This window comes from Arenimonas donghaensis DSM 18148 = HO3-R19 (assembly GCF_000743535.1).
In the GTDB taxonomy this organism is placed as follows: domain Bacteria; phylum Pseudomonadota; class Gammaproteobacteria; order Xanthomonadales; family Xanthomonadaceae; genus Arenimonas; species Arenimonas donghaensis.
In genome coordinates this window covers 1-56,565 of the sequence record NZ_AVCJ01000004.1, presented here as the reverse complement: position 1 = coordinate 56,565, position 56,565 = coordinate 1, and the positions used below count along the sequence as shown (strand labels likewise).

Sequence of the window (56,565 nt, the reverse complement as noted above, 5' to 3'; positions counted from 1 at the left end):
CTGCGCCGCCACCAGGTCCACCGACTGCATCGCCAGGCGCGCCAGCTTGCGGACCGGCAGGTAGCCGCGCAGCGAACGTTCGGACAGCCGGGCATTGACCATCATCAGCGGGATGCCGCGGCGTTCGCATTCGACGTAAAGGTTCAGCCAGATCTCGGTTTCCACGATCACCGCCAGCGACGGCCTTGCCCGGTCGAGGAAGCGCCGGACCATTTCGCGCAGGTCGTAGGGCAGGTAGACGTGATGCACGCGGTCGCCCCACAGGGCACGCACGCGCTCCGAGCCGGTCGGGGTGATGGTGGTGACCAGCAACGGTCGGTCCGGATGCCGCGCCAGCAGGCCGTCGACCAGCGGCCGGGCGGCGATCACCTCGCCGACCGACACCGCATGCACCCAGATCGCGTCGTGCAGGTCGAGCTTGCCCTCGAGCCAGCCGTAACGTTCGGTCCAGCGCCGCAGGTACTCGCGCTGCCGCATGCCGCGCCAGACCAGGTGGTAGAGCGTGACCGGGAAAGCAAGGTGCAGGACCAGCGCGTACAGGCCCAGCAGGACGCGCTGCCCGAAGGAGATTTGCATGGCGCGCAGGATACCCCGGCTACAATGTTTGCCGCATGGCCCCGCCCGACTTCCCGCGCCCGCCGCTGTCCCCCCGCACCTGGCCCACCTGGCTCGGCGTGGCCCTGGGCTGGACGGTGGCACGCTGGCCGTGGTGGCTGCAAAAGCGCGCCGGACCGCTGCTGGGTCGCTTGATGCTGTGGCTGCTGCCGTCGCGGCGACGGGTCGCGGCGACCAACCTGGCCCTGTGTTTCCCCGGGCTCGACGAGGCCGCGCGTGAGCGCCTGCTGCGCGAGAATTTTTCTTCCCTGGGCCTGGGCATCTTCGAATTCCTGCGCGCCTGGTGGGGCCGGCTGGCACCGGTGGACCGCGGCAGCGAACTGACCGGCCTCGAACACCTGCACGCCGCCCAGGCCGGCGGTCGCGGCGTCATCCTGGTGTCGGCGCACTTCACGACGCTGGAAGTCTGCCTGCGACTGCTGTGCCAGCAAGTCGAGCTGGGCGCGATGTACCGGCCGCACGAACAGGCCGCGATGGAATGGGCGGTCAAGCGCGGGCGGCTGCGGCATGCCAAGGCGATGTTCGCGCGCGACGAACTGCGGCCGGCCATCCGCCACCTCAAGCAGGGCGGCGTGCTGTGGTTCGCCCCCGACCAGGAAACCCGGCGCGGCGACAGCGTCTTCGTACCCTTCTTCGGCCAGCCGGCCTGGAGCCTGACGTCCACCCACCAGCTCGCGCGCCTGGGCGGCGCTTCGGTCCTGCCGCTGTTCCACGAGCGCCTGCCCGACGGCCGCTACCGCATTGAAATCCTGCCGCCGCTGGAAGACTTCCCGACCCGCGACGCCACCGCCGACACCGCACGCATCATGGCGACGCTCGAAGGCATCATCCGCCGCCGGCCGGAGCAATACCTATGGCTGCACCAGCGCTTCAAGCGCCAGCCCGACGGCACGCGCCGCAAGTACTAGCGATGCCCCTGTGGGAGGGACTTCAGTCCCGAAACCGTTGCCGGTGTGGGTTTCGGGACTGAAGTCCCTCCCACAGGGGCGTTCAATACACCGATGGCTCGCCGGGCGGCCGGGTCTTGAAGCGACGATGCGCCCACAGGTATTGCTCCGGGCATTCGCGCACGACGGTTTCGAGTTCGCGCATGTAGCGCGCGGCATCCTCCACCGGATCCTCGGACGGCCAACCCGGCCAGCCCGCTTCGATGCGGATCCGGTAGCGGCCCCCGGCGTCGCGGCGGTACCAGAACGGCAGCAACACCGCGCGCCCGCGCCGCACCAGTTCCGGCGTCGCGGTCAGCGTCGCCGCCGGCACGCCGAAGAACGGCACGAAGGCGTTCTGGTAGGTGAAGTTCTGGTCGGCCGAATACACCACCGGCTCGCCGGCCTGCAGCGCCCGGATCAGGCCGCGCACGTCCTTCTTGCCGATGCTCGGCCCGTACACGGCCTGGCGCGAACGCTCGAACCAGGCTTCCAGGCAGGCATTGTTGTGCCGGCGCACCACCACCCGCACCGGTTTGCCCAATGCCTCGCCCAGCAGGCGCACCGCCAGTTCGGTGTGGGTGAAGTGGCCGCACATCAGCAGCACGCCCTGGCCGCGGTCGAGCGCGGCGCGCAGGTGCTCAAGCCCTTCGATGTCCGCCAGGTCGGCCAGGCGGGACGACGGTGCGTGCCAGGCGCGCAGCAGTTCCAGCGCACCGACCACCGTGTTGACCACGCTGGCATCGGCCAGGCGACGGCGTTCGCGTGCATCCCGCGTCGGGAAACACAGGTCGACGTTGATGCGCGCGATGCGTCGCCGCGAACCCAGCGCCGGCCAAAGCAGCCAGGCCAGTCCGCGCCCCAGCACCAGCACCCAGGGTTGGGGGAGGCGGCCGGCGATCCAAGCCACGGCCTGCAGCAGCGGCGTGAACAGGCAGCGCATGGGCGTTCAGGCCTCGTCGGCGGCGTCGGCGCGCGGTCCGTCCGCCAGCAGGCTGCCGGCGTATAGCGCCGCCAGCAGAAGCGTCAGCCCGCCCCAGAACGTCGAATAAAACGCCAGATGGGTATTGATCGGGAACACCGTCACCGCCAGCGCCATGGCGGGCGCGCGGGCCCGGCGACGTGCGGCGGGCGTGGCAAAACGCCAGGCGCGCCAGGCCAGTGCCGCGCCGCCGATCCAGAAGAAGGCGCCGACCAGGCCGGTTTCGCTCAGGACTTCGAGCACGATCTGGTGGGCGTGGTAACCGGCCCCGTGGTCGGGATCGTCCAGCCACGGGTCGCTTTCGTCCGCATACTCGCTGTAAGCGTCGCGGAAGCCTCGCACGCCGACACCGTTCACCGGGTGCGCGATGGCCATGTTCGCGGCGGTGCGCCAGATCGGCAGGCGACCCGACAAGGCGTGGTCGACGCCTTCGCTGTTGCCATCGAGCATGGCGCCGGTGCGCTCGACGCGCTCCTGCAGCTTGTCGGAAAACGCGGTCGCCAGCACCAGCGTCACCGCGGCACCGCCCACCAGGGCCAGCAGCGCCCGGCGATTGCGAAATTGCAGCCAGGCACTGGCCAGCAATACCAGGGCCAGGGTCAGCCAGGACGCGCGCGCACCGGCCAGCAACACCACCACGACCAGCGCCATGGCGACCAGCAACCAGCCGCGCAGCCCGAATCGGTCGGCGGCGACGGTCAACGGAAACGGCGCCAGGCTCGCCAGGACCAGCCCCAGCTTGAGGTTGCCGGCGCCGAACACGCCGCTGAGCCGGTCGGCCGTGGCCTCGCCGCCCAGGCTCCAGCCGGTGGTGGCCTGCACCAGGGCGTCGACCAGCCAGAGGCCGCAGATCACGGCAATGCCGGTGAACGTCAGCCGGCGGCCGCGTTCGTTCGCGACCGCGATCGCCACCAGCCACAGGAACGGCAGGTAGCGCAGGTCGAGCAGGGATTCACGCAGGGCGCGGCTGGCATTGACGGCATCGGGAGACGACAGCAACTCGGGCAGCCAGTAACTCAGGAACAGCACCGAGGTAAGCGCCCAGGCCTCGTGGCTGAGCAGGGCCATGCCGCCGCGAAAACGCTGGATGGCCAGCACGGCCAGTGCGACCAGCGCACCCAGCGACAGCACGGCCTCGGCGGGTCCCGGCAGTGGCCACAGCGCCACGGAAGCCAGGACCCACCAGGGGGCCCAGCGAAGCTGGCTTTCAGTGGTGGACGAGGCCTGCATACAGCTCCAGGGTGGCCGACTGCATCGCAGCCAGGGTGTAGGGCATGGTAACCGGCATCGGCGCGGGCCCGGACAGCATCGCCCGCGCCGTGCTGGCCAGGGCGTCGTGGTCGCCGCGGCGCACGGCGCCCAGGGGATACAGTTCACGCAGCAGCTCGCCGACGCCCCCATGGTCCCAGCCCAGCACCGGGCGGCCGACGGACAACGCCTCGATGACGGTGCGGCCGAAGGCCTCGGGTTTGTTCGACAGCTGCAGCACGAGGTCGGCGACAGCGTAGGCCTCGACGACATCGTGCCGCGGCGGGCTGATGACCAGCTGGCCGGCCACGTCGCGTTCGCGGGCCAGGGCTTCGAGTTCGGCGACATAGGCCTCGCGACCGGGCTCCCGCGTGCCCAGCAGCCACAGCCTGGCGTCTTCGCCGGCGCCGCGCAGGCGGGCCAGCAGCTCGATGGCGTCGGCATGGCCCTTGAGGCGGGTGCCGCGGCCGGGCATCAGCAGGAGGCGGCCTTCGGCCAGGACCGGGTGCTCGGCGGCCAGGCGCCCGCGCCAGTCGGCCGGCGCCCGGTGGCCGCGGGGAAACTGCGCCGGGTCGATGCCACGCGGGATGACCACCAGGCGCGCCGGATCGGTGCGGGGCCAGTGCCGGACAACATGGTCGCGCACGGTGTCGGAGACGCAGATGATCCGTTCGCCCCGGGCCATGATGCCGCTGTAGCGACCGGGCGAGTTCAGCCCATGCACCGTGGTGACGAAGCGTGGCGGCGGCGCCGGCAGGCCGCGCAGGGCGAACCAGGCCAGCCAGGCCGGCAGTCGCGAGCGCGCGTGCACGATGTCCGGGCCGATTCGCGCCAGCGCCGCACGCAGGCGGCGCAGGGTTCCGGGCGCGGCCAGCAGCGACTTGCGGCCGACGGGAAGTTCAATGTGTTCGCTGCCCCCGGCCACCAGGCGTTCGACCAGACGGCCGCCCGCGGAGATGACGATGCTGCGATGCCCGGCCGCGACCAGGGCGGCGCCGATCTCGAGGGTGGAACGTTCAACGCCGCCGCTGTGCAGGGCCGGCAGCAGCTGGACGACGGTCAGGCGGCGCACGGCCGGACAACCCGCCCCGGCCTCAGCCCTTCAGGACGAAATGGGCGCCGCAGTACGGGCAGGTGGCCTCGCCCGTCGCTTCGACGGGCAGGTAGACGCGCGGGTGCGAGTTCCACAGCGCCATTGCGGGTGTCGGGCAGGACAGCGGCAGCTCGGAACGCAGCACCTCGTAACGGCGCTCGGCGTTGGCCGGCGCGCGGGCGGTGGCGGTGTCGGTACGCGACATGGCGGAGGTCCTTCGGGGGCTGGCCGGCATTTTACATCGCTTCGGGCCAACAGACCGAGCCCGCTCCCGCCCGCAGCGCCGATCGGGGAATTGACCTTACCCCCGTGGGAAGGCGCACAAGGGGCACTACGTCTGTCCGGAGCCCATCGATGAACCTTCCCGCGCTCGCCATCGGCGTGCTTGTAGCCGGCCTCATCATCCGGGGATTCAAAGCCCGGAGGGTGGAGGATTCACGGTGGGCCTACCCTGCCCTTCTGGCCACGTTCCCGGTCTATTACTGGGCGTTCGCGCTGCTGGGCGCCAGCCTGCACGCGCTGCCGGCGGAAATCCTGGCCGGCATGGCCTTCATCGCCATCGCCCACGTCGCCGCCTGGCGAAAAAACAGGGGCACCCAGGTAGCGCTGGCCATCGGTTACCTGGCCCACGGGGTCTACGACATCTTCCACGACCATTGGGTCAGCAACGCCGGCGTTCCGTCCTGGTGGCCGGAGTTCTGCGGCTCGGTGGACCTGCTCGTGGGTGCTTACCTGATGCTTCTGGCGCTCAGGTACAGGCGGGTGGCATCGGCATGAGCGCGACGACACCCACCCACGTCATTCGGCCTTCTGGGCCTCGACGGTGATCGCGATCCGCACGTCGTCGCTGGCAGCCATGGCGAAGGCGCCGAGGCCGAACTCGCTGCGCTTGATGTCGATGCGGGCGTCGAAACCAGCGGCAGGCTTCTTGCTCATCGGATGATCGGCGATCTTGTTGATGGTCACGTCCATCACCACCGGCCGGGTGACGCCGTGGATGGTCAGGTCGCCGGCCACGGCCAGCTTGTCCTCGCCGGTCACGGTGACAGCGGTGCTGGTGAAGGTGGCGGTCGGGTACTTGCCGACGTCGAAGAAGTCGGCGCCGAGCAGGTGCTCGTCGAACTTGGCCACGCCGGTGCTGATGCTGTCCACGGGGATGCTGACGGAGAGGCTGGACTGGCTGGGGTCGGCGGCGTCGAAGGCGAATTCGGACTCGACCCTGTCGAATCGACCGGTGATGTTCGAAAAGCCGAGGTGGTTGTAGCTGAACAGGACCTGGGTATGGGCCGGGTCGATCTTGTAGGCGTCGGCGGCGAACGCCGGCAGGGTGGCCATGGCGAACAGGCCGGCAAGCACGAGGGTCTTCAGTTTCACGAGGGGTCTCCAAAACGGGCGGGGTGGCTCCTGGCGACAGGAGGCCGCCAGCTTATTGGATGCAATTGCGCAACACAGCCCAGAAACGGGAACGTATCGTTGCAGTCGTTTGGCATTTGGCCCCAGTCCCTGCCTTCATTGCGTGAAGGACTACGAGTGCCTGGCGCCCCCGCGCCCCTCCCCTGCCCCGCCGGGGCAGCGGACATCCAAGGAGACACCGCATGAAAGCTCGCACGCTTATCCTGGCGCTGGCCGCATCGCTGACGGCCGCGCCGGTCCTGGCCGACGACACCTTCCGCTCCCCGCCGGTAAACGACGCGCTGGCCGCCGGGCGCGCCGCCATGAAGTCGGCCCGCCTGGCTGACCCGGCCGCGACCAAGGCCGCGCCCACCGCCGCCGAAGTAGGCGACGCCGACAGCTTCGGCCGCAAGATGAACTGGCTGGGCCTGCTGTCGGGCTTCACCTACCTGCAGACCGACTGCGTGATCCCCGGTGAGCCGCTGGACCCGCGCTGCATCCAGCTCAACCCGGCGCCGGCCTTCACGTCCTTCGAAGCCCCGGACCTGGCGGCGATCACCCTGCCGGGCAAGAGCACCGACTCGCTGCTCTGCCACTGGCAGACGCCGATCGTGTCGGTCGGCTTCGCCAATTTCACCGCCGCGCCCGAGCAGTACCGGTTCCAGGCCTTCCCGGTCTACCGCATCGAAAGCGAAGTGCTCGATGGCCTGAGCGACCCCTTCTCGGGCACGCCCTACAACGGCGCCATCGAACTCGGGCTGAGCGCCATCAATGTGTCCGGGTCGATCGGCCCGGGCGAGTACAACGTCGAACAGTTCACCTTCACCCGCATGTGCATCGGCGGCCTGGTCAGCAAGCAGTCCCTGATCAACAGCTACGGCCTGACCGAAGCGCAGGCCAAGCAGTTCTTCAAGAAGCCGATCACCATCACCATGTCCATCCGCGGCAACGCCCGCATGGTCGATGCCGCCAACATCAACTTCGGCACTCGCTTCGCCGGCGACTGACGGCCCCGGCGGCACCGCGGCCTCGCGGTGCCGCCCTCGTTCCGGCTAGGCTTGCGTGATGCCTGGCCTTTCCCTCAGCTGCTGGACCCTGCACGACGGCGCCGCCGGCCATCGCCGGCAGGCGCTTGCCCTGGCGCAGGCGCTGGCACCGCAGGGGCGCGAGCTCTGCCTGGCCACCGCCGCCCCGTGGAGCTGGCTGGCGCCACGCCGCCTGCCCAGTGCCGAGAAAGCCTTCGGGCCCGATTTCCTCGCCGTCCTGGCGACGCCGCCGGCCCTGGCCATCGGTGCCGGTCGACGCGCCGCGCTCGCCACCCGGCTGCTGCGCGAACGCGGTACGCGCGTCGTGCAGGTACTGCATCCGCGCCTGGCCACCCGCCACTGGGACCTGGTGATCGCGCCCGAACACGACGGACGCAGGGGGCCCAATGTGATCACCCTGTGCGGCAGCCTCAACCCGGTCGACGACGCCTGGCTGGCGCAGGGCCGCGCCGATTTCCCCGGCTTGGGTGAACTGCCCGGCCCGCGCACCGTGGTGCTGCTGGGCGGGCCGACCGCGGCCGTGCGCTTCGACCGCGGCGCCTTCGAGGTGATGGCCGCCAAGCTCGAACACTGGCTGGCGATGGAAGGCGGCAGCCTGCTGGTGATCGGCTCCCGGCGCACGCCGGCGAAGCTGGCCCGGCTCGCGCGCAGCTACTGGGCCGACGTGCCCGGCCTCCGCTGGTTCGACCCCACCGACGGCGAGAACCCCTACGCCGGCGCCCTGGCCTGGGCCGACCGCATCGTGGTCAGCCCCGACTCGGTGAACATGGTGTCGGAAGCCTGCGCCACCGCCTGCCCGGTTTACGTTCCCGAACCGCAGCGCGCCAGCGGGCGCGTCGGCCGGTACATGGTGTCGATGCTGGCCCGGGGTCGCATCCAGCCGCTGGGCAAACTGCCGGAAGACGTGCCGGCCGAACCCCTGCGCGAGACCCCGCGCGTCGCCGCCCTGGTTGCGCAACGGCTTTTCGGGTCCTGACAGCGGCGCGAGCGGGCGAGGTTCCTGCGCGGTGTTCAGCCGGGGCCGTCGGTCGCCGAGAAATTGAACCCGCAGGCACGACACGCATCGCGGATGACGGCGCGGGCGGCGGCGAGGGGCTCGTCCGGGGGAACCAGGCGCGGGCGCTGGTCGAGCGTGCAGTCCAGGCCCATGTCCACCATCAGCGCGTGGGCGTCGAGCAGCGGCTGCAGTGACTCGGCGGGCAGCAGGCCGGCAGCCGCGGCGGCCTGCAGCAAGCCCGGGGTATCGCGTGGTTCGCAAAGCGAGGGATGCTCGCCGGCATGCAGCAGCACCAGCGCCTGCAGCAGGAACTCGAGGTCAACCAGCCCGCCCTCGCCTTGCTTGAGGTCGAAGCGCGCGGCGTTGCTGCGGTCGAGTTCGTTGCGCATGCGGCGGCGCATCTTCAGCACGTCGGTGCGCAACTCGTCGGGGTCCCGCCGTGCCTGCAAGGTGTCGCGACGGATGCGGTCGAAGGCCTCGCGCACGGCGGGCGCGCCAGCCATCGGTCGCGCGCGCACCAGCGCCTGGCGTTCCCAGGTCCAGGCGCGCTGGCGCTGGTAGTCGGAAAAACTCTCCAGGCTCGAAACCAGCATGCCCTGCGCGCCGTCCGGACGCAGCCGCACGTCCACTTCGTAGAGCTTGCCGGCGCCGGTGACGGTGCCAAGCAGGCTGACCAGGCGCTGCGCGAGCCGTCCGAAATAGCGATTGGCATCGAGCGGCCGGTCACCATCCGAGCTCGCGTCCGGCGGCGCGTCGTGCAGGAACACCAGGTCCAGGTCCGAGCCGAAACCGAGCTCCCGGCCACCGAGGCTGCCGTAGCCGAGCACCGCCAGCCCGGCGCCCGGCACGCGGCCGTGCTGGCGGGCCATGTCGTCCTCGGCCAAGCGCAACAACACGGCCAGCAAGGCTTCGGCCAGCGCCGCCAACCGCGACGCCGCCTGCACCGGCGGCAGGCGCAGGCCCATGGTCGCCAGCGCCAACCGGAAGCCGATCGCCTGGCGCAGTTCGTTGAGGGTGTTCAGGCCCGCTTCGACGTCGCCCGGCGGCAGGCGCGACGACGCCTCGGAAACGACATCGAGGATTTCATCGGCATCCGGGACCGGCCCGGCGGCACGGGTGTCGAGCAATTCGTCGAGCAGCAGCGGATGCGCAGCCAGGCGATCGGACAGCAGCGCGCTGCGCGCGGTCACGTCCACCAGCCGGGCCAGCGCAGCGGGCTGTTCGTCAAGCAGCGCGAGGTAACTGGTGCGGCGGGTGATGGCCTGCAGCAGGGTGAGTCCCCGCGGCAGCGCGGCGTCGGGCGCCTGCGAACGCGCGGCGGCGGCCAGCAACTCGGGCACCACGTTGTCCAGGCGCTGGCGCCCGCGCGGCGACAGCGAGCGCACGGCCGGCGTGCGGGCGAAGTCGCGCAGGTTGGCGTCCTGGGCCGGGGCGTTTTCAAAGCCCACCGCGGCCAGGACCGCGGCATCGCCGCCATCGGGCAGCGCGCGCCAGTACGTGACCAGCGACCCTTCCGGCGCACGGCGCCGACGGCGGGCTTCGAGCAGGCCGGCGAACTCTTCGGCGACGACGCCGCGGTGTCCGTCGAGTTCGACCAGCAGTTCACGCTCGCCCGGATAACCCAGGCCGCGGGCGATGCGATGCCGGAGCAGCGGGTCGTCGGGCAGCGCGTGGACCTGCTGGTCGGCGAGCATCTGCACCCGGTTCTCGAGCCGGCGCAGGTAGCGGTAAGCCGAAGCCAGGCGTTCGGCCGTCGCCGGCTTGACGTGGCCGGCCTCGGCCAGCGCGGCCAGCGCCGGCAACAGCGAGCGTCCGCGCAGCGGCGGTTCGCGGCCGGCGCGGATCAGCTGCAGGGCCTGCACCAGGAACTCCACCTCGCGGATGCCGCCCGGTCCGAGCTTGAGGTCTTCCGCGAGTTCGCGCCGCTGCACTTCGGCGCTGATCAGCGCCTTCATCTCGCGCAGGCCGTCGAGCGCGCTGTAGTCCAGGTAGCGCCGGTAGACGAAGGGCCGCAGGGTATCGAGCAGGCGCTGGCCGGCGGCCAGGTCACCAGCCACCGGGCGCGCCTTGATCCAGGCGTAGCGCTCCCAGTCGCGGCCCTCGCGCTGGTAGTACTGCTCCATCGCGCCAAAACTCAGCGCCAGCCGGCCGCTGCTGCCGAAGGGACGCAGCCGCAGGTCGACACGGTGGCAGAAGCCGTCGCCGGTGACGTCGCCCAGCAGCTGCGCCAGTCGCTGGCCCAGTCGGGTGAACCAGGCTTCGGCGTCCAGCGGCCGCGCGCCGTCGGAGACGCCGTGCTCGGGAAACGCGTACACCAGGTCCACGTCGGAGCTGAAGTTGAGTTCGTGGCCACCCAGCTTGCCCAGGCCGAACACGACCAGCGACTGCACCTGGCCGTCGGGGTTGCGCACCAGGCCGTGGGCCTTTTCCAGCGGCCCGACCAGGGCCTGCACGCCGGCCTGGAGGGCCTGGTCGGCGATCCGGCTGGCGCCCGCCAGCGTTGCATCGACGTCGTCCAGGCCCTGCACGTCGCGCCAGACCAGGCGGGTGGAGTTTCGCGCCCGCCAGCGACGAAGCAGCGCCGGCCAGTCGGCCGCCGCGTCCTCGGGAAGTTCCGGCACGGTGACCACCGATGCGTCGAGTGAATCAAACAACGCCGGCTGCCGGACCAGGGTGTCGATGGCGAAATCGCTGGCGATGGCCAGGGTTTCCAGCGCGGGCATCCGGTCCGATGCCGCCAGTGGCTCGGGCGCCGCCTCCTTGAGCCGCGCCATGGCCCGGCCCACGTGGGCCGTCAACGATCGTTCCAGGGTGTCGCGCTCACTCATGCGCGAATGATGGCACGGCTGGCCGTGCCGTCCTGCTGCTCAGCGCCACATCGACGCCGGGTAGACCAGCGACTGGGAGCGATGGCCCTCGGGAACGCTCGTGTCCAGCGCCGCGGCGCAGTTCTCGTTTTTCGCACGCGTGTTGGACTCCACCAGTCCGCGCATCAACTGCTGCTGCATCTCTTCGCTCCCGGCACCGGGATCCACGTTGACCGACAGGTTGGCGCAGCCGCCGGTGCTGCGGACTTCGACCACCGGCACGATGAGCGCCATCGCCCGGTTGGCGAAGCGGTCGAAGTTTTCCGCCGGCATGGCCGTGGCGGGCGCACTGATGCGGCCTTTGTAGAGATACAGGCCCCGGTAGAACATGAAGGCGGCGGAATTCATCGGGCCGTCCTCGCGGGTGAAGCTGAGCGAAAGGCGGCGCCCCAGCGAGGTGTCCATGGCCGCTTCCACCTTCGCGGCCATCGCAAGGAACGCGGCCTCGACATCGTCCGGACCAGCGCCACCGCCCGTCGCCGGCACCGGGTCCGATGGCGAGGCCTGGCCGTCGGCGCCGACGGTGTCGAGATCGAAGTCGACTTCTTCGCCGTAGTCCAGGCCCTGGTAACGCCCCTGGGCGGACATCGCGGCGAGCTCTTCGCGCAGCTGCGTCATGCCATGGACCAGGGCGACGTCGCGGTCCGCACGACCGACCGGATAGACGAACAGGTTCACCAGCACGTCCGGGAACTCGGCGTGCACATAGCGAAGCCCGGCGCCCGACGGCGGATGGTCGGGATAGTCATTGAGCTCCGTGAGCCTGAACTCACCCACCGACTCGGGAGCCAGCACGAGGCTGCGTTCGATGAACGGGCGCGCCGGCGCCTCTTCGGCGTCGGCGGCCGCCGAGCCGGCCCCGGGCACCGTGGCGCAACCGGTCATCGCCAGGGACAGGGCCGCGATCGCGGCCATCGTGAATCCGTTCATCGCCGTTCCTTTCGCCAGGGGTCGGGGCGATCTTAGCGGACGGCGGAAAAAAGAAAGCCCGCAGCGCTTGAGCAGCTGCGGGCCTTCAGCTCCCTCCCCCACGTCGGAAGCACGGGCATCTTTGCCCGGTGCCGGAAATGTTGCACGTTGCAGTGCAACATCCGCGCCGTTTTACAGCACCAGCCAGGTCACCAGCGCCAGGAAAGACCCCATGCTGACCACGTCGGTGAGGGTCGTGAGGAAGATGCTCGACGCCGTGGCCGGGTCGGCGCCCAGGCGCTTGAGCGCCAGCGGGATCGTCGAGCCGGCCAGGCCGGCGACCATGCAGCTCAGCGCCATCGCAGCCAGGGTGATCAGGCCCAGGGCCAGCGCGTCTTCGCCGTCGCCGCGGGCAACGACCCAGTACATGGCCGCACCCGCGATCGCGCCCGTCACGGCGCCGTTGATCAGGCCCAGCAGGCCTTCCTTGGTGATGATGCCGGCGATGCGCGTGGCCTTGAGTTCGCCCAGGGTCATGCCGCGCAGCATCACCGCCATCGACTGCGCGCCCAGGTTGCCGCTCTGGCCGCCCAGCACCGGCAGGAACACCGCCAGCACCACCACCCGGTTGATCGTGTCCTCGAAATAACCCACCACCGCCGCCGCCACGAAAACCGTCAGCAGGTTCACCAGCAGCCAGGGATTGCGGAACTTGAAGGCGCGCCACAGCGGCGTGGCCAGGCGCTCCTCCTTCTCGACGCCGACCATGGCACCGGCCTGGGCGGAGATCTCGAAGGCCTGCTGTTCAAACAACACCTGCCCGCGCACCTGGCCGACCAGGTGGCCGTCGTCCTCGCAGACCGGGTACACCGGGTAGTGGCGCGTCACCACCTCGCGCATGGCGTCCACCAGGTCCTGCCCCGGACGCAGGCAGAACGGCGAGCGGATCATGATCTCGTCAAGGCTGGCGCTGCGGTCGGCATAGAGCAGGTCGCGGAAGGCCACCACGCCCCGCAGCTGTTCGTTGGCGTCCACTACCCACAGGTAGGTCACCAGGCGCGTCTTGACGACTTCGCGCAGGGCCTCGACGGCTTCGGCAACGCGGGTGCTGGCCGTGAACACCGCCGGCGGGTCCTCGATCAGGCGTCCGACCGAACCTTCCGGATAGCGCTGGCTGTCGGCCCAGTCGGTGCCGGCCGGCGCGGCCGCCATCACCGCGGTGCGTTCACCGACCGGCATGGCGGCCAGCAGCACGTTGGCCCGCGCCGGCGGCAGGCTCGCCAGCAGCTGCGCCACGTCCGGCGCCGGCAGGCCCTCGAGCCGCCGGATCGCCGAATCGGTGTCGAGCGCGGCGATGCGCTTTGCCAGGGCCTGGTCGGCGTCCGCCGTGGTCGTCCTTGCGCTCACTGGGTTCTCCCCTGGGAAAGCCTTCGAAAACGTCTTAAGCGTAGCCGAACGGACACGGTACCGGCCATGCGCCCCGGCCCCGGTTCTGGGACAATCGCGTTCTCGCACCCCACGGCGAAAGACCCGATGACGGCTTACCCCCTGCGAGCCCTGCTCGCGATCTCGTGCGGCCTGCTGCTGGCCGCCTGCGGCGCCGACGAAGCAGCCGCCCCTTCGACCCCCGCCCTGAGTGTCAGCGTCGACGAACCGGCGATGCAGTCGCTTCCGCGCCGCATCGCCGCCTCGGGATCGATCGCCGCCTGGGAAGAAGTGGTGCTGGGCGTCGAGCTTACTGGCCAGCGCGTCGCCTCGGTGGAGGTCGAGGTCGGTGACGTCGTGGAAAAGGGCCAGCCGCTGCTGAAGCTCGACACACGCACGCTGGCGATGGAACTGCGCCAGGCAGAAGCCAACCTCCAGGTCGCCTCGGCCAATGCCCGGCGCGGCGAGCGCCTGCGCCGCGAACAACTGGTCGCCGCCAGCGAGGCCGAACAGCTGATCGCCGGCGAGATAACCGCCCGGGCCCAGGCCGAAAACGCCCGGCTGCGGATGGAATTCGCCACCCTGCGCGCGCCGCACGACGGCGTCATCTCGGCGCGCAGCGTACAGCCCGGCCAGGTGGTCACCGCCGGCGCCGAACTGCTGCGCCTGATCCGCGACCAGCGCCTGGAATGGCGCGCCGAGGTGCCCGAGGCGGCCCTCGTGCAGATAGGGAACGGCATGCCGGTGCGCCTCCAGGCCCCCGACGGCCAGCCGGTCGAGGGCACCGTGCGCACGATTTCACCGGGCCTGGACAGCCGCAGCCGCACCGGCACGGTGTACGCCGACCTGCCCGACCCGGGCGGCCTGCGCGCGGGCATGTACGCGCCGGGCGAGATCCTCCTGGCCGAGCGCGAAGTGCGCACCGTGCCCGCCGCCGCCATCGTCGAGCGCGACGGCTACCGCTACCTGTTCGTGCTTGGCGAAGGCAATGTCGTCGCCCAGCGCCGGGTCGAGCTGGGCGCCCGCAGCGGAAACGTGGTCGAAATCCGCGAAGGCCTGGACGGCGATGAGCGCGTGGTCGTCGAAGGCGCCGGTTTCCTGGCCGACGGCGATCTGGTGCGCGTGGTCGCGGCCAGCGAGGGCTGAGCCGGATGAACTTCTCCGCCTGGTCCATCAACCGGCCTCTGCCGGCGATCCTGCTGTTCATCCTGCTGACGATGGTCGGCCTGTTCGGCTTCCAGCAGCTGGCGGTGTCGCGTTTCCCCGACGTGTCCTACCCGGGCATCACCATCACCGTGGCGCTGCCGGGCGCGACGCCGAGCCAGCTCGAAACCGAGGTCACGCGCAAGATCGAGGACTCGGTGGCCAGCCTGCCGGACATCAACAAGCTGATCAGCACGGTCACCGAAGGTTCCTCGACGACGTTCGTGGAGTTCCGCATCGGCAAGGACCTCAGCACCGCGCTGGACGAAGTGCGTGACGCCGTGGCGCGTATCCGCGCCGAGCTGCCGGCGGACATCGAAGACCCGGTGGTCGCCAAGATCGAAGTCGTCGGCGGCACCCTGGTCACCTACGCGGTGGCCTCGGACAGCCTGGGCGAGGACGAGCTGAGCTGGTTCGTCGACAACCAAGTCACCAAGAAAATGTTCTCGGTGCGCGGCGTCGGCACCGTGGTGCGCAGCGGCGGCATCGACCGCGAAGTGCAGGTGGACCTGCGCCCCGGCGTGCTGGCCGCCTACGGCATTACCGCCGGCGACGTGTCGGGCCAGCTGGCGCGCTCGCAGCTCGAGCGCTCCGGCGGCCGGGCCACCCAGGGCAGCAGCGAACAGGCCATCCGTGCGGTCGGCACGGTGGACAGCGCGCAGATGCTTGAACAGTTCCCGATCGTGCTGCCCGACGGCAGCCAGGTGCCGCTGGTGGCCCTGGCCACGGTCACCGATGGCCACGCCGAACGCCGGCAGCTGGCGATGATCGACGGCCAGCCGGTGGTGAGCTTCGGCATCAGCCGCACCGTGGGCTCGAGCGAAATCGACGTCGGCGAAGGCGTGGAAGCGGCCATCCGGCAACTCGAGGCCGAACACCCACGCGTGCAATTCAAGCTCGTCAGCACCGCCATCGACGAAGTGCGCGCCTCGTTCTCGTCATCCATGCACATGCTCTGGGAAGGCGCGGCGCTGGCGGTGCTGGTGGTGTGGTTTTTCCTGCGCGACTGGCGCGCGACCTGGATCTCCGCGCTGGCGCTGCCGCTGTCGATCATTCCCACCTTCGGCGTGATCTGGCTGCTGGGCTTCAGCCTGAACATGATCACCCTGCTGGCGCTGGCGGTGGTGGTGGGCATCCTGGTGGACGACGCCATCGTCGAGGTCGAGAACATCGACCGCCACCTGGCCATGGGCAAGCCGCCCAAGCAGGCCGCCACCGAAGCCGCCGACGAAATCGGCCTGGCCGTCATCGCCACGTCGGCGACGCTGGCCGCGGTGTTCATCCCGGTGGCCTTCATGCCCGGCATCGCCGGCAAGTTCTTCCTGGAGTTCGGCTGGACCGCGGCGACCGCGGTGATCTTCTCGCTGATGGTGGCGCGCCTGCTGACGCCGATGATGGCGGCCTACCAGCTCAAGGCCAAGCCGCACGTCGAGAAGGAATCGAAGCTGATGGCGCGCTACCTGCGCCTGGTGGAATGGGCGCTGGCCAACCGCTACAAGACCCTGGGCCTGGCCCTGCTGATGTTCATCGGCTCGCTGGCGCTGCTGCCCTTCATTCCGGCCACCTTCATCCCCGGCTCGGACCTGGGCCGCAGCAACCTGAGCCTGGAGCTGCAGCCCGGCGCCCGGCTGGACCAGACCACCGAAATGAGCGAACGCGCCCGCGCGCTGATCAGCGACATCCCCGAGCTGCGCCAGGTCTACGCCACCGTCGGCGGCGTGCTCGACCTGGGCGACCCGGCGGTGAACGGCTTCGGCGAAGTCCGCAAGGTCACGATGGTGCTGGACTGGGGCCCCGAGGGCGACCGCGAGCGCTCGCAGAAGGAACTCGAGCGCGAGGTGCGCGAACGGCTGACCGCGCTGCCGGGCGTGCGCCAGCGCTTCCTGAGCAGCGAACCGGGCGAACAGCTGATGCTCGTGCTCAGCGGCGACGACCCGGAGCGCCTCTACCGCGCCGCCGGTGAATTCGAACGCGACCTGCGTTCGCTGCAGGGCCTGGGCACCGTCAGTTCCACCGCATCGCTGCTGCGCCCGGAGCTGGTGATCGTGCCCGACGCCCGCCGGGCCGCCGACCTGGGCGTGTCCACCGCGGACATCGCCGAAGCCGCGCGCATCGCCACCAGCGGCGATTTCCGCCAGCGCCTGGCCAAGCTCAACCTGCCCGACCGCCAGGTTCCTATCCGCGTGCGCCTGGCCGAAGAAAACCTCTCCGACCAGGACCTGCTGACCCTGCTGCGCGTCCCCAGCGCCAAGGGCGGCACGGTGCCGCTGGCGGCCGTGGCCGACATCCGCCGCGGCAGCGGACCGTCGCAGGTCAATCGTTTCGGCCGCCAGCGCAACATCACCTTCACCGCCGAACTCAACGGCCGTCCGCTGGGCGAGGTGATGGCGGAAGTCGAGCAGCTGCCCTCGCTGCAGCGACTGCCGCCGGGCGTGCAGGTCCAGAACACCGGCGACTCGGAGATCTTCGTCGAACTTTTCGTCGGCTTCGCCCTGGCCATGGGCGCCGGCCTGTTCTGCGTCTACGCCGTGCTGTTGCTGCTGTTCAACCACGCCAGCCATCCGCTGATCATCCTGATGGCGGTGCCCCTGTCGGCCGGTGGCGCCTTTGGCGCGATGATGCTGACCGGCACGCTGCTGTCGCTGCCGGCGTTGATCGGCCTGCTGATGCTGATCGGCATCGCCACCAAGAACTCGATCCTGCTGGTGGACTACGCCGTCATCGCCGAGGACGAAAAGGGCATGAACATGCACGACGCGCTCGTGGACGCCTGCCGCAAGCGCGCGCGCCCGGTGATCATGACCACCATCGCCATGACCGCCGGCATGACCCCCATCGCCCTGGGCCTGGGCGCCGACGCCGCCTTCCGCCAGCCGATGGCGATCGCCGTCATCGGCGGCCTGGCCACCTCGACCCTGCTGAGCCTGGTGGTGATCCCGGCGGCCTTCGCGGTGATGGAAACCTTCACCCGGCGCTTCACGCGCCGGGGCCACGCCGGCTGATCACTCCATCCACGGATTGCGCATGGGTGGCAGGTCCGATGCCTGCGTGTGCGTCGCCTCGAGTTCGGCGATTCGCTGTTCCAGCTGCGCTTTCACCAGCGGTTCGACCGGCACCTTGGCGTAGGACAAGGGCACGGCATAGGCGGCCCGGGCGCCGTCCTTGTCGCCCAGGCGCAGGCGCGCGTTGCCCAGTTCGATCGCGGCGCCGACATGGTACGGCGCCTGGTCGAGCACTTCACGCAGGCGCCTGGACACCACTTCGTCGCGCCCGCCGCCCTTCTCGTAAAGGTGTTCGAGCACGCGCAGGTAGACGCTTTCCGCCCGCCCCTTCGGATTCACCTGCCGGCCCTTGTAGACGGTCACGTAGCCCAGGCGCTCGACAGGTTCGAGGCCGCGCAACACTTCTTCCGGATCCCAGTCGTATTCGGGCATGGGCAGGGTGTCGCCCATGCCATAAACGAAATAGCCCTCGTAGACACCGGCGACGTTGTCGTCGTCGATGGTCTCCACCCGGCGCCGGTAGTTGATGCCGGCGGCGATGGCCTGCTCCTCCATGAACCAGTAGGCCGTGTACAGCGGCAGGCCGGTGGGCGCGATCTCGCGCTGGTAGAAGTCGTGGATCTCCGGCCAGCGCTGGCCCAGGTCCAGACCTTCGTTGGCGAACATCCGGTACGCATCGGCGCTGCCGCCCGCCAGTTCGTTGTGGTACTCCCACACCCGCGGTTCGCCCAACGTGGTCGCGGCGGCGGCCAGCAGCGGCAACGCGGCCGCGACCCGCCAGACGGGCCGGCGCTGCCAGGCGAAGGCGAACAGGATGCCGGCGGGCAGGGCCAGCACCACCAGCACGGGCAGGGCGTGGCGAACGCCGCCGTAAGTGCCCTGCGAAGACATCAAAGCAACCAGGTGCAGCGCGGACATCGCCAGCGCCGCACCCAGCGCCCAGCGCCCGGCCATCGGCACGCGCGTCCAGGGCAAGGCCAGCAGGCCCGCCAGCGACAAGGCCAGCAGGGCCAGCGGCACCTTTGCCACCAGGATGCCAGGCCAGGTGAACCACGGCGGCGAACCTTTGTGGTTCACGCCCCACACCACGTGCGTGGCCTGTCCACGGCCTTCCACGCCGGCGCGCACCGTGTCGGCCAGGCCCCACAGGTAGGGACGCGGCAAGACCCGGAAACGGTCGGCCAGCGTGATGCCTTCGCGCCAGGCCGGCATCTGCAGGTCGCCAACCTTGTCGGCCATGGCCCGGTTGAACGGGTCGCCGCCGTCCGGACTGGCGTGGAACTGTCCGCCGTACAGGGCCCACAGCGTGCCCCAGGCCAGCACCGCCGCCAGCAACAGCTTGCCGGCGCGGCGCGCGGCCTCGCGCGCGCCGCCCTTGCGCACGCCGGCGAACACGCCCGCCAGCATCACCGCGCCCAGTCCGGCCAGCCCGGCCAGCGCGGAATGTTTGCTGCCCAGCACCAGACCCAGGGCCAGGCCGGTCGACACCACCCAGGGCCAGCGCCAGCGTTCGAGCATCAGCCCGGTGCAAAGCGACGCCACCGCCAGCGTCAACGCCAGGGGCAGGTCGGTCATCGCCACCGGCAGGTGCGCGGCGATGGTGGGCTCGATGGCCAGGAAGGCCAGCATGCCGGCCGCCGCGGCCAGGCCGAAGGCGCGCCAGGCCAGCAGCCCCAGCGCCAGCAGCAGCGCCGCGTGGAAACTCCACATGCCGATGCGCGTGGCCTGCTGCGCGGCCGCGGCGTCGTTGCGCAGGAACATCACCTCTTCGACCCAGTTGCGCTCGTGGCCCTTTTCGCTCAAGGCCGGTAGCGGCGGCAGGACGAAGTCCCCTCCTTGCGCCGCGCCGACCACCCACTTCATCAGCGGCGGGTGTTCGGGGTTCAGGCGAAAGTCGCCATCGCGCCGGTAGGACACGCCCGCCACCACGTGCCAGGGTTCGTCAACCGTGAAACCGTCGCGCTGCGTGCCAAGCGCCGAGCGGCCCACGGCAAGCGCGACCAGGACCAGCAGCAGCGCCGTCCCCCAGACAGCGGCGGTCAAACCGGGATTGTTCATGGCAGGCATCCACGCGTCATCCCTGGAATAAGCGTAAAGCGCGGCCCGGTCCGGCCAGGGTGGTCAGCCGCCGCAGCGGGGCAGCGAACCGGCCTTGGGCGCCTGGCACAGGCGCTGGCCGAGGTCGGAGAGCAGGTTGCGCAGGTTCTTGGCCTCCGGGGGCATCTTTTCCACCTGGATTTCGGCGCCGGCCAGTCGTTGTTCGGCTTCGACCAGCTCGCCCTGGAACAGCAGCGCCTCGGCCAGGACGTACTGCGCGAAGATGGCCAGCGGCTCGGAAGGATCAAGCAGGTCCTCGGCGTAGCCGGCGGCCTTGCGTGCCGCCGTCAGCGCGTACCCGCCATCAGCCTCGGCAACGGCGCGCTGCGACAGCAGGGCCCAATGCGTGATCAGCGTCGGGTGGCCAGAAGGAAACGCCTTCTCGCGCATCTCGACCGATTGCCTGATCAAGGCGAAGGCTTCGTCCGCCTTGCCTTGTTCGTCCCTCAGCGTCGACAGGTTGCTCAGGGCCGTGGCCAGCTCCGGGCTGCCATCCGGGTGTACGCGCTCGAGTTCGTCGATCGATTCCAGGTAGAGACGGTCGGCCTCGACCAGCTCGCCGCGGGCATGGGCCACCTGGGCCAGGTTCTGTTTCAGGACGGCGCGGTCGGTCGGGGCGAACTGGCCGTCCTGCGGGGGTGGCGGCAGGGCAAGGGCGCGGCCCAGGTAGAGCTCTGCTTTCTCAAGGTCATCCCGACTCAGGTGGATCTCGCCCAGGTTGGCCAGCGTCACGTAGTAGGCCGGCTCCGACTGCAGGCCCTGCGCTTCGAACGAGTCCACGATGTCGTGCAGCATCTGCTGGGCCTCGTCCAGCCGGCCCTGCTGCTTGCGCAGCTGGGCAATGCCTTCGCGAATCCTCAGGGTCGGCACGGCTTCCGGGCCGAAGGCAGCGCGGCTTTCGCGCAGCGCCAGTCCCAGTTCGCGCTCGGCCGTATCGAGTTTGTTTCGGCTGATCATGCTGTAGCCCAGCGCGAAGCGGATCTTCGATGCGAGGTCTGGCCGGTCGGGGAAACCCGCCGTCACCCTGGCCGCGGCTTCGTCCACGGCCTGGCTCATGCTGATGTCGCTGCCGGTGTTGTAGGGGTCGGACGACTTCAGGACGTCCATGAGGAAGGTGTTGACGCGCACCGTGTCGTCGGCCGCGCGGCGCGCCTGTTCGGCCTGCCAGATCGCGATGCCCGCGGACGCCAGCACCGCCAGCAGCGCCAGCGAAGCGGCCGCGACGCCGAACCGGTGCCGCCGCACGAACTTGCCCATGCGGTAGGCGGTGGAATCGGGATGCGCCAGCACCGGTTCGCCGTTGAGGTAGCGGCGGATGTCGTCGGCGAGTTCCTGCGCCGAGCCATAGCGGCGCGCCGACTCCTTGTGCATGGCCTTGGCGACGATGCGCTCGAGGTCGGGGGTGATCTGGGCGCGACGGGCCTTGCGCTCGCCGTCGGTCAGCGCGGCCTTGTCGAGCATTTTGCGCATCGGATCGGGCAGGGTGTCGCAGACCACGGCCTCGGCTTCGGAGGGACGCAGGCCACCGAGTTCGTAGGGGCGCACGCCGGCCAGCAGCTGGTAGAGCATCACGCCCAGCGAATAGACGTCCGAACTGGTGGTCAGCGCCTGCTGGCGCACCTGTTCGGGGCTGGCGTAGGCCGGGGTCATCGCCGAGAGCGAGGTGTGGCGCTTGCCATCGGTCGGCAGCGGCTCCTGCTCGAGGATCTTGGCGATGCCGAAATCAAGCAGGCGCGGCTCACCGTTTTCGCCGACCAGGATGTTGTCGGGCTTGAGGTCGCGGTGCACGATCAGGTGGCGATGCGCCTCCTGCACGCCGTCGCAGACCTTGCCGAACAGCGCCAGCCGCGCCCGCACGTCCAGCTTGTTGGCCTTGCAGTAGTCGGTCAGCGGCACGCCGTCGACGTATTCCATCACCAGGTAAGGGATGCCGGCGCCGGTGCTGCCGCCGTCGAGGATGCGCGCGACGTTGGGATGGCTCATTCGCGCCAGGATCGAACGCTCGTCCTCGAAACGGCTGATCAGCTGGCGGCGGAATTCGGCCGCCGCCAGCAGGTGCACCGGCCGCACCAGTTTGATCGCGACCTGCTGGTCGTAGACATCGTCGGCGCGCCGGCCCAGATACACGACGCCCATGCCGCCGGATTCGAGCGGCTTGAGCAGCTCGTAGGCGCCCAGGCGCTCACCGACCTTGGGGAACTCGGGCGGCAGGGCCTCTTCGGCAATGGCGGTTTCCTCCAGGAAAGCGCCGGACGCCTGGTCGGCGTCGAGCAGGCGCAGCACCCGCTCGCGAACGCCCTGGTCCATGTCCTGGTCGGCCAGCCAAAGCCTGCGCTGTTCCGGCTTCTGGGCCAGCGCCCGCTCGAACCACTGCAGCACCTGCACTTCCACGGATGTATTCATCGATTCCCCGGCGTGATGAACGGGACGCCCACTGCGGCCCGACGTTAGCAGAAGGCGCAAGGCAGGGCCGCAATGGCTCAGCTAGACTCCGCGACCATGGCCGAGGACATCACTTCCCTGCTGCGGAACTGGCGCGACGGCGACGATTCGGCGCGCGACCGGCTGGTCGCCGTGCTTTATCCGGAGCTGCGCGCCCTGGCCGACCGCCAGCTTCGCGGCGAGCGCGCCAACCACACCCTGCAGCCCACCGCGCTGGTCAACGAAGCCTACCTGCGGCTGTCCGGGCTGGAGCGCATGGACTGGCAGGACCGCGGCCACTTCGTACGCATGGCCGCACGGGTGATGCGCGAGATCCTGGTCGACCACGCCCGACGGCGCCAGGCGGCCAAGCGCGACGGCGGCCAGCGGGTCACCCTGACCGGCCTGGACGTGGCGGCCGACACCGGCACCGTGGATGCCCTGGCGCTCGACGACGCCCTGGCCCGGCTTGAAAAGATCGACCCGGACAAGGCCCGGGTGGTGGAAATGCGCTATTTCGGCGGCCTGACCATCGAGGAAACCGCCCAGGCCATGGGCAGTTCGCCGGCCACCGTGAAGCGGCAGTGGCAGTCCGCCCGGGCCTGGCTGTTCGACGCGCTCGATTCGGGTACCTGACCCACGGACGGGCCGTTGAGCCGGTTCCGCCCCGTTTCCCGCCTGTAGGGGAAAAGGGAGGAACACCATGTCCAGGCAAACGATGTGGGTGGGGGTCGTGACGGCCGCATTGCTGGCGGCTGCGCAGGGGGCCACGGCGCAGATGCAGCGCGTGGCGATCGTCGATCCGAGCGGCTTCGAGCAGCCCATGCCGGCCCACTGGGTGCAGCTGCCGGCCGGCTGGCGCACCCAGGGCGGCGTGATCTGGGACCAGAACGCCCCCTGCGGCGCGACGCCCAGTTTCCGCTGGCAGGCCAGTTCGCCCGATGGCAGCCAGCTGCTGACCATCCACCCGTCGGAAGCCTGGACCTGGGACAACCTGGGCCTCCCGGCGACGCAGGGCCAATGCCCGCGCACGCCCATCACCGATGTCCGCCAGTACCTGGAAAGTTTCGTCCAGCGCAACCGGCCCGGGGCCCGCATCCTCGACTACCGGGCACGACCGGACCTGGTGCGCACGCCGCCGCCGCCGGGCGGCAACGGCATGCAGTGGCGCAAGGATGGCGGCGAACTGCTGATCGCCTACGGCGGCCCCAGCGGCGAACGGCGGGAAAGCGTCGCCGCCGTTGTCCTGTTTTCCCTGACCGCCATGCCCGGGGTGATGCCCGGCGAAATTCGGCAGTTCCTTTCCGCCGTCGCCAGCGCCCCGACCACGCTCAGCGCACCCGCCGGGGCCCTGGACATGGACCTGCTGACCCACGTCGCGACGACGGGCCAACCGGATCCGGCCTGGCAGGCGCGCATGAACAAGCACAACCAGGTCATCGCCCGGCAGAACCAGGAGGGCGCCGCCACCCGCAGCCAGATCATCGCCGACACCGGCAACGACATCCTGGACATGCAGATGCGCGGCTGGGAGGAGCGCAACGCCACCAGCGACCGCATCCATGCCCGCAACGTGGACGCGGCCACCGGGACCTCGCGCTACCAGGATCCGGCCGCCGGCGGCGAGGTTCGCCTCGACAGCTACTACGACCATAACTGGCGCGCGAACGACGGCACCTACCTGCAAAGCAACGACCCGAACTTCGACCCCAACCGCGACCTCGATACCGAGGCCGAACGCCTGGAGCGCATCGAATGAAAACCTTGCGATTGATTCCCCTCGCCTGCCTGCTGGCCGCCCCGGTCCTGGCCCAGGACACCTTCGGCAGCGCCCCGCAACCACAGCAACAGCAACAGCAGCCGGCCTATCCGCAGCAGCAGCCCGCCTATCCCCAGCAACAGCAGCAACAGCCCTACCCGCAGCAACAACCGGCCTATCCCCAGCAACAGCCCGCCTATACGCAGCCGCCGGCCCAACAGGGCCCTGGACAGAACAACGACGCAATGGCCCGCCTGATGCAGGCCGAACGCCAGGACATGGGCGTGCCTGCCACCGCGCAGCTCAAGTCCGGCGGCCTGCACGGGCCGACGCCCAACCAGCTGCCGGGCGGCCGCCTGGTCACCACGCCCGAACTGGTGCAGCTGCTGCAGAACCCCCAGCAGGGCACCCTGGTCTTTGACGTGCTCGGCGGGCCGCAGATGCTGCCCAACGCCATTGCTGTGGTCCCCGCGTCGCAGGGCGGCAGCTTCGAAGACCAGGTGCAGCGCGAGTTCGGGCAGTACCTGCAGCAGGTCACCCAGGGCCGCAAGGACCGGCCGATGGTCTTTTACTGCCAGTCCAGCCAGTGCTGGATGAGCTACAACGCGGCGCTTCGCGCCACCCGCCTGGGCTACACGAACGTGCTGTGGTATCGCGGTGGCATCGAAGCCTGGCAGCAGGCCGGCGGGCCGCTGGTGTCGCCGCAGGGCCAGGGTGGCCCGACGCAGCAGCGCTGACCGGCGCCCCCCGCCTTCATGATGGCGTCGCAGCGCTGCTTCGAAGGCTGCATGTCCTCGCCCTTGGCGAAGACCCGCACCAGGACGATGTTGAAGTCGCCGGGGAAGCACTTCCCGACACCGGGCCCGTCGGTGGCCGCTGGCTGCGGTTACTGACGTTGGCTTGTTGATTGGGAAGCCATCCCAGCCAGGGGAAAACCGATGGCGCAGGGCACGAAAGGCGTGGCGCTGTCGCGCCGTCAACTGCTTCGACTGATCGGTGTCGCCGGCGGCTCGGCCGTCATGTACCAGGCCATGACCAGCCTGGGCTTCGCGGCCGAGAGCACCTTCACCGGCGTGCCGGCGCTTGGCCCGGCACCGCGCGGCGCATCGGTGCTGGTGCTCGGCGCAGGCATCGCCGGCATGGTGGCCGCGCTGGAACTTCGAAACGCCGGTTATCGCGTGCAAGTGCTGGAGTTCAACGACCGGCCCGGCGGCCGGGTCTGGACCCTGCGCGGCGGCGATCGCTACACCGAACTCGGCGGCGCCACCCAGGACTGCGGCTTCGCGCCCGGCCAGTACATCAACCCCGGACCCTGGCGACTGCCGCACCACCACCACGGCATCCTGGGTTATTGCCGGCGACTGGGCGTGACGCTAGAAAACTTCGTGCAGGTGAACCACAACGCCCTGCTGCACGACCCGGTGGCTTTCAACGGCAAGCCGCAGCGCCTGCGCGCGATCAAGGCCGACTACCAGGGCCAGGTCGCCGAACTGCTGGCCAAGGCGACCCGCGGCGGGGCCCTGGACGAGCCCGTGACGGCCCAGGACCAGGAGATCCTGCTCGCATCCTTGCAGTGGTGGGGTGCACTGGACCGTGACTACGCCTACCGTCCCTGCTTCGAAAGCAGCGACCGCCGCGGCTACGACAAGGACCCGGGCGGCGGCCCCGGCGGTGCACCCGTGTTCTCGGCACCGATCAAACCCGCGGATGTCCTGAACTCGGGCCTGTGGGGCTTCCTGCCGCTGGGCGAACTGCATGACATGCAGAGCACGCTGATGCAGCCGGTCGGCGGCATGGACGCCATCGCCAGGGCCTTCGGCCGCGAGTTGGGCGACAGCATCCGCTATCGCAGCAAGGTGCTCGACATCCGCCAGGATGAAGACGGCGTCACCGCCACTTACGAGGACACCGGGGCGCCGGGGATCCGGCAATCCGCGCGCGCCGACTGGTGCGTGTGCACGATCCCGCTGTCGATCCTCGGCCAGATCCCGATGAATGTCGGCCGGCCGATGGCCGACGCCATCAGCGCGGTTCCCTACACCGGCTCGACCAAGGTGGGGCTGCAGTTCAATCGGCGGTTCTGGGAAGAGGACGACCATATCTACGGCGGCATCAGCTACACGACCCAGCCGATCGGCACCATCGGCTATCCAAGCCATGGCTATCAGTCGCCGGGCAAGTCGGTGCTGCTGGGCGCCTATGTCTGGGGCCACGACGCCGACCGGTTCAATGCGATGTCCCCGGCGCAACGTGTCGCGCAGGCGGTGGAACAGGGTGGCCGCCTGCATCCGCAGTACCGGGATGAATTCGACAACGGCATCGCGGTGTCCTGGCACCGCGTGCCCGGCGCCATGGGCTGTTTCGCGATGTGGACCGAGGCGCTGCGGGAACAGCACTACGCGAACCTGTGCGCCTTCGACGGCCGCATCGTGCTCGCCGGCGAACATGCCTCCTACCAGCCGGCCTGGCAGGAGGGCGCGGTCAACTCGGCGCTCGATGCGATCACGCGATTGCACCAGCGCGCCCTGGCATCGGGAGGCAAGGCATGAACACGCATCGCCAGGCTTTTTTCCGGCGTGGACTGCTCGCGGTGGCCCTGGTGGCTTTGCCGGTCGCCGCCGGGGACGCACCGCCACCGGACGCGGCGACGCTGCGCGCTTCCGCGGACGGCAAGATCCAGGCCACCGACGGCAAGGCGATCTACGAACAGGTCTGCCAGGGCTGCCACATGCCCGAAGGCCGGGGCGCGGTCGGCGGCGGCAGCTACCCCGCCCTGGCCAACAATCCGGCAACCGCGTCGGCGCCGTATCTGGTGCTGACCATCGTCAACGGCCGGCGGAACATGCCGGCTTTCGGCAGCGAGCGCAGCCAGGAATTGTTCGTGGCGCAGTCGTGGATGGATGACACCCAGGTGGCGGCGGTGGTGAACTACCTGCGCAGCAACCTTGGCAACGACTACCCCGAACCCATCAGCGCCGCCGACGTCGCTGCGCTGCGCGCCCCCAACGGAGACCGCCCATGATCCCCCGCACCCGCCTGCTCGCCCTGCTCCTGCTCGCCCCGTCCCTGGCCATGGGCTCGGACGTGGTCCGGCACAAACTGCCCGGCAACAGTACGTTCCCGATCGCCGCAGCGGTGGAAGTCCCGGCCGGGCGCACCACGGTCTATCTCAGCGGCGCGGTTCCGCCGGTGGCCAACGCCGAAGCCCCCGCCAACAGCGTCGCCGCCTATGGCGACACCGAAGCGCAGACGCTCGCCGTGCTCGCCCGCATCCAGGCCCAGCTCGAAGGCATGGGCCTGGCGATGGGCGACGTGGTGAAGATGCAGGTGTTCCTGGTCGGCGACCCCGGCAACGACGGGAAGATGGACTTTGCCGGTTTCATGAAGGGTTATTCGCGCTACTTCGGCACCGACGAGCAGCCCAACCTGCCGGCCCGTTCGACGATGCAGGTGGCCGCCCTGGCCAACCCGGGCTTCCTGGTGGAGATCGAGGTCACCGCCGTCCGTCCCTGATTCCCGCCGCCGGCGCTCAGCCGGGGTCGATCGCGCCGGCCGTCAGCAAGGCGGTCGCCGCCGCCGCCAGCAGGCTGCGTTCGCGGCCATCGGTGCCGGCATGCAGCAGCACGCGGCCCTGGTTGAGCACGTCCACCACCATCACCACGCGGCCCCGGTCGCTGAACTCGAAGCCGACCGGCTCGCCGCTGGTGATCGGACTGCCCTCGAAGGCATGCAGGCTGACGATGCGATAGACGGCGGACGGCGACACCAGTTCGCCGGCGAAGCGGTTGCCCCGGCGGTTTATTTCCAGGGTGTGGGCGGGCGCACGCGGATCGCGGCGCAGGCCGCAACCGAGCATCGGCCCTTCCAGGCCGGTGAGGTCGAGCTCGGTTTCACTGCGCGCATCACCCCAGGCCAGGGCCATGCGACTGGCCTCGCACTGCACGTCCACGGCGGACTGGCCCGGGCTCGTCAGCGTGAAGGCCCAGGGATGCCACTGCTGCCAGAAGCTGGCGCGGCCGACCGATGCGCCGTCGCGGTAGGCGCCGCCGTCGTCGAGGCGGCGGACGCTGTAGGGACCGAAGAGGATCGCATCGCCCGACCATCGGGGTGAAATGCCGGTGACCTTCATCTCCAGGGCCTCGGCACCGAAATCCGCCGGCACGCGAACCTGCGCGGGCGCGCAGCCGCCGACCAGCAGCAACAGGGAAAAAGGAAGGGCGCGGAGCAGGGGGCTGGGCATGGTGGCAGACGCGGGCAGTGGCGGAAGCCGGCAGACTCGCCCGTGGGCGGCCCGGCTTCCCCTGCCAAAGGTCAGTGTCCGGCGATGCCGTTCACCTGCCGGCGGGGAAGCGTGCCTATTCGGACTTGGGTTTGTCGGCGCGGCGGCGCTTGCTCCACCAGCCGAGCAAGGGCAGCAGCAAGGCGCCCCAGGCCCACTTGCCGTGCTCGCGGATCCAGCTTCCCAGCCGCTGTCCGGTGGTCACCTCGATGTCGATCGGATGCCGGAAGGTGCGCAGCGAGCGCGGCACGGTTTCGCCGTCCACCTTGATCAGCGCGTCCAGGGCCAGGGTCAGCGTGCGCCGGCCCTCGGCTTCGGGGGTGATGTCCCAGGCCCATTCGGTGATGCCGGTGCCGACGGCCTGGCGCGCGGGCGTCACCGCAACGATACGGAAGCCCTCGCCGGTGAGCCGTGCTTCCATCAGGTTCGACACCTGCACCGACTGCACCACGTGCTCACCGGGGCCGGTGATGCGTTCGGCGACTTCCTCGCGCGCCCGGTCCGGGCTCAGCGCCAGCACGACCGTCACCGAGTCGGCCACGTTCACCCGGTCCGGGGCATTGAACGCCACGTGTCCCAGGTCGAGTTGCGCCAGCGCCTGGTCGACGGCGCGCACGGCGTCGCTGGGGGCGTCGCCTGGCGGTGTCGGCGTCGGCAGGGGGTCGGCTTCGGCCAGGGCGTCGTCGTCGACCTCGTCCGGGCCGGCCTCCTCGCCGACGTCGTAGTCGTCGGTGGCGTCGTCCATGTGGCTCTCGGTCATCATCGAGTCGTCGTACGTCGGCGACGCATCCTGCTGGCTGCAGGCAGCCAACAGGGCCGCCAGCACCAGGATCCCGATTCGCTTGAACATACTCCGGCCCCCTCCGGTGATTGCGGGCAAGCATACCTGCGCCGGGCGGGAAGGCGAAAAAAAGGGCCCCGCCGAAGCGGGGCCCTTGATGTTGCATGGTACGGGTCGCGTGGGCGCGGACTTAGAAGTCCATGCCACCCATGCCGCCCATGCCACCCATGCCGCCGCCCATGCCGCCGCCGGCACCGGCGCCGTCATCCTTCTTCGGCGCTTCGGCCACCATGGCCTCGGTGGTGATCATCAGGCCGGCAATCGACGCGGCGTTCTGCAGCGCGGTGCGGGTCACCTTGGTCGGGTCCAGGATGCCGAACTCGATCATGTCACCGTACTCGCCATTGGCGGCGTTGTAGCCGAACGCGCCCTTGCCCTCGACGACCTTGTTGAGGATGACGGACGGCTCGTCGCCGGCGTTGGTGACGATCTCGCGCAGCGGCGCTTCCATCGCGCGCAGGGCGATGTTGATGCCGTGGCTCTGGTCGACGTTGGCGCCTTCCAGGCCCTTGATCGCGGCCTTGGCGCGCAGCAGCGCGACGCCGCCGCCCGGGACGATGCCTTCTTCAACGGCAGCGCGGGTGGCGTGCAGGGCGTCTTCGACGCGGGCCTTCTTTTCCTTCATCTCGATCTCGGTCGAAGCACCGACCTTGATCACGGCCACGCCGCCGGCCAGCTTGGCCACGCGCTCCTGCAGCTTCTCGCGGTCGTAGTCCGAAGAGGTGTCTTCGATCTGGGCCTTGATCTGCTTGATGCGGGACTGGATGCCGTCGGCAGCGCCGGCGCCGTCGATGATGGTGGTGTTTTCCTTCGAGACCTGGATCTTCTTGGCGCGGCCCAGGTCCTTGATGGTGGCCTTCTCGAGCTGCAGGCCGACTTCCTCGGAGATCACGGTGCCGCCGGTCAGGATGGCCATGTCTTCGAGCATCGCCTTGCGACGGTCGCCGAAGCCCGGGGCCTTGACGGCGCAGACCTTGACGATGCCGCGGATGGTGTTCACCACCAGGGTCGCCAGGGCTTCGCCCTCGACTTCCTCGGCGACGATCAGCAGCGGCTTGCCGGCCTTGGCCACGCCCTCGAGCACGGGCAGCAGCTCGCGCACGTTGGAGATCTTCTTGTCGTAGAGCAGGATGAACGGGTCTTCGAGCTCGGCCGACATCGACTGCTGGTTGTTGATGAAGTACGGCGACAGGTAGCCGCGGTCGAACTGCATGCCCTCGACGACGTCGAGCTCGTTCTCGAGGCCCGAGCCTTCTTCAACCGTGATCACGCCTTCCTTGCCGACCTTGTCCATGGCCTTGGCGATCAGCTCGCCGATGTCGCCATCGGAGTTGGCCGAGATCGAGCCGACCTGGGCGATTTCCTTCGAGGTCGAGCAGGGCTTGGACAGGGACTTGAGCTCGGCGACCGCGGCGATGACGGCCTTGTCGATGCCGCGCTTGAGGTCCATCGGGTTCATGCCGGCCGCGACGGCCTTCATGCCTTCGCGGATCAGGGCCTGCGCCAGCACGGTGGCGGTGGTGGTGCCGTCACCGGCGATGTCCGAGGTCTTGGAAGCGACTTCCTTGACCATCTGCGCGCCCATGTTCTCGAACTTGTCGGCCAGCTCGATTTCCTTGGCGACGGAGACGCCGTCCTTGGTGATCGTGGGGGCGCCGAAGCTCTTGTCGAGCACGACGTTGCGACCCTTCGGGCCGAGCGTGGCCTTCACGGCGTTGGCGAGGACGTTGACGCCCTTGACCATGCGCGCGCGGGCGTCTTCACCGAAACGAATTTCCTTGGCTGCCATTGGTATAACTCCAGAATGCTTTTGAATGAGGGGGATGACTGGTCGCGCCGGGGCGCGTTATCAGCCGAAGATGGCGAGGATGTCGTCTTCCTTGACCACCAGGAATTCGGCGCCGTCGTGCTTGACCTCGGTGCCCGAGTACTTGCCGAACAGCACCTTGTCGCCGACCTTGACCGACGGGGCGCGGGTCGAGCCGTTGTCTAGCGCCTTGCCGGCGCCCACGGCGACCACTTCGCCCTTGATCGGCTTCTCGGTGGCCGAATCGGGGATGACGATGCCGCCAGCGGACATCTTTTCTTCTTCCATACGCTTGATGACCACGCGGTCGTGCAGCGGCTTGATGTTCATGAGTGTCCTCGTTAGTTCTTAGATTTCAACGACATGGGTCTGGTGTGTTAGCACTCGACCCTGGTGAGTGCCAATGATACGCGCGCATCCGGCGCACCGGAAGCATCGCGGCCCGTGAGAGATGGGGCCCGGCCTGGCGCTTTCAAGCCCCCACCCCCTTTTTGAGCCCCGGAACCGCCCCCCAGGGAAGTGTTGCTTTCCAGGCCTTGCTTGACCCTACAATCGGCCCGTGCCCGCCGACGGGCCCGGTTGGTCCAAAAGCCCCTGATTACAAGGGCTTTGGCGCAGCCGGAGTGCGGCGACGGGGTCCGGGGCCCTGGCCCGGGACGGCACCAAAAAAGCCCACTTCGCCAGCGCCTTGCTAAGCAGGGCTAACTGGCAATCCGGAAACTCCGATGCCTGTCCGCTTGCCGAAGGGGCGGTTAGGGCAGATGCACCGGTTCCGGACAGTAGCGCTGACCTTGTTAGAAAAACCGGGCAGTGCGGATCGATCCAGAGGGACTTTTCGGGGAAACAGACATGACACAGTTGTTCAATCGGATACGACAGGCGCGCAGGGGTGCGTCCCTGTCCCAGTCGGAGCTGGCCTTCGCGGTCGGCGTGGCGCGCAGCGCCGTGGCGCAGTGGGAGCGCAAGGACGGCGCCCGGCCGACCACCGACAACATGGCCAAGATCGCCATGGCCACCGCCGTCAGCTTCGAATGGCTGGCCACTGGCCGCGGCGGTCGCTGGGTTGGCGGCGGCGGTGAAGACGACCTGCAGGAAACGCCAGCGATGATGCTCAACTTCTACGCCCAATGCGGCCTGGAGGAACGCCTGCTGGTGGCATTCCGCTCGCTGCGCAACCCGGAACAGCAGCCGCTGGTGGATTTCGTCGAGTCCATGACCACCCGGGCCTGAGCGTTGCGGCCGTGGCCTCGCCACGGCCGCGAACTTCCGGGGATACTGGCGGTCCGACCCGGGGTGGTGCCAAAGCGCCCGCCCCACCCTGCGCCCGTCCCCGAACGAGACCCCGCATGACCCGATGGCTGTTGGCCCTCCTGGCCGCCCTTTGTTTCGCCCCTGCGGCCCAGGCCGTGGACGAGGCCGACCTGCTGCCGATCGACCGCGCCTTCGCGCTGACCGCGCAGGCCACCGAGCGCGGCCGCATCGAGCTCCATTGGGACATCGCGGACGGCTACTACCTGTACCGGCACCGGATGGGCGCCGAAGTGCTTTCCCCGGGCTTCAAGGCCAATCCGCTGCAATTGCCCGACGGCATTGCCTACACCGACGAATTTTTCGGTGACGTCCAGACCTACCGCGACGAGGTGACCGCCGTCGTCACCGGCGCCGCCGCCGACGACACGCGCTGGGTCGAACTCAAGATCAAGTACCAGGGCTGTGCCGACCTGGGCGTGTGTTACCCGCCGCATTCGAAGATCCTGCGCATCGCCCTGCCCTTCGGCACGGGCATGCCCGCGGGTGGCCCCGTGGAGCTGCTGGCGCCGCGCGGCAGCGACCTGCTCGGAGGCCCCGGCAGCACGCTGCCGCTGCCCGAAGAGGACGCCTTCCGCTTCGAGGCCATCGTCGGCAACGCCAACCAGTTGCTGCTGCGCTTCACCCCGGCCCCCGGCTATTACCTCTACCGCGACCGCAGCAGCGTCGAAGTGCGCGGCGACGGCGTCTCGGCCGGCGCCATCGCCTGGCCCGCGTCCACCTCGCACTTCGATGAACACTTTGGCGACTTACAGGTCTACTTCGACCAGGTCGAGGCCCCGCTGCCCGTGCTGCGTCAGCACACCGACGCGGTGGCCGTCACCGTGGTGGCCACCTTCCAGGGCTGCCAGACCGACGGCATCTGCTACCCGCCGATGACCCGGGAGGTGGCGCTGGAGCTGCCGGCCGGCGGGATGGTGTCTCCCGTGGGAGGGACTTCAGTCCCGAACGGCGGCGACGACGCATCGGGACTGAAGTCCCTCCCACAGGGATCGTCATTGTCCGCCATCGCGATCGCCCTGCTGCTGGCGCTTGGCGGCGGCGTCATCCTGAACCTGATGCCCTGCGTGCTGCCGGTGCTGTCGCTCAAGGCGCTGTCGCTGGCCCAGGGCGGCGGCGACCGCCGGCAGGCACGGTCGCAGGCGCTTTGGTACACCGCCGGCGTGCTGGCCAGCTTCGCCGCGGTCGGCGCCATCGCGCTGGCCCTGCGCCAGGCCGGCCTGGCCCTGGGCTGGGGCTTCCAGCTGCAGCAGCCGGGCGTGATCGCCGTGCTGGCCCTGGTGATGGTGGCCATCGGCCTGTCGCTGTCGGGCGTGGTGAACTTCGGCGCCAGCCTGGCCGGCACCGGCCAGTCGCTGGCGCAAAAATCCGGCCCGGCCGGTGACTTCTTCACCGGCGTGCTGGCGGTAGTGGTGGCCAGCCCCTGCACCGCACCCTTCATGGGGTCAGCGCTGGCCTTCGCCTTCGCGGCCTCGCCGGCGGTAGCCATCGGCGTGTTCCTGGCGCTGGGCCTGGGCCTGGCCCTGCCCTTCCTGCTGATTGGTTTCGTGCCGGCGCTGGCGTCGCGACTGCCCAAGCCCGGCGCGTGGATGGAAACCTTCAAGCACCTGATGGCCTTCCCGATGTACCTCACGGCCGTGTGGCTGCTGTGGGTCCTGGCCAAGCAGCGCGGGGCCGACGCCATCGGCCTGGCCCTGGTCGGCGCGGTCGGCCTGGGCCTGGGCCTGTGGCTGTGGGAAAAGGCCCGCTTCAAGGGCGTCGTCGCGAAGACCCTGGCCGCGCTGGTGATCGCCCTGTCGCTGTGGCCGGCGATCGCGGTGCAGCGCATGCCGGCCCCCGCGCGCGCCGAATCGATCGTCGAAGGCGTCGTGGAGTATTCCGCCGAGCGCCTGCAGCAGCTGCGCCGCGACGGCCGGGTGGTGTTCGTGAACATGACCGCCGACTGGTGCGTCTCCTGCAAGGCCAACGAGCGCAGCGTGCTGGGTACCGATAGTTTCCGCGAGGCCCTCGAGCGCAGCGGCGCGATCTACATGGTGGGTGACTGGACCAATGTCGACCCAGAGATCACCGCCTTCCTGGAAACCCACAACGCCGTCGGCGTGCCGCTTTACGTGGTTTACCCACGGCAGGGCGAACCGCGCGTACTGCCGATCATCCTCACCCAGGCCCTCGTTGACGAGGCGCTGGCGGAGGCGGCGCGATGAAGCGCGACGCCGTTTTCACCTGGGGCGCGATCGTCCTGCTCGGCGGCCTGTCCGCCTGGCTGGGCTGGTGGCTCGGGCAGCGCGCGCTGTGGCCGGAAGAAAAGCCGGCGCCGCCGGGCATGGTGGTCACCGAAGTGGGTTCGCTGGCGCCGCCGCTGTCGCTGCCCGACCTGCGCAGCGGCGAGCCGGTCGCGGTGACCGGGCCGGGCCGGATGCGGCTGGTGAACTACTGGGCCAGCTGGTGCGGCCCCTGCCGCAAGGAAATGCCGGTCCTGGACGCCTTCTCCCGGCAACAGGGCGGCAACGGCATCAAGGTGATGGGCATCGCCCTGGAAAGCCGCGAAGAAGCCCTGGCCTTCCTGCGCGAGGTGCCGGTCGAATTCCAGCTGCTGGTCGAGAACCCGGGCCCGGGCGACAGCTCGGTGCAATTGGGCAATCTCCGCGGCATCCTGCCCTATACCGTGCTGATAGACGCCGACGGCCGGCTGGTGAAGACCCACTACGGCGCCTTCCCCGACCCCGAGTCGGTGCGGGAATGGGCCCGGCCCTGAGCCTGCGGCCCCGTGGCCCGGGCGATTTGCGAAATTCAAACGCCTGTTAACGTCCGCTAAGTCGCGGCGATCTTCTGGACAACGGCCCCACCCTGCCCCCAGACTGTGCCTCCTTTGGTTCTGCGTTCCTGGGGAAAGGCGAACGTGGCGGACATCCTGGTACTGCATGGTCCCAACCTGAACCTGCTCGGCGAACGCGAGCCGGGCATTTATGGCCATGTCCGCCTGGATGACATCAACGCCCGCCTGGCCAAGCGCGCCAGCGAAGCCGGCCACCGGCTCCAGGCCTTCCAGTCCAATGCCGAACACGCCCTGGTCGAGCGGGTGCAGGCCGCCCGCGACGACGGCACGGCCTTCCTGCTGGTCAACCCGGCCGCCTTCACGCACACCTCGGTGGCCCTGCGCGACGCCCTGGCGGCGGTCGCCCTGCCTTTCATCGAAGTACACCTGTCGAACCCGCACGCGCGCGAACCCTTCCGCCACACCAGCTATTTCACCGACCTGGCGGTCGGACTGGTCAGCGGCTTCGGGGCCGACAGTTACGCCTACGCGCTCGAAGCCGCCATCGCGCGGCTCTGAGCCCACCCAACCACATCACCAACAAGACGAGGCCGTCATGGACCTTCGCAAAATCAAGAAGCTGATCGACCTGCTCGAGGAATCCAACCTCGCCGAAATCGAAATCAAGGAAGGCGAGGAGTCGGTGCGCCTGGCGCGCCTGCCTTCGGGCGGCTACGCCGCGCCGGCCCCGGCACCGGCCCCGGCGTTGCAGCACGTCGAGGTGCCGCGCGCCGCCGCCGCGCCGGCCGCGCTGTCGGCCGAAGCCGTGGGCAAGTCCACCAAGGACATCCCGGACGGCCACACCGTGCGTTCGCCGATGGTGGGTACCTATTACGAGGCGCAGGCCCCGGACAAGCCGCCTTTCGTCAAGGTCGGCCAGCAGGTCAAGGCCGGCGATACGCTGGGCATCATCGAAGCCATGAAGATGTTCAATCCGATCGAGGCCGACGTCTCCGGCACGGTCCGCGCCATCCTGGTCCAGAACGGCCAGCCGATCGAGTTCGACGAGCCCATGTTCGTCATCAGCTGAGGACCGGCCCATGCTGGAAAAAATCGTCATCGCCAACCGCGGCGAGATCGCCCTCCGCATCCTGCGCGCTTGCCATGCCCTGGGCATCAAGACGGTGGCGGTGCATTCGACCGTGGACCGCAACCTCAAGCACGTGGCGATGGCCGACGAGTCGGTCTGCATCGGCCCGGCGCCCTCGTCCGAGAGTTACCTCAACATCCCGGCGATCATCGCCGCGGCCGAGGTCACCGACGCCCAGGGCATCCACCCCGGCTACGGCTTCCTGAGTGAAAACGCCGACTTCGCCGAGCGCGTCGAAAAGTCGGGCTTCGTGTTCATCGGCCCGACCGCCAACGTCATCCGCATGATGGGCGACAAGGTCGAGGCCATCCGGGCCATGAAGGATGCCGGCGTGCCCTGCGTGCCCGGCTCGAACGGCCCGCTGCCCGACGACGAGGCCGAGTGCATCGCCCACGGCCGCGAGATCGGCTACCCGGTCATCATCAAGGCCGCCGGCGGCGGCGGCGGCCGCGGCATGCGCGTGGTGCACACCGAGGGCGCCCTGCTCACGGCCATCGCCGCGACGCGCCAGGAAGCCAAGGCCGCGTTTTCCAACGACATGGTCTACATGGAGAAGTTCCTGGAGAACCCGCGGCACGTGGAGATCCAGGTGCTGTCCGACGGCCAGGGCAATGCCGTGCACCTGGGCGAGCGCGATTGTTCGATGCAGCGCCGCCACCAGAAAGTGGTCGAGGAAGCGCCGGCCCCGGGCATCACCGACGAGCAGCGCGCCGAGATCGGCCGCATCTGCACCGAAGCCTGCGTGCGCATCGGCTACCGCGGCGCCGGTACGTTCGAGTTCCTGTACGAGAACGGCCGCTTCTACTTCATCGAAATGAACACCCGCATCCAGGTCGAGCACCCGGTGACGGAAATGATCACCGGCGTGGACCTGGTGAAGGAACAGCTGCTGATCGCCAGCGGCGAGAAGCTGTCGCTGCGCCAGGAAGACATCCGCATCAACGGCCATGCCATCGAGTGCCGCATCAACGCCGAGGACCCGGAAAACTTCCTGCCCAGCCCCGGCCTGATTCGCCACTTCCACGCCCCGGGCGGCCCCGGCGTGCGCGTGGACAGCCACATCTACGAAGGCTACAAGGTGCCGCCGAACTACGATTCGATGATCGGCAAGCTGATCGTGCACGGCCCCGACCGCGCCACCGCCATCGCCCGGATGAAAACGGCGCTGAGCGAAATGGTCGTCGACGGCATCAAGACCAACGTGCCCCTGCAGCAGCGCATCATGGCCGACGTCGGTTTCCAGCAGGGCGGCACCAACATCCACTACCTGGAAAAGCGGCTGGCGGAGCGCAAGGAAAAAGCGATAGGGTTGGGCTGATCGCCCTCCCCGGAGCCAAACCCTTGAAGAACGTGGGATTTTTTCTGCTTTCGCTAACGATGGCAGCGATTCTTAGCGGCTGCGATATCGCCAAGTCGGCCGCCGAAACAGCCGATCGCCTGGACAGGGCACATCAGTTCGGCGAGGCCACCCGGGAGCCTGACGCTTCGGACCCGGAAGGCCGCAGCTTTATCCTGCGCGCAGAATCCAAGGCGGAAGCCACCTGGGTCGATGCCATGGCCCTGTTCTTCGCCGACAACCAAACCTGTCCCGAGGGCGCGAACTTCAGCATCCACGGCATGTCCCCGAACCAGGAGGAACTGGCGAAGGACCCGGCTGGAGTGGTGTACCCGGGCGGCACTGTCTTCGAGCTGCGGGCCCAGTGTGAAGTCGCTTTTCCACACGAGATCGCGATTGATCCTGCGATCACCCAAGATGAGGCGTTCGATCGCCTGCGACTTGAGCTGAGCGGCGCCGGACCGTTCGATCCGTCGCGCTACCACATGACCTCGGTCAGCTTTGGCGAGCTCAATCCCAAGTACAGCGCGCTGCACAAGGCCCTGGGCTACATGCTTGCAAGGGGAACCCGGGAGTGCGGATCTGCTGGCGTGCAGTTCCGGAACCTCGTAGTCCTGGCACCGGATACGCCTGAATCGCGAACACCCGCGACCGGCAAGGCCTACCTGGGCGCCGAGTACGAATGCATGGCTGCCGCAACCACAGAGTCCGGTACTCCACACCTCGAGCCTGGCCCATGAAGCGAGCAGGAAATATTCCCGCAGCGCTTGCGCTGGCTGCCGCACTGTCGGGCTGCGAAATCGCGGACAAGATTCCGCTGACGCCGCGCCAAGCAACCGAAGCTGCCAAACCCGTTGGCACGCCCAGCAAGGAAAAGCTCGAGGACACCGACGAGGGCACTCTGTACCGCTGGACCGTAGAGGCGCAGCATTCGGCGACCTGGGGCCACGCGCTCACTGCCATCCGGAGGCAGCGCGAAGTCCGATGTCCAGACGGTCAATATCCCCTGGACCTGGACTACACGCCGGAGCTCGACAAGACCTCGCAGGAGAGCTTTTCGGAAAAGCATCCCCCGGGAACCCTCTTCGTGTTGAAACAACGTTGCCCGGCGCCGCCCGACTATCAGTTCACCTTCGATAGCAGACTCAGTCCAGCGGAAGCTGGAAAGCTCATTGATCGTCGCCTGCAGGAACGAGCAGGCGGACCATTGGTTAGCACCGTCGTCCTGTCCCTGCATGTGTCGCCAGACTTTCCGCTGTTCGAGCACGTCAGGCTGATGCTCTCGACGTTTGCGCAGAGCCAGGCCGCCACCTGTCCCGATGCGTTTCGTTTCAGCTATCTGACCCTGGGCGTGCAGCCCGGCCCGGACGACGATGAGCAATCGCCCGACGCCTACCTGGGGTTCATCGCGGACTGCGTCGACGGCGCGAAGTCTGCACCCTTGCCCTAGGCCTTAGCCGCGTCCTGCGGCGCGTGGAACAGGCCCCCGACGGCGACGCCTGAACGCGGCAGTGCGACAATGGCGGCCCCGCACCCCGCCCGGCCGCCATGCCCTTCCTCGAACTTGCCCTGACCGTCCGCGAACAGGACGAAGCCCGCGCCGAGCATGCGCTGGCCGACATCGGCGCGCTGTCGGTCACCCTGCTCGATGCCGACGCCAGCACGCCCAACGAGCGCGCGCTGCTCGAGCCGGGCGTGGGCGAACTGCCGCTATGGCCGCACATCACCCTGCTGGCGCTGTTCCCGGCCGACACCGTGCCGGAACTGGTGCTGCATGCCCTGGACGCCTTCGACACCGGCCTGGACCTGGCCGGCGCCGAGTTCCGCGAAGTCGCCGACCAGGACTGGGAACGGGCCTGGATGGACCAGTACGAACCCCTGGCCTTCGGCACCCGCACCTGGATCGTGCCCTGGAACATGGACGCGCCGCCGGCGTCCGAGGGCGGCGCCATCGTGCGCCTCGACCCCGGCCTGGCCTTCGGGTCCGGCACCCACCCGACCACGGCGCTGTGCCTGGCCTGGCTCGATTCGCTGGACCTGTCCGGCAAGACGGTGCTCGATTTCGGCTGCGGCAGCGGCATCCTGGCGCTGGCGGCGCTCAAGCTCGGCGCCGAACGCGCCGTCGGCGTCGACAACGACCCGCAGGCGCTTTCCGCCACCGCCGACAACGCCGAACGCAACGGTGTCGGCGACCGCCTGGCCGTGCATGCACCCGAAGACGAACCGTCCGCCACGTATCCGGTGGTGGTCGCCAACATCCTGGCCGTGGCGCTCGACGCCCTGGCCGAGACCCTGGCCGCCCGCGTGCAGCCCGGCGGGGTCATCGCGCTTTCCGGGATACTGCATGGGCAGGAAGCGGCGCTGCTGGAACGCTACGCCGCCTGGTTCGACGACCTCCAGGCGGTGCAGGACGGCGACTGGATGCGCATCACCGGCCGCCGCCGCGCCGGCTGAGCCGGTATCCTTCGTCCCATGCCGCCCCGCCCCCCGCGTTTCGCCGTTCCCGATGCCCCTGCGCCGCGCACGCCCCGACCCTGGGGATGGTGGGGGCTCGCGCTTGTCCTCGTCGTCGCGCTGGCCCTGCAGCTGATGCTGGCCGACCGCGCCCGCCTCGCCACCGACCCGGACTGGCGGCCAAGGCTGGAATTCCTGTGCGACACGCTCGGCTGCGACCTGCCGGCCTGGCGCGAACCGGCCGCGTTCCGGGTCACCAGCCGCGAAGTCCGCCGCCATCCGCAGGACAACCGCGCCCTGCTGATCACCACCAGCTTCCGCAACGACGCCCGCTGGGGCCAGCCCTGGCCGGTGATGGAACTTGCGCTGCACGACATCGACGGCAATGCCCTGGGCCTGCGCCGCTTCGAGCCGCATGAATACCTGGGCAGCCCGCCGGCCACCGAACTGATCGCCCCGAACCAGTCCGCGAGCGCCACGTTGGAAATACTCGACCCCGGCCAACGTGCGGTCGCTTTTACGTTCGACTTCCACTGACATTGGACGTTGGGGCAGTCGCGGCGTCAGTGGGATTGACGTAGACTCCTCTCCCCCGTCGCCCGGCCGGCGGGCTCCGCAAGGAAGCGGACGAGAACACTGGAGCGCAACACACGTGAATGTCCCTACCGCTTCCCGAGCGGAAACCACCACGACGCCGAGCGGCCATACGCCGCTGCGCGAGCACGTTTCCCGGTCCGTGCGCCGTTACCTGCACGACTTCAACGGCTGCGACCCCGACGACCTCTACGACGTCGTCCTGCGCGAGATCGAACTGCCGCTTTTCGCCGAGGTGATGCGCCACTGCGACGGCAACCAGAGCCGCGCCGCCGCCTGCCTGGGCATCAACCGCGCCACCCTGCGCAAGAAGCTCAAGGCCTACGGCCTGGCCTGAGGCCGGTATAATCGCGGCCCTCCCCACGAGGTGCCCGATGACCGCCGAACGCCAACCCGTCCGCCGCGCCCTGCTTTCCGTTTCCGACAAGACCGGCGTGGTCGAGCTGGCCCGCGGCCTGCACGCCCTCGGCGTCGACCTGCTGTCCACCGGCGGCACCGCCAAGGCCCTGCGCGAGGCCGGCCTGCCGGTCCGCGACGTCAGCGAAGTCACCGGCTTCCCGGAAATCATGGACGGCCGGGTCAAGACCCTGCACCCGAAGATCCACGGTGGCCTGCTCGGCCGCGAAGGCGTGGACGATGCGGTGATGGCCGAACACGGCATCGCCCCGATCGACCTGCTGGTGGTCAATCTCTATCCCTTCGTGCAGACGGTGTCCAAGCCCGGCTGCAGCTACGACGACGCCATCGAGAACATCGACATCGGCGGCCCGGCGATGCTGCGCGCCACCGCCAAGAACCACGCCCGCACGTCGGTCGTGGTCGACCCGGCCGACTACGACGACCTGCTCGACGCGCTGCAGGCCGGCGGCACCACCCCGGCCATGCGCCGCGGCTGGGCGGCCAAGGCCTACGCGCACACCGCGGCCTACGACGGCCAGATCGCCCAGTGGCTGTCGCCGCGGGCGGAAAATCCCGACGCGCCCGAAGCCTGGCCCAAGACCTTCCACGCCTCGCTGCAGCTGGCCTCGGCCCTGCGCTATGGCGAGAACCCGCACCAGCGCGGCGCCCTGTACCTGGAAGCCGGCGCCGGCGACGGCATCGTGGCGACCGCGCGATTCCTGCAGGGCAAGGAGCTGAGCTACAACAACCTGGCCGATGCCGACGCCGCGCTCGAGTGCGTCAAGGCCTTCGACGCCCCGGCCTGCGTCATCGTAAAGCATGCCAACCCCTGCGGCGTGGCCGTGGCAGCCAACCTGATGGACGCCTACGATCGCGCCTTCGCCGTCGACCCGACCTCGGCCTTCGGCGGCATCATCGCCTTCAACCGCGAGCTCGACGCCGCCACCGCGGCGGAGATCCTCAAGCGCCAGTTCGTCGAGGTGGTGATCGCGCCGTCCATCGCCGCCGACGCCCTGCCGGCGTTCGCCAAGAAGCCGAACGTGCGCGTGCTGGCCTGCGGCGAGCTGCGCGCGGCCGGCGGCCTGGAATACAAGCGCATCGCCGGTGGCCTGCTGGTGCAGGACGCCGACACCGACGCCCTGGGCGCCACCGACCTGAAGGTGGTTTCCAAGGTCGCGCCCTCCGAGCCCCAGCTGCGCGACCTGCTGTTCGCCTGGAAGGTGGCGATGTACGTCAAGTCCAACGCCATTGTTTATGCGAAAGACCTGCAGACCGTCGGCATCGGCGCCGGCCAGATGAGCCGCGTGGTCAGCGCGAAGATCGCGGGTCTCAAGGCCGAGGAAGCCGGGCTGGTCGTTCCGGGCTCGGTGATGGCCTCGGACGCCTTCTTCCCCTTCCGCGACGGCATCGACGCCGCCGCCCAGGCCGGCATCGCCGCGGTCATCCAGCCGGGGGGTTCGATGCGCGACGCCGAAGTCATCGCCGCCGCCGATGAACATGGCATGGCGATGGTGTTCACCGGCCGCCGGCACTTCCGCCACTGATGGCCAGCCAGGGCAGCTCGAACTGGGTCATCGCGATCGTCCTCGCGGCGGGAATCGCGATCATCGGCGGTGGCTGGTGGCTGGCCGAGAACCGTGCCGCCAAGGCGCGCGAGACCGTCGCGATCGCCGCGCGCATGCAGGCGATCGTCGACCAGTTCCAGCAGGGGCTGCCGCGTCCCTATGCCCCGGGACTCGAACTGCAGCAGGTGGCCTTCGAAGGCAGCGACCTGGTGATGACCATCCGCAGCCTGCATCGCCGCCGGCCCGCCGACGGGACCACCGACCCGAACCTCAGCCAGGTGGCGCAGGCCGAGAAGGCCCTGATGCTGCCGCTGTGCGAGCAGCCCGACGTGCTGTTCCTGCTTGCGCGCGGGGTCAGCATCAAACGCCGGTTCGTCGACGTCGACGGCAAACTCTTTTTCGACATCTCGCTCGCCTCGGCCGACTGCACGCGCTGAGCCGGGCCCATCTGCTTGAACGGGGAAACACGATGAAAGTCCTGGTGATCGGTTCCGGCGGCCGCGAACACGCCCTGGCCTGGAAGCTCGCGCAGTCGCCGCGGGTGGAGGAAGTGCTGGTCGCGCCCGGCAACGCCGGCACGGCCACCGAAGCCGGCTGCCGCAACGTCGACGTGCGCGCCTCCGACATCGACGGCCTGCTCAACCTGGCCGAAACCGAGGGCGTGGGCATGACCGTCGTCGGCCCCGAAGCGCCGCTGGTGCTGGGCGTGGTCGACCGTTTCCGCGAAGCCGGCCAGCCCATCTTCGGCCCCACTGCGCTCGCCGCGCGGCTGGAGGGTAGCAAGGCCTACGCCAAGGATTTCCTGGCCCGCCATGGCATCCCGACGGCGTATTACGCCGTGTTCGAAGACGCCGCCCTGGCCCTGCAGCACGTGCGCGACCACGGCGCGCCCATCGTCATCAAGGCCGACGGCCTGGCGGCCGGCAAGGGCGTGGTGGTGGCGATGACGGTGCAGGAGGCCGAGGCCGCCATCACCGACATGCTCGAGGGCAACGCCTTCGGCGAAGCGGGTTCGCGCGTGGTGATCGAGGAATTCCTCGACGGCGAGGAAGCCAGCTTCATTTCGATGGTGGATGGCGAGGTCGCGCTGGCGATGGCGACCAGCCAGGACCACAAGCGCGTCGGCGACGGCGACACCGGCCCCAACACCGGCGGCATGGGTGCGTACTCGCCGGCGCCGGTGGTCACGCCCGAGGTGCACGCGCGCATCATGCGGGAAGTCGTCGAGCCTACCGTACGCGGCATGGCCGCCGACGGCGTGCCCTTCACCGGCTTCCTCTACGCGGGCCTGATGATTTCGCCGGACGGAGCGCCCAAGGTCATCGAGTTCAACGTGCGGTTTGGCGACCCGGAAACCCAGCCGGTGATGCTGCGCCTGCGCAGCGACCTGCTCGACCTGGTCGAAGCCGCCGTCGCCGGCAAGCTCGCCGGCGTGCAGGCCGACTGGGACCCGCGCCCGAGCCTGGGCGTGGTGATGGCCGCGGAGAACTATCCCGGCACGCCGCGCACCGGCGACGTCATCGCCGGCCTGGCCACCGACCCGGGCCCGGACGCCAAGGTTTTCCACGCCGGCACCGCCATGAAGAACGGCCAGGTGGTGACCGCCGGCGGTCGGGTGCTGTGCGCCTGCGCGCTGGGCAAGGACATCGCCGATGCCCAGCGGCGTGCCTACGCCGCGGCCGACAACATCCACTGGGACGGCGTCTTCCAGCGCAGCGACATCGGCTGGCGGGCGATCGAGCGGGGCTGAGCCCGGTTTTGCTAGGCTTCGGCGGTCACGTCGGGGGAGCCCATGGCCCACAACCAGTTTGAACTGCTCGGCCAGCGGCGCTTCCTGCCGTTTTTCCTGGTCCAGTCCCTCGGCGCCTTCAACGACAACGTCTACCGGCAGGCGATCATCGCGCTGCTGTTTTTCCTGGGCGTATCGGCACAGGAACGCACGCTTTACACCAACCTGGCGCCGGCGCTGTTCATCCTGCCCTACTTCCTGTTTTCCGGACTGGCCGGGCAGATCGCCGAGAAGCTGGAGAAGCAGCGGCTGATCCGCATCACCACGGCGATGGAAATCGGCATCATGTCGGTCGCCGCCGTCGGCTTCCTGACCGAATCGATGGCGCTGCTGCTGGTGGCGCTATTCTGCACCGGCCTGCAGTCGACGCTGTTCGGCCCGGTGAAATATTCCATCCTGCCCAGCGTGCTCAAGCCCGAGGAACTGACCGGCGGCAACGGCCTGGTCGAGATGGGCACCTCGATGTCGATCCTGCTGGGCATGATCTTCGGCGGCATGATCTTCGTGGTGGCCGGGCAGGCCGGTCCGGAAGCTGCGGCGGCGTCGATCGTGGCGCTGGCGATCACCGGCAACCTGATCAGCCGCCTGGTGCCCCGGGTCGAGGCCTCGGCGCCGGACCTGAAGATCAACTGGAACCCGTTCCCGGAATCGCTCAAGGCCCTGCGCCTGGCGCGCAAGCAGCTGGCGGTGCGCAACGCCATCCTGGGCATTTCCTGGTTCTGGTTCGTCGGCACGGTGCTGACCGCGCAGCTGCCGACCTATGCCGAAACCTACCTGGGCGGTGGCAGCACGCTGTACCTGTTCTGCTTCGTGCTGTTTTCCGTGGGCACCGGCGTGGGTTCGCTGCTGTGCGAAAAGCTCAGCCGGCGCACCATCGAGATCGGCCTGGTGCCGCTGGGCGCGATCGGCATGACCGCGTTCTGCGCCGACCTGTATTTCGCGCAGCGCGGCCTGGCCACCAGCAGCGGCCTGACCGTGCGCGAGTTCATCGCCGCCGGCAACTGGCGCATCATCGCCGACCTCACGTTGATCGGCCTGTTCGCCGGCCTGTTCATCGTGCCGCTGTTCGCGCTGGTGCAGAGCCGCTCGCCGCGCGAGGAGCTGTCGCGGGTCATCGCCGGCCTGAACATCCAGAACGCCGGCTTCATCGTGCTCGCGGCGATGCTGGGCGTCTTGCTGCAGCGCGAGTCGCTGGCCATCGGCGGCGTGGTGCTGCCCTTGCCCGGCCTGAGCATCCCGGAACTGTTCCTGGCGCTGGCGATCGCCAACGCCGGCGTGTCGATCCTCATCTTTACCCTGGTGCCGGAGTTCTTCCTGCGCTTCCTGGCCTGGATCTACGTCTCGGTCTTTTACCGCGTGCGCATCACCGGCGTGGAAGAGCACGTGCCCGACGAAGGCCCGGCCCTGCTGGTCTGCAACCACGTCAGCTACATGGACCCGCTGGTGATCAGCGCCGCGGTGCCGCGGCCGATCCGGTTCGTCATGTACTACAAGATCTTCCGCATCCCCGGCATGAACTGGGTCTTCCGCGCCCATCGCGCCATTCCCATCGCCGGCGCGCGCGAAGACCCGGCGGTGATGGACGCCGCCTTCGCCGAGGTCCGGGCCGCGCTCGATGCCGGCGAACTGGTCTGCATTTTCCCGGAGGGCGCGCTGACCAAGGACGGCGACATCGCGAAGTTCAAGGGCGGTGTCGAGCGCATCCTGGAGAAATCGCCGGTGCCGGTCGTGCCGATGGCGTTGACGGGCCTGTGGGACAGCATGTGGTCGCGCCGCGACAGCCGCCTGGGCCGCCTGCGCGTGCCTCGCCGGCTGCGCGCCGCGGTCGGCCTGGTGGCCGACGCACCGGTGCCGGGCGAGACCGCCACCGCGGCCTCGCTGGAAGCCCGCGTGCGCGAACTTCGCGGCGATCGTCCCTGAACTCGTTGACGTGGCGCGCACCGAGCCGCTAGTTTTCCCCTACCAGGTGCCCTTGCGTGCACCCTCACCATCCAGGGGAAAACCATGAACTGCACCAACTGCGGCCACCAGAACACGGCCGGCGCCACCGTTTGCGAACAGTGCGGCGCCGCGTTGGCCGTCGCCCCGCCGACCCCGCCGATGTCCGATACCCCCGCCACGCCGCCACCGCAGGCCGCGGTCGCGCCCGGCGCCGGCGTGCGGGCGCCGATTCCCAACCACCTGGTCTGGGCGATCCTGGTGACGCTGTTCTGCTGCCTGCCGGGCGGTATCGTCGCCATCGTTTATGCCGCCCAGGTCGACGGCAAGGCCGCCGCCGGCGACTACGCCGGTGCGCAGCAGTCGTCCGACAACGCCAAGCTCTGGTGCTGGATCTCGCTGGGCGTGGGCCTGGTCGCCATCGTCGCCTGGCTGGGCCTGGTGATGCTGGGCGCGCTGGCGGATGCCGGCAACTACTGACCCGCTGCCCCCGACGCGGCGCCACCCGCTCGGCCTGGCGCTGCTCGCCCTGGCCGGGCTGGCGGGCGCCGTGCTGCTTTGGAACGTGGACCCGACCCAGGCCGGCAGCCCGCTGCCACCCTGCCCGTCGCAGTGGCTGACGGGCCTGTTCTGCCCCGGCTGCGGCACCACGCGCGCGCTGCACGCACTGCTGCATCTCGACCTTGCCGGTGCGCTGGCAATGAATCCCCTGCTGGTACTGTCGCTGCCCTTCGTGGGTTTGCTGCTGGCGAACCAGTTCTTCGCCCTGCCGGGCGCCTGGCGCACCGTCACCGGCCGCATCGGCGACGCCCGCCCCTGGGCCGTGGTGCTGATTGCCTACGCCGTGGCACGCAACCTGCCATGGGAACCTTTCACCTGGCTTGCCCCTGGAGTCTGACGCCGTGATCTGCAGCCGTTGCCATCACCCCAACCCGGAAGGCGCCAGCACCTGCGCCAGTTGCGGAAACGTCCTGATCGTCACCATGCCGACACCGCCTGCCGGCATGCACTCCGTGCCCAACCACCTGGTCTGGGCAATTTTGATGACGCTGTTCTGCTGCCTGCCAGGCGGCATCGTCGCACTGGTCTACGCCAGCCGCGTTGATGCCTTGATGTCAGGCAGGCAGTTCGACGCGGCGCGGGAAGCTTCGGACAAGGCCCGGTTCTGGTGCCTGGTTTCCCTGTTCACGCCGCTATTGGGTTTCGCGGCGTACTTGCTGCTGATCGCGTTCGGCCTGGGACTTGGCGCCCTGTCGGGCGGCTACTAGCGCCAGCTCTCGTTGGCGCGCAGCTTGGCGCGCACTTCGGGCGACGCGTAGAAGCCGGTCAGGCCACAGCGCGTCCTCCGATAAACCGATCTTTGTGGGAGGGACTTCAGTCCCGATAGCTTCGGGACTGAAGTCCCTCCCACAGCAAGTGGCTCAGGTCGCCCAGCCGGCGAGCACCAGCAGCGCCAGCACGCCCAGCCACAGCAGCAGGATGCGCCAGACCAGGCTCATCGCGTCGCGCAGCTCCAGCAGCGCCGACGCCTGGGCCGGGCCGTCGACGGCGTAGGCGTCTTCCTCGGCCAGTTCGCTGGCCACCGAGGCGCGGGCGGCGGCGCCCAGGAAGCCCACGTCCAGGCGCAGGCCACCGGCGGCGTGCCAGTCACGCCAGGCGCTGACCACGCGGTCGAAATCGGCCGCCAGCGCCATCGCGAAGGTCATCAGCTGTGCCACCGGCCAATCCAGCACGGCCAGCGCCGTACGCGCGACGCCGCGCTGCCCGGCAGGCAGGCTGCGGCGGGCTTCGCCCTGCGCGCTCAGCGACACCAGGCGGTAGCCGATGGCGCCGACCGCGCCGGCCACCAGGAACCAGAACAGCACGCCGAACCAGCGCCACAGCGCGCAGCGGAACACCGCCTCGACCAGGGCCGGGCCTTCGCAGACGGGTTCGCCGCCGGTATGGAACAGCGACTGCGCGGCTTCACGCCGCGCTTCGGGCGTGCGCGCCTCGATGATGTTCTCGACGTCCAGGTCGAGGTCGCGTGGGCCCCAGGTGTAAAGCAGGGCCAGCAGCGCGAAGACGAAGGCCGGCAGGCCGTAGAAGACGTCGTCGATGAAGAACTGGATCGCGCCCACCGCCAGCAGCGGCAGGCCCACGGCCAGCAGCAGGCCGACCTTGTTGGGCCAGTCGCTGCCCGACTGCCGGCCCAGCCAGTGCAGCCAGCCGATGAACCAGTCGTAGCGTCGCAGCAGCGGCAGCGAGGGGAAGACATGCCCCAGCAGCAGTGCGAAGACGACGGCGATGAGGGCGGCGGACATGGGGGGATTCTAGCCTTGTTGGGCCAGCCATTCCTCGATGAGGGTGCGCGCGATGGAAAGCCGGGGCGAGAGCTTGAGTTCGCCGGCGGCGACCTCGCGCTCGATGTCGGCGCGCGTGAACCAACGCGCCTGTTCCAGTTCGTCGCTGACCCGCGGCACCACCGGCTCGCCGATGGCGTGGAAACCCACCATCAGCGAGCCCGGGAACGGCCAGGGCTGCGACGCCGAATAGCGGGTGGACAACACCGGCACCGCGGCTTCTTCCATCACCTCGCGGGCGATGGCCTGCTCGAGCGATTCCCCGGGTTCGACGAAACCCGCCAGCACCGACCAGCGGCCGGCCGGCCAGCTGGCCTGGCGCCCCAGCAGCAGGCGGCTGCCGTCGGTGACGGCGACGATGACCGCCGGGTCGGTGCGCGGGTAGTGGTCGAGGCCGCAGCCGGGGCAGTTGGCGCTGTAGCCGGCCCGCCCGAACACCACCGCCGCGCCACAGGCGCCGCAATGGCGGTTGCGCTGCTGCCAGTGCACCAGGGCGCGGGCCTGGGCCAGGGCCGAGGCCGGCAGCGCCGGCCAGGTGGCCGCGGCCTCACGCAGGCCCAGGCGCCCGGGCAGGGGATCTTGCAGGGACTCGTGCGGCAGTACGAACCAGGCGGTCTCGCCGTCCACGCCCAGCAGGCTGGCGGTGGCCGGCCGCGTGTCGGCCAGGCGCGAGCCGCTGCAGATGACGTCCTCGGGCGAGGCTTCGGCACCGGTCGCCGGCGCGGTTTCCTTCGAGGGCCGGCGGAATCGCGCCAGGCCCTCGGCGTCCACCACCAGCACGCGGGCCGTGGGCCAGCGGGCGTCGAGCCCGGCGGCGTCCTCACGCAGCAGTTCGGCGCGGTCCAGGCCCGGGCCGCGGAAGGCGAAACCGGACGGCACGGCGCTCACGCAGGCGGCTTCAGGCCGAGAAGCTGCTGCCGCAGCCGCAGGTGGTCTTGGCGTTGGGGTTGCGAATGACGAACTGCGCGCCCTGCAGGCTCTCGCGGTAGTCGACCTCGGCGCCCATCAGGTATTGCAGGCTCAGCGGGTCCACCAGCAGGGTGACGCCGTCGCGCTGCAGGGCCAGGTCGTCCTCGGCCTGCTGTTCGTCGAACTCGAAGCCGTACTGGAAGCCTGAACAGCCACCGCCGGTGATGTAGACCCGCAGCTTGAGCCCCGGGTTGCCTTCCTCGGCGATGAGGGAGGCGACCTTGGCCGCCGCGGCGGCGGTGAAGTCGAGCGGCGCGTCGAGCTGCTGGTAGCTGGGATGCATTTGCATGGCGGCAAGATGGGGCCTCCCGGCCCCGGTTTCAAGCCTGCTGGGGCTCGGCTTCGGCTTTTGCCGCCTTGCCGCGCAGCGGCGCGGGCGCCGGCGCCGCGGCTTCCGCGGCCGGACCGGTGAGCTGGGCCAGCGGTGCCTCGGCATGGATGAGGCGGCCGGTGATCATGGCGCCGGCGGCCATTTCGACCACCTTGTAGTGGATGTTGCCCTGGACACGGGCGTTGGCGGCCAGTTCGACGCGCTCGCTGGCATGGACGTCGCCGGTCATGGTGCCGCTGATCACCACCACGGGCGCGCGCACCTCGCCTTCGATGCGGCCGTCTTCGGCCAGCGTCAGCACGGCGGCCGAACCGTCGTCGGCGACGACCTTGCCGTAGATGGTGCCTTCCACGTACAGGCCACCGGAAAAGTTGATGTCGCCACGGATGACCGCGCGCGGCCCGACCAGGGTTTCCACGGCATTGCCGTGGCGGGGGGATTTTTTGTCGCTGCCGAACATGTCTAGTCTCCTCGCGGCGCACGCGCTTCCCAGGGGAAGGCTTGCTCCACGGTACTGCCATCCGAGCGCAACTGCACCCGGACGCGCTGGGGGGTAAAGCCTTCGGGCAGCATCACGCTGCCTTCGAGCTGTTGGAAATAGCGGAACGAGAACGGCTGGCCGGATGCGTCCGGCTTCTGTAGGAGTTCTTGCCAGCCCAGGTTGACCAGGCGGCCCTCGCTGACGCCTTCCACCGACAGGCGCGCTTCGCCCTTGCTGATGGCGCCGCGGTTGAGGTTCTGAGTGAGGGTGACGGTGTAACGCCAGGTACCGCCGGATTCGGGCGCGAACACGGCCTCGTGCACGCTCAGGCCGCGGCGCTGGCCGGTGGCACCGACCAGGCGTTCATAAAAGGCGACGTCGGCGCGCAGCGCCGAGACTTCTTCCTCGCGCTCGGCCAGGGTGGCCTGCAGCTCGGTATTGGCGGCCCGGCTGATCTGGTCGCTGCGGCGCAGGGTGGCGACGTTCTGGCGCAGCTGGCGGGCCACGTCCTCGGAGCGGGTGGCGCGCTCGCTGGCCAGCCTCAGCTCCTGGCGCAGCTGGCCCAGGCCCGGCGCGGCGCGCTCGGAGGCGACCATCCAGACCGCCACCAGGCTCGCCAGCCACAGCGCCAGGCCAACCGCCAGCAGCACGCGGGCATAGGGCCGGTGCGGCACGATGACGAAGCGATGTTTCTCGGGGGCGGGGGTATTCATGACCTTAGGGGGTCGCGCCGGCGCGCGTAGCCGGCCAACTTAAGCGGGCGCACCCGGCCAGCGTCAAGGCGGGGGACCACTATACTGTGAACCACGTCACGTTCCGGGGGCCGGCATGACCGAAGCGCACATCTTTGCCCTGGGCCTGGCCCTGGCCTGTCTGGCCGGCGTCCGCGCCTACTTCACCGTGTTCGGCGTGGGCCTGGCCGGCCTCATGGGCTGGGTGGACCTGCCCGCCGCCCTGGAAGTCACCACCTCGCCCTGGGTGATGGGCACCGCCGGCGCCCTGGCCATCGTCGAATTCGCCGCCGACAAGATCCCCGGCGTGGATTCAGGCTGGGACCTGCTGCAAACCCTGGCGCGCATCCCCGCCGGCGCCTTCCTGGCGGCCGCCACGCTGTCCGACGACGGCCAACTCGCCACCAGCGCCCTGGTGCTGGGCGGCGGCGCGGCGCTGGGCACGCACCTGCTCAAGTCGGGAACGCGGGCCCTCATCAACGCGTCACCCGAACCGGTATCGAATTGGGCAGCGTCGGCCGGCGAAGACACCGCGGCGTTCGGCGCGCTGGCGCTGGTGTTCAGCTACCCCTGGCTTTCGCTGGCCGTGCTGCTGGGTGTTTTGCTTGCCGGCGCGCTGTTCGTGGCCTGGCTGGCGCGCTGGGCCTGGCGTTTGTCCGGCAGGACAGCTGCCGACCGTTAGCCTTCATGCATAATCCAAGGCCAAACAGGGGCCACGCGATGAATCCGCACGACGAGTCACGACTCGCCGCACACCGACCCGCCTTCCTGCGCCACTTGCCGCGGCGCGTGGAGAAGATCGGCCGCCGCCTGCACCATTTCCTGCAGGACGGCTGGGACATCAACGGCCTGGCCTTGCTCAATGAGGATGCACTGAGCCTGGGCCATGCCTGCCAGCAACACGGGCTGGACGAAGCCGGCCAGCATTTCCTGCACCTGCACGAACTGCTCGACGACACCCTGCAGCAGCAGGCCCTGCCCGACCCGGAAACCGGCGAACGCCTGTGGCACCTGGTCGAGGATATTGGCCAGGCCGTGCCGATGGGCGCCGAGGCCGGTGCCGACATCTCCGCACCGCCCCGCGTGGTGCAGCAAAGCGGCCGTGCCGAAACGCCGCCGGCGAACTACTGGCGCCGATGGGGCGAAGATGCCCCGGCAGCGACCGCAACGACGGTCGCCGAAGAAGCGCCGGCGCCGGCACCGCCGCCGCCCGCTCCCGAACCCACTCCGGCCCCGGCCCCGGCGGCCGCCCCGGCCGCGAAACCGGCACCCAAGCCGGCCGCGCCCCGACCGCAGGTTCCTCCCATGACCGAGACCACCCACGATGTCACCGGTGTCCGCGTCTACCACCTGACCGAACACGGCCCGCTGTCACTCGAACTCGACCAACGCATGGAAGCCGCCGGCTACGAAGTCGAGCTGCTTGAAAGCGCCGAGGAGCTCAGCGAACTGCTGGGCGCCCTGCCCGCGCGCCTGGCGCTGGTGGACGCCGGCTTCAGCGACCAGCTCGACGAGATCGGCGCCACGGTGCGCGCGGCGCGCGGCCTCAGCAGCCAGCCGATCCAGCTGGTGGCGCTGAGCGAGGCCGACGACATCACCCTGCGCCTGAACGCCCAGCGCGCCGGCGTCGACCTGCTGCTGGTCGAGCCCAACGCCGGCGAGGTGCTCAAGCGCCTGGGCCAGCTGATCAGTCCCGGCGGCGGCGAACCCTTCCGCATCCTCATCGTCGAAGACGACCGCAACCAAGCCCTGTTCGCCGAAGGCATCCTGCGCAACGCCGGCATGCGGACGGACGTGGTGCTCGATCCGCTGGACGTGCTCGAGGCCCTGCACCGCTTCAATCCCGACCTGATCCTGATGGACCTGCACATGCCGCATGCCAACGGCATCGAGCTGACGGTGCTGATCCGCGACCAGGACCCCTTCCTGCACACGCCCATCGTTTTCCTGTCCGGCGAATCCGACACCGATCGCCAGTTCGAAACGCTGGAAGCCGGCGGCGACGACTTCATCTCCAAGCCGGTGCGCCCCAAACACCTGATCGCCGCCGTGCAGAACCGGGTCTCCCGCCACCGGGCTTCGCAGGAAAAACAATCGCGTCGTGGCGACCGGCATCCGGAAACCGGCCTGCTGCACCGCACCGAGGTGCGCGAGCAGGTGGTCGAAAGCCTGGCGGCGGCGCACGAGGCCAGCCCCGGCGGCGTATTGTTCCTGGAAGTGGAAAGCGTGAACCTGCTGCGCGACCGCTTGGGCCTGACCGTGCTCGAACAATTGCTGGCCTCGGTCGGCAAGCTGGTCGGCGAACAGGCCGGCAGCCGGCCGGCCACGCGTTTTGGCGATGGCAGTTTCGTCGTGCTCGACACCGGGCGCGACGAAGCCGGCCTGGAGGCATTCGCCATCCAGCTGCGCACGCTGCTGGTGCAGCATCCGTTCAACGTGCAGGGCCATCCGCTGCGCCTGCGCGTGTCGGTGGGCGTCTGCGCCTTCCGCCATCGTTTCACCGACGTGGCCGAACTGCTGGACGTGGCCGAACGCATGGCGCGCGAAGCCCGCACCCAGGACAAGGGCGTGCGCCGCTACCAGCCGACGCAGCCCACCGAGGCCGCCCGCGAAACCGCGCTGGTCAACGAGATCCGCGAAGCGATCGCCCGCAACAGCCTGGAACTGCTGTACCAGCCGGTGGTGGCCGTGGCCGGCAGCGACGACAGCCAGTACCAGGTGCTGCTGCGCCTGCGCGACGCCAATGGCAAGCTGTTGCCGGCTGCGGAAGTCGTGCCGCTGGCCGAACGCGGCGACTTCATCACCGACATCGACCGCTGGGTGATGCAGGCAGCCATGAAGCTGGTGCGCGACCGTCGCGCCGAAGGCAAGTCGCTGCGCCTGTTCGTCACCCAGTCGGCGCTGACCCTGGCCGACCCGGGCCAGGCCACCTGGCTCAAGGCCGAGCTGGCGGCGCACGACGTGCCAGGCACGTCGCTGGTGGTGGAACTGCGCATGGAAGACGCCGGCATCCATTCGGGCACCATCCGCGCGTTCTGCGACGCCATGGTCGCCGACGGCCTGCAGTTCTGCCTGAGCCAGTTCGAGGCCAGCGACGCCACCGACCGGCTGTTCGACGAGCTGCCGCTGGGCTTCGTGAAGCTGGCGCGCAAGTACACCTCGACGGCGCTGTCGTCGACGCTCCGCGACGAGCTCAAGGTGCTCATCGACCGGGCCCACCGCCGCGGCCTGGAAGTGATCGGCCACGGCGTCGAGGACGCCCAGGCGGCCGCCACGCTGTGGATGAGCGGCATCGACTTCATCCAGGGCAACCTGGTGCAGCAGGCCGACCGCGGCATGGACTTCGACTTCCAGCAGGCGGTGCTTTGAATGAAGCCGAACCCGAATGACGCCCTGATCGTCCGCTGGCTGGCGCTGTCCGGCGCCGGTGGTGCCGCGATCGCCGCGGCCATGGGACATTTCAGCGACAACTGGCTGTGGCAGTCGGCGGCCCTGATCGCGGCGCTGCTGGCCTTCGCCGGCGCGGCGGGTTTCTGGCGCGCGTTCACCCTGCGTAACCGTGCGCTGCAGCAGGCCGCCCAGGCCACCGGCGAACAGACCCGCGAGGTGAACGCACTGCAGGAAGAACTGGCCCTGCACCGCCGGCTCGAGCGCGAACTGACCGAGGCCAAGCAGGCCGCCGAGTCGGCGATGATGGCCAAGGGCGAATTCCTGGCGACGATGAGCCACGAGATCCGCACGCCGCTCAACGGCATCATCCCGATGCTGGACCTGCTGATGAGCAGCCGGCTCCAGCCCGACCAGCAGGACATCGTGCGCACGGCCTACACATCGGCGCGGCAGATGCAGCGTATCGTCGACGACATCCTGGATTACTCCAAGCTCGAAGCGAACAAGGTGACGCTGGAAACCACCAGTTTCAACCTGCGGGAGCTGCTCGATTCGGTGTTCCGCCTGATGGAAAAGCCGGCCGAGTCCAAGGGCCTGCGCCTGAGCCTGCAGATCGACCCGGCCGTGCGCCTGGCCGTGCGTGGCGACCCTGTGCGCCTGCGCCAGGTGCTGACCAACCTGCTGTCGAACGCGGTGAAGTTCACCGAACGGGGTTCGGTCAGCCTGGCGGTGAGCCGCCGCGGCGAGACCCGCAGCCAGCATGAACTGCGCTTTGAAGTGGTGGACACCGGCATCGGCATCGCCAAGGACGCGCGCCTGTTCCGGGCCTTCAGCCAGGCCGACGCCAGCACCACCCGCCTCTACGGCGGCACCGGCCTGGGCCTGGTCATCTGCAAGCGCATCGTCGACCTGATGGGCGGCAGCATCGGCGTGGATTCCGAGCCGGGGCGCGGCAGCACCTTCTGGTTCGAAGTGCCGCTGCTCAAGGCCGCCGGCGACATCCAGGGCCAGCGCACCGACCTCAACGGCGCCCGCGTGCTGCTGCTGTCCACCGACGCCGGCCTGCGCCAGCGACTGGACCAGGCCGCGCCCGGCTGGGGCGCCAACCTCAGCCAGACCGAAACCACCCAGGACGCCCTGACCAAACTGCGCACGGCGCTGCAGCGCGGCGCCAACTGGAGCTTCGACCTGTTGCTGGTGGATCTGCAAAGCGTGCGCAGCACGGCCATCGCCCTGCACCGCAACCTGCGCCGCACGCCCGAACTGGAGGACCTGCGCGTGGTTTACCTGCACGGCGAAGAGTCGGTCGCCGCCGAACTGATGAATGGCCCGCATGCCCTGCTGCTGCCGCGTGCGATCGGCGGCTCCGAACTGCGCAATGCCCTGACCGGCTTCCTGTCGGCGGGACCGGCCCAGGCCAGCCTCAACGAAGACAATCCGCTGCCGCCCGAGCGCGAGCTGGTGGTGCCCGGCGCCGAACCCGATCCCGAACCGCCCAAGGGCCGCCTGCGTGGCCGCCTGCTGCTGGTCGAGGACAATCCGGTGAACCTGATGGTCGCCCAGCGCCTGGTCGGCCTGCTGGGCCTGCAGTGCGAAACCGCCGACAACGGCGAGAAGGCGCTCGAGCGCATGGTCCAGGGCAATCTGGACGTGGTGCTGATGGACTGCCAGATGCCGGTGAAGGACGGCTACACGGCCACCCGCGAATGGCGCCAGCACGAACTGGCGAACAACATGGCGCGCCTGCCGGTGATCGCGATGACCGCCAACGCGATGGCCGGCGACCGCCAGAAGTGCCTGGACGCCGGCATGGACGACTACCTGTCCAAGCCGGTGGACCGGCGCCTGCTGGAGGCCACCCTGGCCCGCTGGCTGGCCGCCAAGCCGGTGAACGCTGGCGGCCCCGCGCCGCCGATGCCGCGCAGCACCGGCACCGACACCCACGCCGACGGCGAGGCCATGCCCGCCCGGGCCACCGCGACGTCCCCGATGCCGTCGCCCGTGCCGGCATCCCGGCCTGCGGCGCCGTCGATTCCGCGGCCGATTTCCCCCTTCCCGCCGCGCCCGGGCAGCAGCGAGTCCCGGCCCGGCGTCGGCAGCGGCATGCCTGCCCGCCAGGGCGCG

General features: G+C 69.5%; 53 protein-coding genes and 1 pseudogene (1 of these 54 only partly in view). 34 read left to right on the top strand and 20 right to left on the bottom strand.

All coding sequences use genetic code 11. The annotated features are described in order from the left end of the window. On the bottom strand, positions 1-576 hold the 5' end (the start) of the coding sequence (gene waaA, locus N788_RS04005) for a lipid IV(A) 3-deoxy-D-manno-octulosonic acid transferase (protein ID WP_051924340.1). The gene continues 753 nt to the left of window position 1, outside the view; only the first 576 of its 1,329 coding nucleotides appear in the window; its start codon is at positions 574-576; the stop codon falls past the left edge of the window. A 35-nt stretch (positions 577-611) separates the two neighbouring features. Between waaA and lpxL the strand changes: the two genes are divergently transcribed. Next, positions 612-1,523 (top strand): LpxL/LpxP family Kdo(2)-lipid IV(A) lauroyl/palmitoleoyl acyltransferase, encoded by a 912-nt coding sequence (lpxL, locus tag N788_RS04000; protein ID WP_034221254.1) that lies wholly within the window; start codon positions 612-614, stop codon positions 1,521-1,523. 82 nt (positions 1,524-1,605) lie between these two features. On the opposite strand, the gene N788_RS03995 is transcribed toward lpxL, so the two are convergent. Genes N788_RS03995 through N788_RS03980 form a run of 4 tightly spaced genes read right to left on the bottom strand, consistent with a single transcriptional unit; the run spans position 1,606 to position 5,069 of the window. Next, positions 1,606-2,484 carry a lysophospholipid acyltransferase family protein gene (locus N788_RS03995; protein ID WP_051924339.1) on the bottom strand — a complete coding sequence of 293 codons (879 nt, stop codon included), beginning with the start codon at positions 2,482-2,484 and terminating at the stop codon, positions 1,606-1,608. Positions 2,485-2,490: 6 nt separating this feature from the next. Continuing rightward, entirely contained in the window at positions 2,491-3,753 is a 1,263-nt protein-coding gene (locus N788_RS03990) for an O-antigen ligase family protein (protein ID WP_034221252.1), read from the bottom strand. Continuing rightward, complete coding sequence (locus N788_RS03985) at positions 3,731-4,843, bottom strand: glycosyltransferase (protein ID WP_034221250.1); 1,113 nt, start codon at positions 4,841-4,843, stop codon at positions 3,731-3,733. Before N788_RS03985 ends, N788_RS03990 begins: the two co-directional genes overlap by 23 nt. Before the next feature lie 22 nt (positions 4,844-4,865). Further along, a complete protein-coding gene (locus N788_RS03980; protein WP_034221248.1) occupies positions 4,866-5,069 on the bottom strand; it encodes a zinc-finger domain-containing protein in 204 nt (67 codons plus the stop codon). A gap of 149 nt (positions 5,070-5,218) precedes the next feature. Between N788_RS03980 and N788_RS03975 the strand changes: the two genes are divergently transcribed. Continuing rightward, complete coding sequence (locus N788_RS03975) at positions 5,219-5,641, top strand: hypothetical protein (RefSeq protein ID WP_034221246.1); 423 nt, start codon at positions 5,219-5,221, stop codon at positions 5,639-5,641. 21 nt (positions 5,642-5,662) lie between these two features. On the opposite strand, the gene N788_RS03970 is transcribed toward N788_RS03975, so the two are convergent. Continuing rightward, positions 5,663-6,238, bottom strand: a complete 576-nt coding sequence (locus N788_RS03970; RefSeq protein WP_034221244.1) for a YceI family protein — start codon at positions 6,236-6,238, stop codon at positions 5,663-5,665. 221 nt (positions 6,239-6,459) lie between these two features. Here N788_RS03970 and N788_RS03965 point away from each other — a divergent pair, with 221 nt between their 5' ends. Together N788_RS03965 and N788_RS03960 are read left to right on the top strand one after the other, a co-directional pair. Beyond that, entirely contained in the window at positions 6,460-7,263 is an 804-nt protein-coding gene (locus N788_RS03965; protein WP_034221240.1) for a hypothetical protein, read from the top strand. Positions 7,264-7,321: 58 nt separating this feature from the next. Beyond that, on the top strand, positions 7,322-8,278 hold the full coding sequence (locus N788_RS03960) for a mitochondrial fission ELM1 family protein (RefSeq protein WP_034221238.1): 957 nt from the start codon (positions 7,322-7,324) through the stop codon (positions 8,276-8,278). A 35-nt stretch (positions 8,279-8,313) separates the two neighbouring features. Here the strand turns inward: N788_RS03960 and glnE are convergent, their stop codons facing one another. From glnE to N788_RS03945, 3 genes are all read right to left on the bottom strand, one after another. Further along, a complete protein-coding gene (gene glnE / locus N788_RS03955; protein ID WP_051924337.1) occupies positions 8,314-11,127 on the bottom strand; it encodes a bifunctional [glutamate--ammonia ligase]-adenylyl-L-tyrosine phosphorylase/[glutamate--ammonia-ligase] adenylyltransferase in 2,814 nt (937 codons plus the stop codon). Positions 11,128-11,166: 39 nt separating this feature from the next. After that, positions 11,167-12,096 (bottom strand): hypothetical protein, encoded by a 930-nt coding sequence (locus N788_RS03950; RefSeq protein WP_034221235.1) that lies wholly within the window; start codon positions 12,094-12,096, stop codon positions 11,167-11,169. Positions 12,097-12,267: 171 nt separating this feature from the next. Further along, entirely contained in the window at positions 12,268-13,482 is a 1,215-nt protein-coding gene (locus N788_RS03945) for a magnesium transporter (protein WP_244444080.1), read from the bottom strand. 126 nt (positions 13,483-13,608) lie between these two features. On the opposite strand from N788_RS03945, the gene N788_RS03940 reads away from it, so the two are divergent. Continuing rightward, complete coding sequence (locus N788_RS03940; RefSeq protein WP_034221234.1) at positions 13,609-14,646, top strand: efflux RND transporter periplasmic adaptor subunit; 1,038 nt, start codon at positions 13,609-13,611, stop codon at positions 14,644-14,646. Between the two features lie 5 nt (positions 14,647-14,651). Continuing rightward, positions 14,652-17,705, top strand: a complete 3,054-nt coding sequence (locus N788_RS03935; RefSeq protein ID WP_034221231.1) for an efflux RND transporter permease subunit — start codon at positions 14,652-14,654, stop codon at positions 17,703-17,705. On the opposite strand, the gene N788_RS03930 is transcribed toward N788_RS03935, so the two are convergent. Then, on the bottom strand, positions 17,706-19,763 hold the full coding sequence (locus N788_RS03930) for a phospholipid carrier-dependent glycosyltransferase (protein ID WP_034221228.1): 2,058 nt from the start codon (positions 19,761-19,763) through the stop codon (positions 17,706-17,708). A 63-nt stretch (positions 19,764-19,826) separates the two neighbouring features. Then, complete coding sequence (locus tag N788_RS03925; protein WP_084695871.1) at positions 19,827-22,205, bottom strand: serine/threonine-protein kinase; 2,379 nt, start codon at positions 22,203-22,205, stop codon at positions 19,827-19,829. A 96-nt stretch (positions 22,206-22,301) separates the two neighbouring features. Here N788_RS03925 and N788_RS03920 point away from each other — a divergent pair, with 96 nt between their 5' ends. The 6 genes from N788_RS03920 (at position 22,302) to N788_RS03895 (ending at position 27,495) form a co-directional block, all read left to right on the top strand. Further along, positions 22,302-22,859 carry an ECF-type sigma factor gene (locus N788_RS03920; protein ID WP_211250680.1) on the top strand — a complete coding sequence of 186 codons (558 nt, stop codon included), beginning with the start codon at positions 22,302-22,304 and terminating at the stop codon, positions 22,857-22,859. A gap of 67 nt (positions 22,860-22,926) precedes the next feature. Beyond that, positions 22,927-23,982 (top strand): hypothetical protein, encoded by a 1,056-nt coding sequence (locus tag N788_RS03915; protein ID WP_152560365.1) that lies wholly within the window; start codon positions 22,927-22,929, stop codon positions 23,980-23,982. Beyond that, entirely contained in the window at positions 23,979-24,719 is a 741-nt protein-coding gene (locus tag N788_RS13745; RefSeq protein WP_051924336.1) for a rhodanese-like domain-containing protein, read from the top strand. Before N788_RS03915 ends, N788_RS13745 begins: the two co-directional genes overlap by 4 nt. Positions 24,720-24,920: 201 nt before the next feature. Beyond that, positions 24,921-26,531 (top strand): flavin monoamine oxidase family protein, encoded by a 1,611-nt coding sequence (locus N788_RS03905; protein WP_034221217.1) that lies wholly within the window; start codon positions 24,921-24,923, stop codon positions 26,529-26,531. Then, positions 26,528-27,004: a c-type cytochrome gene (locus N788_RS03900; protein WP_034221215.1), complete on the top strand. Its 477-nt coding sequence runs from the start codon at positions 26,528-26,530 to the stop codon at positions 27,002-27,004. Before N788_RS03905 ends, N788_RS03900 begins: the two co-directional genes overlap by 4 nt. A 50-nt stretch (positions 27,005-27,054) precedes the next feature. Continuing rightward, positions 27,055-27,495: a RidA family protein gene (locus N788_RS03895; protein WP_425476474.1), complete on the top strand. Its 441-nt coding sequence runs from the start codon at positions 27,055-27,057 to the stop codon at positions 27,493-27,495. A 16-nt stretch (positions 27,496-27,511) separates the two neighbouring features. Here the strand turns inward: N788_RS03895 and N788_RS03890 are convergent, their stop codons facing one another. The 4 genes from N788_RS03890 to groES all read right to left on the bottom strand — a co-directional run bounded on the left by N788_RS03890 (position 27,512) and on the right by groES (position 31,239). Further along, positions 27,512-28,222, bottom strand: a complete 711-nt coding sequence (locus tag N788_RS03890) for a hypothetical protein (RefSeq protein WP_034221211.1) — start codon at positions 28,220-28,222, stop codon at positions 27,512-27,514. Positions 28,223-28,337: 115 nt separating this feature from the next. Next, complete coding sequence (locus tag N788_RS03885; protein ID WP_034221209.1) at positions 28,338-29,111, bottom strand: hypothetical protein; 774 nt, start codon at positions 29,109-29,111, stop codon at positions 28,338-28,340. A 121-nt stretch (positions 29,112-29,232) separates the two neighbouring features. Beyond that, positions 29,233-30,891, bottom strand: a complete 1,659-nt coding sequence (gene groL, locus N788_RS03880) for a chaperonin GroEL (protein WP_034221207.1) — start codon at positions 30,889-30,891, stop codon at positions 29,233-29,235. 60 nt (positions 30,892-30,951) lie between these two features. Beyond that, complete coding sequence (gene groES / locus N788_RS03875) at positions 30,952-31,239, bottom strand: co-chaperone GroES (protein ID WP_034221205.1); 288 nt, start codon at positions 31,237-31,239, stop codon at positions 30,952-30,954. A gap of 519 nt (positions 31,240-31,758) precedes the next feature. Between groES and N788_RS13740 the strand changes: the two genes are divergently transcribed. The 19 genes and pseudogenes from N788_RS13740 (at position 31,759) to N788_RS03785 (ending at position 47,465) form a co-directional block, all read left to right on the top strand. Further along, positions 31,759-32,139 carry a helix-turn-helix domain-containing protein gene (locus tag N788_RS13740; protein WP_051924335.1) on the top strand — a complete coding sequence of 127 codons (381 nt, stop codon included), beginning with the start codon at positions 31,759-31,761 and terminating at the stop codon, positions 32,137-32,139. A 116-nt stretch (positions 32,140-32,255) separates the two neighbouring features. Continuing rightward, complete coding sequence (locus tag N788_RS03865) at positions 32,256-34,421, top strand: protein-disulfide reductase DsbD family protein (RefSeq protein WP_034221203.1); 2,166 nt, start codon at positions 32,256-32,258, stop codon at positions 34,419-34,421. Beyond that, on the top strand, positions 34,418-34,972 hold the full coding sequence (locus tag N788_RS03860) for a TlpA family protein disulfide reductase (RefSeq protein ID WP_244444079.1): 555 nt from the start codon (positions 34,418-34,420) through the stop codon (positions 34,970-34,972). Before N788_RS03865 ends, N788_RS03860 begins: the two co-directional genes overlap by 4 nt. A gap of 144 nt (positions 34,973-35,116) precedes the next feature. Beyond that, positions 35,117-35,551, top strand: coding sequence for a type II 3-dehydroquinate dehydratase (aroQ, locus tag N788_RS03855; protein WP_034221358.1), 435 nt, complete (start codon positions 35,117-35,119; stop codon positions 35,549-35,551). Positions 35,552-35,588: 37 nt separating this feature from the next. Then, complete coding sequence (accB, locus tag N788_RS03850) at positions 35,589-36,062, top strand: acetyl-CoA carboxylase biotin carboxyl carrier protein (protein ID WP_034221199.1); 474 nt, start codon at positions 35,589-35,591, stop codon at positions 36,060-36,062. A 10-nt stretch (positions 36,063-36,072) separates the two neighbouring features. Continuing rightward, positions 36,073-37,440 (top strand): acetyl-CoA carboxylase biotin carboxylase subunit, encoded by a 1,368-nt coding sequence (accC, locus tag N788_RS03845; RefSeq protein WP_034221196.1) that lies wholly within the window; start codon positions 36,073-36,075, stop codon positions 37,438-37,440. 23 nt (positions 37,441-37,463) lie between these two features. Then, complete coding sequence (locus N788_RS03840; RefSeq protein ID WP_152560364.1) at positions 37,464-38,198, top strand: hypothetical protein; 735 nt, start codon at positions 37,464-37,466, stop codon at positions 38,196-38,198. Beyond that, positions 38,195-38,908 (top strand): hypothetical protein, encoded by a 714-nt coding sequence (locus N788_RS03835; RefSeq protein ID WP_034221192.1) that lies wholly within the window; start codon positions 38,195-38,197, stop codon positions 38,906-38,908. The genes N788_RS03840 and N788_RS03835 overlap by 4 nt, the downstream gene beginning before the upstream one ends. Before the next feature lie 98 nt (positions 38,909-39,006). Further along, positions 39,007-39,912, top strand: a complete 906-nt coding sequence (gene prmA, locus N788_RS03830) for a 50S ribosomal protein L11 methyltransferase (RefSeq protein WP_034221189.1) — start codon at positions 39,007-39,009, stop codon at positions 39,910-39,912. A gap of 18 nt (positions 39,913-39,930) precedes the next feature. Next, positions 39,931-40,449: a DUF3426 domain-containing protein gene (locus N788_RS03825; RefSeq protein WP_051924334.1), complete on the top strand. Its 519-nt coding sequence runs from the start codon at positions 39,931-39,933 to the stop codon at positions 40,447-40,449. A 115-nt stretch (positions 40,450-40,564) separates the two neighbouring features. After that, positions 40,565-40,843, top strand: a complete 279-nt coding sequence (gene fis, locus N788_RS03820) for a DNA-binding transcriptional regulator Fis (protein WP_034221187.1) — start codon at positions 40,565-40,567, stop codon at positions 40,841-40,843. 37 nt (positions 40,844-40,880) lie between these two features. Continuing rightward, positions 40,881-42,449 (top strand): bifunctional phosphoribosylaminoimidazolecarboxamide formyltransferase/IMP cyclohydrolase, encoded by a 1,569-nt coding sequence (gene purH, locus N788_RS03815; RefSeq protein WP_034221184.1) that lies wholly within the window; start codon positions 40,881-40,883, stop codon positions 42,447-42,449. After that, positions 42,449-42,907: a hypothetical protein gene (locus N788_RS03810; RefSeq protein ID WP_034221182.1), complete on the top strand. Its 459-nt coding sequence runs from the start codon at positions 42,449-42,451 to the stop codon at positions 42,905-42,907. Before purH ends, N788_RS03810 begins: the two co-directional genes overlap by 1 nt. A 32-nt stretch (positions 42,908-42,939) precedes the next feature. After that, positions 42,940-44,220 (top strand): phosphoribosylamine--glycine ligase, encoded by a 1,281-nt coding sequence (purD, locus tag N788_RS03805; protein WP_034221180.1) that lies wholly within the window; start codon positions 42,940-42,942, stop codon positions 44,218-44,220. A gap of 42 nt (positions 44,221-44,262) precedes the next feature. After that, positions 44,263-46,179, top strand: a complete 1,917-nt coding sequence (locus N788_RS03800; protein WP_034221178.1) for an MFS transporter — start codon at positions 44,263-44,265, stop codon at positions 46,177-46,179. An 84-nt stretch (positions 46,180-46,263) separates the two neighbouring features. Beyond that, a pseudogene (locus N788_RS15125) lies at positions 46,264-46,329 on the top strand (zinc-ribbon domain-containing protein); the annotation flags it as partial. Positions 46,330-46,359: 30 nt separating this feature from the next. Then, positions 46,360-46,677: a CD225/dispanin family protein gene (locus tag N788_RS15035; protein ID WP_034221353.1), complete on the top strand. Its 318-nt coding sequence runs from the start codon at positions 46,360-46,362 to the stop codon at positions 46,675-46,677. Then, the gene (locus tag N788_RS03790; protein WP_051924333.1) at positions 46,661-47,095 is read left to right on the top strand and encodes a DUF2752 domain-containing protein; all 435 of its coding nucleotides are present in this window, start codon (positions 46,661-46,663) and stop codon (positions 47,093-47,095) included. The genes N788_RS15035 and N788_RS03790 overlap by 17 nt, the downstream gene beginning before the upstream one ends. Before the next feature lie 4 nt (positions 47,096-47,099). Then, entirely contained in the window at positions 47,100-47,465 is a 366-nt protein-coding gene (locus tag N788_RS03785) for a CD225/dispanin family protein (RefSeq protein WP_244444078.1), read from the top strand. Between the two features lie 153 nt (positions 47,466-47,618). Here N788_RS03785 and N788_RS03780 read toward each other — a convergent pair whose 3' ends face one another. From N788_RS03780 to N788_RS03760, 5 genes are read right to left on the bottom strand one after another with little or no spacing between them, the layout of a single operon-like run. After that, positions 47,619-48,500: a hypothetical protein gene (locus tag N788_RS03780; protein ID WP_034221175.1), complete on the bottom strand. Its 882-nt coding sequence runs from the start codon at positions 48,498-48,500 to the stop codon at positions 47,619-47,621. A gap of 9 nt (positions 48,501-48,509) precedes the next feature. Then, positions 48,510-49,427 (bottom strand): NAD(+) diphosphatase, encoded by a 918-nt coding sequence (gene nudC, locus N788_RS03775; protein ID WP_034221173.1) that lies wholly within the window; start codon positions 49,425-49,427, stop codon positions 48,510-48,512. A gap of 10 nt (positions 49,428-49,437) precedes the next feature. Continuing rightward, positions 49,438-49,797, bottom strand: coding sequence for an iron-sulfur cluster insertion protein ErpA (erpA, locus tag N788_RS03770; RefSeq protein WP_034221170.1), 360 nt, complete (start codon positions 49,795-49,797; stop codon positions 49,438-49,440). A gap of 31 nt (positions 49,798-49,828) precedes the next feature. Continuing rightward, positions 49,829-50,299: a bactofilin family protein gene (locus N788_RS03765; RefSeq protein ID WP_034221168.1), complete on the bottom strand. Its 471-nt coding sequence runs from the start codon at positions 50,297-50,299 to the stop codon at positions 49,829-49,831. A gap of 2 nt (positions 50,300-50,301) precedes the next feature. Continuing rightward, positions 50,302-51,033, bottom strand: coding sequence for a DUF6776 family protein (locus N788_RS03760; RefSeq protein WP_034221165.1), 732 nt, complete (start codon positions 51,031-51,033; stop codon positions 50,302-50,304). 115 nt (positions 51,034-51,148) lie between these two features. Here N788_RS03760 and N788_RS03755 point away from each other — a divergent pair, with 115 nt between their 5' ends. From N788_RS03755 to N788_RS03740, 3 genes are all read left to right on the top strand, one after another. Then, positions 51,149-51,733, top strand: coding sequence for a DUF4126 domain-containing protein (locus tag N788_RS03755; RefSeq protein WP_034221163.1), 585 nt, complete (start codon positions 51,149-51,151; stop codon positions 51,731-51,733). A 38-nt stretch (positions 51,734-51,771) separates the two neighbouring features. Continuing rightward, positions 51,772-54,420: an EAL domain-containing protein gene (locus N788_RS03745; protein ID WP_051924331.1), complete on the top strand. Its 2,649-nt coding sequence runs from the start codon at positions 51,772-51,774 to the stop codon at positions 54,418-54,420. Then, the coding region (locus tag N788_RS03740) for an ATP-binding protein (RefSeq protein WP_051924330.1) at positions 54,421-56,565 on the top strand (2,145 nt) is incomplete at its 3' end. It lies immediately after the preceding gene.

Bases quoted from the DNA above. Each gene is read 5' to 3' on its own strand.
- lpxL (WP_034221254.1), top strand. From the start codon at position 612: ATGGCCCCGCCCGACTTCCCGCGCCCGCCGCTGTCCCCCCGCACCTGG.
- N788_RS03995 (WP_051924339.1), bottom strand. From the start codon at position 2,484: ATGCGCTGCCTGTTCACGCCGCTGCTGCAGGCCGTGGCTTGGATCGCC.
- N788_RS03990 (WP_034221252.1), bottom strand. From the start codon at position 3,753: ATGCAGGCCTCGTCCACCACTGAAAGCCAGCTTCGCTGGGCCCCCTGG.
- N788_RS03980 (WP_034221248.1), bottom strand. From the start codon at position 5,069: ATGTCGCGTACCGACACCGCCACCGCCCGCGCGCCGGCCAACGCCGAG.
- N788_RS03975 (WP_034221246.1), top strand. From the start codon at position 5,219: ATGAACCTTCCCGCGCTCGCCATCGGCGTGCTTGTAGCCGGCCTCATC.
- N788_RS03965 (WP_034221240.1), top strand. From the start codon at position 6,460: ATGAAAGCTCGCACGCTTATCCTGGCGCTGGCCGCATCGCTGACGGCC.
- N788_RS03960 (WP_034221238.1), top strand. From the start codon at position 7,322: ATGCCTGGCCTTTCCCTCAGCTGCTGGACCCTGCACGACGGCGCCGCC.
- glnE (WP_051924337.1), bottom strand. From the start codon at position 11,127: ATGAGTGAGCGCGACACCCTGGAACGATCGTTGACGGCCCACGTGGGC.
- N788_RS03950 (WP_034221235.1), bottom strand. From the start codon at position 12,096: ATGAACGGATTCACGATGGCCGCGATCGCGGCCCTGTCCCTGGCGATG.
- N788_RS03940 (WP_034221234.1), top strand. From the start codon at position 13,609: ATGACGGCTTACCCCCTGCGAGCCCTGCTCGCGATCTCGTGCGGCCTG.
- N788_RS03935 (WP_034221231.1), top strand. From the start codon at position 14,652: ATGAACTTCTCCGCCTGGTCCATCAACCGGCCTCTGCCGGCGATCCTG.
- N788_RS03930 (WP_034221228.1), bottom strand. From the start codon at position 19,763: ATGAACAATCCCGGTTTGACCGCCGCTGTCTGGGGGACGGCGCTGCTG.
- N788_RS03925 (WP_084695871.1), bottom strand. From the start codon at position 22,205: ATGAATACATCCGTGGAAGTGCAGGTGCTGCAGTGGTTCGAGCGGGCG.
- N788_RS03920 (WP_211250680.1), top strand. From the start codon at position 22,302: ATGGCCGAGGACATCACTTCCCTGCTGCGGAACTGGCGCGACGGCGAC.
- N788_RS03915 (WP_152560365.1), top strand. From the start codon at position 22,927: ATGTCCAGGCAAACGATGTGGGTGGGGGTCGTGACGGCCGCATTGCTG.
- N788_RS13745 (WP_051924336.1), top strand. From the start codon at position 23,979: ATGAAAACCTTGCGATTGATTCCCCTCGCCTGCCTGCTGGCCGCCCCG.
- N788_RS03905 (WP_034221217.1), top strand. From the start codon at position 24,921: ATGGCGCAGGGCACGAAAGGCGTGGCGCTGTCGCGCCGTCAACTGCTT.
- N788_RS03900 (WP_034221215.1), top strand. From the start codon at position 26,528: ATGAACACGCATCGCCAGGCTTTTTTCCGGCGTGGACTGCTCGCGGTG.
- N788_RS03895 (WP_425476474.1), top strand. From the start codon at position 27,055: ATGGGCTCGGACGTGGTCCGGCACAAACTGCCCGGCAACAGTACGTTC.
- N788_RS03890 (WP_034221211.1), bottom strand. From the start codon at position 28,222: ATGCCCAGCCCCCTGCTCCGCGCCCTTCCTTTTTCCCTGTTGCTGCTG.
- N788_RS03885 (WP_034221209.1), bottom strand. From the start codon at position 29,111: ATGTTCAAGCGAATCGGGATCCTGGTGCTGGCGGCCCTGTTGGCTGCC.
- groL (WP_034221207.1), bottom strand. From the start codon at position 30,891: ATGGCAGCCAAGGAAATTCGTTTCGGTGAAGACGCCCGCGCGCGCATG.
- groES (WP_034221205.1), bottom strand. From the start codon at position 31,239: ATGAACATCAAGCCGCTGCACGACCGCGTGGTCATCAAGCGTATGGAA.
- N788_RS13740 (WP_051924335.1), top strand. From the start codon at position 31,759: ATGACACAGTTGTTCAATCGGATACGACAGGCGCGCAGGGGTGCGTCC.
- N788_RS03865 (WP_034221203.1), top strand. From the start codon at position 32,256: ATGACCCGATGGCTGTTGGCCCTCCTGGCCGCCCTTTGTTTCGCCCCT.
- N788_RS03860 (WP_244444079.1), top strand. From the start codon at position 34,418: ATGAAGCGCGACGCCGTTTTCACCTGGGGCGCGATCGTCCTGCTCGGC.
- accB (WP_034221199.1), top strand. From the start codon at position 35,589: ATGGACCTTCGCAAAATCAAGAAGCTGATCGACCTGCTCGAGGAATCC.
- accC (WP_034221196.1), top strand. From the start codon at position 36,073: ATGCTGGAAAAAATCGTCATCGCCAACCGCGGCGAGATCGCCCTCCGC.
- N788_RS03835 (WP_034221192.1), top strand. From the start codon at position 38,195: ATGAAGCGAGCAGGAAATATTCCCGCAGCGCTTGCGCTGGCTGCCGCA.
- prmA (WP_034221189.1), top strand. From the start codon at position 39,007: ATGCCCTTCCTCGAACTTGCCCTGACCGTCCGCGAACAGGACGAAGCC.
- N788_RS03825 (WP_051924334.1), top strand. From the start codon at position 39,931: ATGCCGCCCCGCCCCCCGCGTTTCGCCGTTCCCGATGCCCCTGCGCCG.
- purH (WP_034221184.1), top strand. From the start codon at position 40,881: ATGACCGCCGAACGCCAACCCGTCCGCCGCGCCCTGCTTTCCGTTTCC.
- N788_RS03810 (WP_034221182.1), top strand. From the start codon at position 42,449: ATGGCCAGCCAGGGCAGCTCGAACTGGGTCATCGCGATCGTCCTCGCG.
- purD (WP_034221180.1), top strand. From the start codon at position 42,940: ATGAAAGTCCTGGTGATCGGTTCCGGCGGCCGCGAACACGCCCTGGCC.
- N788_RS03800 (WP_034221178.1), top strand. From the start codon at position 44,263: ATGGCCCACAACCAGTTTGAACTGCTCGGCCAGCGGCGCTTCCTGCCG.
- N788_RS15035 (WP_034221353.1), top strand. From the start codon at position 46,360: ATGTCCGATACCCCCGCCACGCCGCCACCGCAGGCCGCGGTCGCGCCC.
- N788_RS03790 (WP_051924333.1), top strand. From the start codon at position 46,661: ATGCCGGCAACTACTGACCCGCTGCCCCCGACGCGGCGCCACCCGCTC.
- N788_RS03780 (WP_034221175.1), bottom strand. From the start codon at position 48,500: ATGTCCGCCGCCCTCATCGCCGTCGTCTTCGCACTGCTGCTGGGGCAT.
- erpA (WP_034221170.1), bottom strand. From the start codon at position 49,797: ATGCAAATGCATCCCAGCTACCAGCAGCTCGACGCGCCGCTCGACTTC.
- N788_RS03765 (WP_034221168.1), bottom strand. From the start codon at position 50,299: ATGTTCGGCAGCGACAAAAAATCCCCCCGCCACGGCAATGCCGTGGAA.
- N788_RS03760 (WP_034221165.1), bottom strand. From the start codon at position 51,033: ATGAATACCCCCGCCCCCGAGAAACATCGCTTCGTCATCGTGCCGCAC.
- N788_RS03755 (WP_034221163.1), top strand. From the start codon at position 51,149: ATGACCGAAGCGCACATCTTTGCCCTGGGCCTGGCCCTGGCCTGTCTG.
- N788_RS03745 (WP_051924331.1), top strand. From the start codon at position 51,772: ATGAATCCGCACGACGAGTCACGACTCGCCGCACACCGACCCGCCTTC.